At 55.2% G+C, this 56,944-nt stretch carries 52 protein-coding genes and 1 pseudogene (1 of these 53 only partly in view); 22 read left to right on the top strand and 31 right to left on the bottom strand.

Going from position 1 to position 56,944, the window contains the following annotated elements; translation table 11 throughout:
* Positions 1 to 700: 700 nt before the first annotated feature.
* From napC to napF, 5 genes are all read right to left on the bottom strand, one after another.
* Positions 701 to 1,303 (bottom strand): cytochrome c-type protein NapC, encoded by a 603-nt coding sequence (gene napC / locus ACR6JA_RS10675; protein WP_008460173.1) that lies wholly within the window; start codon positions 1,301 to 1,303, stop codon positions 701 to 703.
* A 3-nt stretch (positions 1,304 to 1,306) separates the two neighbouring features.
* Positions 1,307 to 1,756, bottom strand: coding sequence for a nitrate reductase cytochrome c-type subunit (gene napB / locus ACR6JA_RS10670; RefSeq protein ID WP_166871960.1), 450 nt, complete (start codon positions 1,754 to 1,756; stop codon positions 1,307 to 1,309).
* Positions 1,757 to 1,842: 86 nt separating this feature from the next.
* Positions 1,843 to 4,329 carry a nitrate reductase catalytic subunit NapA gene (napA, locus tag ACR6JA_RS10665; protein WP_494492727.1) on the bottom strand — a complete coding sequence of 829 codons (2,487 nt, stop codon included), beginning with the start codon at positions 4,327 to 4,329 and terminating at the stop codon, positions 1,843 to 1,845.
* Positions 4,326 to 4,589, bottom strand: a complete 264-nt coding sequence (gene napD / locus ACR6JA_RS10660; RefSeq protein ID WP_213716844.1) for a chaperone NapD — start codon at positions 4,587 to 4,589, stop codon at positions 4,326 to 4,328. Before napD ends, napA begins: the two co-directional genes overlap by 4 nt.
* Positions 4,579 to 5,070, bottom strand: a complete 492-nt coding sequence (napF, locus tag ACR6JA_RS10655) for a ferredoxin-type protein NapF (protein ID WP_213716846.1) — start codon at positions 5,068 to 5,070, stop codon at positions 4,579 to 4,581. Before napF ends, napD begins: the two co-directional genes overlap by 11 nt.
* 350 nt (positions 5,071 to 5,420) lie before the next feature.
* On the opposite strand from napF, the gene narQ reads away from it, so the two are divergent.
* From narQ to acrD, 3 genes are all read left to right on the top strand, one after another.
* The gene (gene narQ, locus ACR6JA_RS10650; protein ID WP_213716848.1) at positions 5,421 to 7,118 is read left to right on the top strand and encodes a nitrate/nitrite two-component system sensor histidine kinase NarQ; all 1,698 of its coding nucleotides are present in this window, start codon (positions 5,421 to 5,423) and stop codon (positions 7,116 to 7,118) included.
* Positions 7,119 to 7,137: 19 nt separating this feature from the next.
* Complete coding sequence (gene narP / locus ACR6JA_RS10645; protein ID WP_494492726.1) at positions 7,138 to 7,779, top strand: nitrate/nitrite response regulator protein NarP; 642 nt, start codon at positions 7,138 to 7,140, stop codon at positions 7,777 to 7,779.
* Between the two features lie 152 nt (positions 7,780 to 7,931).
* Positions 7,932 to 11,042 (top strand): multidrug efflux RND transporter permease AcrD, encoded by a 3,111-nt coding sequence (acrD, locus tag ACR6JA_RS10640; protein ID WP_494492725.1) that lies wholly within the window; start codon positions 7,932 to 7,934, stop codon positions 11,040 to 11,042.
* Between the two features lie 113 nt (positions 11,043 to 11,155).
* Here acrD and ypfM read toward each other — a convergent pair whose 3' ends face one another.
* Entirely contained in the window at positions 11,156 to 11,215 is a 60-nt protein-coding gene (ypfM, locus tag ACR6JA_RS10635) for a protein YpfM (RefSeq protein ID WP_139827443.1), read from the bottom strand.
* A 202-nt stretch (positions 11,216 to 11,417) separates the two neighbouring features.
* On the opposite strand from ypfM, the gene ACR6JA_RS10630 reads away from it, so the two are divergent.
* Genes ACR6JA_RS10630 through ACR6JA_RS10620 form a run of 3 tightly spaced genes read left to right on the top strand, consistent with a single transcriptional unit; the run spans position 11,418 to position 13,122 of the window.
* Positions 11,418 to 11,774, top strand: coding sequence for an ArsC family reductase (locus tag ACR6JA_RS10630; RefSeq protein ID WP_166990691.1), 357 nt, complete (start codon positions 11,418 to 11,420; stop codon positions 11,772 to 11,774).
* A 4-nt stretch (positions 11,775 to 11,778) separates the two neighbouring features.
* Complete coding sequence (gene dapE, locus ACR6JA_RS10625; protein ID WP_008460188.1) at positions 11,779 to 12,906, top strand: succinyl-diaminopimelate desuccinylase; 1,128 nt, start codon at positions 11,779 to 11,781, stop codon at positions 12,904 to 12,906.
* Between the two features lie 27 nt (positions 12,907 to 12,933).
* Positions 12,934 to 13,122 (top strand): YpfN family protein, encoded by a 189-nt coding sequence (locus ACR6JA_RS10620; protein ID WP_008460189.1) that lies wholly within the window; start codon positions 12,934 to 12,936, stop codon positions 13,120 to 13,122.
* 42 nt (positions 13,123 to 13,164) lie between these two features.
* On the opposite strand, the gene ypfH is transcribed toward ACR6JA_RS10620, so the two are convergent.
* The 6 genes from ypfH to dapA all read right to left on the bottom strand — a co-directional run bounded on the left by ypfH (position 13,165) and on the right by dapA (position 19,914).
* The gene (gene ypfH, locus ACR6JA_RS10615) at positions 13,165 to 13,860 is read right to left on the bottom strand and encodes an esterase (RefSeq protein WP_494492724.1); all 696 of its coding nucleotides are present in this window, start codon (positions 13,858 to 13,860) and stop codon (positions 13,165 to 13,167) included.
* Between the two features lie 72 nt (positions 13,861 to 13,932).
* Positions 13,933 to 15,966: a tRNA(Met) cytidine acetyltransferase TmcA gene (locus tag ACR6JA_RS10610; RefSeq protein ID WP_494492723.1), complete on the bottom strand. Its 2,034-nt coding sequence runs from the start codon at positions 15,964 to 15,966 to the stop codon at positions 13,933 to 13,935.
* A 3-nt stretch (positions 15,967 to 15,969) separates the two neighbouring features.
* On the bottom strand, positions 15,970 to 16,848 hold the full coding sequence (gene ypfJ, locus ACR6JA_RS10605; RefSeq protein WP_213716859.1) for a KPN_02809 family neutral zinc metallopeptidase: 879 nt from the start codon (positions 16,846 to 16,848) through the stop codon (positions 15,970 to 15,972).
* 325 nt (positions 16,849 to 17,173) lie between these two features.
* Positions 17,174 to 17,887 (bottom strand): phosphoribosylaminoimidazolesuccinocarboxamide synthase, encoded by a 714-nt coding sequence (gene purC, locus ACR6JA_RS10600; protein ID WP_008460193.1) that lies wholly within the window; start codon positions 17,885 to 17,887, stop codon positions 17,174 to 17,176.
* A gap of 97 nt (positions 17,888 to 17,984) precedes the next feature.
* On the bottom strand, positions 17,985 to 19,019 hold the full coding sequence (gene bamC / locus ACR6JA_RS10595; RefSeq protein ID WP_494492722.1) for an outer membrane protein assembly factor BamC: 1,035 nt from the start codon (positions 19,017 to 19,019) through the stop codon (positions 17,985 to 17,987).
* 16 nt (positions 19,020 to 19,035) lie between these two features.
* Complete coding sequence (dapA, locus tag ACR6JA_RS10590) at positions 19,036 to 19,914, bottom strand: 4-hydroxy-tetrahydrodipicolinate synthase (RefSeq protein ID WP_213716863.1); 879 nt, start codon at positions 19,912 to 19,914, stop codon at positions 19,036 to 19,038.
* Positions 19,915 to 20,060: 146 nt separating this feature from the next.
* On the opposite strand from dapA, the gene ACR6JA_RS10585 reads away from it, so the two are divergent.
* Together ACR6JA_RS10585 and bcp are read left to right on the top strand one after the other, a co-directional pair.
* Positions 20,061 to 20,615, top strand: a complete 555-nt coding sequence (locus tag ACR6JA_RS10585) for a glycine cleavage system transcriptional repressor (protein WP_008460196.1) — start codon at positions 20,061 to 20,063, stop codon at positions 20,613 to 20,615.
* 15 nt (positions 20,616 to 20,630) lie between these two features.
* Entirely contained in the window at positions 20,631 to 21,101 is a 471-nt protein-coding gene (gene bcp, locus ACR6JA_RS10580; RefSeq protein ID WP_008460197.1) for a thioredoxin-dependent thiol peroxidase, read from the top strand.
* A 72-nt stretch (positions 21,102 to 21,173) separates the two neighbouring features.
* On the opposite strand, the gene ACR6JA_RS10575 is transcribed toward bcp, so the two are convergent.
* The 6 genes from ACR6JA_RS10575 to ACR6JA_RS10550 all read right to left on the bottom strand — a co-directional run bounded on the left by ACR6JA_RS10575 (position 21,174) and on the right by ACR6JA_RS10550 (position 27,408).
* Positions 21,174 to 22,037, bottom strand: a complete 864-nt coding sequence (locus ACR6JA_RS10575) for an NmrA family NAD(P)-binding protein (protein ID WP_213716865.1) — start codon at positions 22,035 to 22,037, stop codon at positions 21,174 to 21,176.
* A gap of 93 nt (positions 22,038 to 22,130) precedes the next feature.
* Complete coding sequence (locus ACR6JA_RS10570; RefSeq protein ID WP_213716867.1) at positions 22,131 to 22,847, bottom strand: SDR family oxidoreductase; 717 nt, start codon at positions 22,845 to 22,847, stop codon at positions 22,131 to 22,133.
* A gap of 55 nt (positions 22,848 to 22,902) precedes the next feature.
* On the bottom strand, positions 22,903 to 23,505 hold the full coding sequence (locus ACR6JA_RS10565; RefSeq protein ID WP_213716869.1) for a TetR/AcrR family transcriptional regulator: 603 nt from the start codon (positions 23,503 to 23,505) through the stop codon (positions 22,903 to 22,905).
* 119 nt (positions 23,506 to 23,624) lie between these two features.
* The gene (locus ACR6JA_RS10560; protein WP_213716870.1) at positions 23,625 to 24,512 is read right to left on the bottom strand and encodes an MBL fold metallo-hydrolase; all 888 of its coding nucleotides are present in this window, start codon (positions 24,510 to 24,512) and stop codon (positions 23,625 to 23,627) included.
* 36 nt (positions 24,513 to 24,548) lie between these two features.
* Positions 24,549 to 25,964, bottom strand: a complete 1,416-nt coding sequence (locus ACR6JA_RS10555) for an MATE family efflux transporter (protein WP_494492721.1) — start codon at positions 25,962 to 25,964, stop codon at positions 24,549 to 24,551.
* 367 nt (positions 25,965 to 26,331) lie between these two features.
* Positions 26,332 to 27,408 carry an AI-2E family transporter gene (locus tag ACR6JA_RS10550; protein WP_213716872.1) on the bottom strand — a complete coding sequence of 359 codons (1,077 nt, stop codon included), beginning with the start codon at positions 27,406 to 27,408 and terminating at the stop codon, positions 26,332 to 26,334.
* 202 nt (positions 27,409 to 27,610) lie between these two features.
* On the opposite strand from ACR6JA_RS10550, the gene bepA reads away from it, so the two are divergent.
* Entirely contained in the window at positions 27,611 to 29,074 is a 1,464-nt protein-coding gene (gene bepA / locus ACR6JA_RS10545) for a beta-barrel assembly-enhancing protease (protein WP_494492720.1), read from the top strand.
* Positions 29,075 to 29,085: 11 nt separating this feature from the next.
* The gene (gene arsC, locus ACR6JA_RS10540; RefSeq protein WP_494492719.1) at positions 29,086 to 29,442 is read left to right on the top strand and encodes an arsenate reductase (glutaredoxin); all 357 of its coding nucleotides are present in this window, start codon (positions 29,086 to 29,088) and stop codon (positions 29,440 to 29,442) included.
* A 32-nt stretch (positions 29,443 to 29,474) separates the two neighbouring features.
* Here the strand turns inward: arsC and opgB are convergent, their stop codons facing one another.
* On the bottom strand, positions 29,475 to 31,763 hold the full coding sequence (gene opgB / locus ACR6JA_RS10535) for a phosphatidylglycerol--membrane-oligosaccharide glycerophosphotransferase (RefSeq protein ID WP_494492718.1): 2,289 nt from the start codon (positions 31,761 to 31,763) through the stop codon (positions 29,475 to 29,477).
* A gap of 433 nt (positions 31,764 to 32,196) precedes the next feature.
* Here opgB and ahpC point away from each other — a divergent pair, with 433 nt between their 5' ends.
* Together ahpC and ahpF are read left to right on the top strand one after the other, a co-directional pair.
* Positions 32,197 to 32,760 carry an alkyl hydroperoxide reductase subunit C gene (ahpC, locus tag ACR6JA_RS10530; protein WP_008460202.1) on the top strand — a complete coding sequence of 188 codons (564 nt, stop codon included), beginning with the start codon at positions 32,197 to 32,199 and terminating at the stop codon, positions 32,758 to 32,760.
* A gap of 80 nt (positions 32,761 to 32,840) precedes the next feature.
* Positions 32,841 to 34,409 carry an alkyl hydroperoxide reductase subunit F gene (ahpF, locus tag ACR6JA_RS10525; protein WP_085542494.1) on the top strand — a complete coding sequence of 523 codons (1,569 nt, stop codon included), beginning with the start codon at positions 32,841 to 32,843 and terminating at the stop codon, positions 34,407 to 34,409.
* A gap of 81 nt (positions 34,410 to 34,490) precedes the next feature.
* Here ahpF and cysS read toward each other — a convergent pair whose 3' ends face one another.
* Positions 34,491 to 35,876, bottom strand: coding sequence for a cysteine--tRNA ligase (cysS, locus tag ACR6JA_RS10520; protein WP_213716875.1), 1,386 nt, complete (start codon positions 35,874 to 35,876; stop codon positions 34,491 to 34,493).
* A 175-nt stretch (positions 35,877 to 36,051) separates the two neighbouring features.
* Here cysS and ppiB point away from each other — a divergent pair, with 175 nt between their 5' ends.
* From ppiB to mnmH, 5 genes are all read left to right on the top strand, one after another.
* Positions 36,052 to 36,546, top strand: a complete 495-nt coding sequence (gene ppiB, locus ACR6JA_RS10515) for a peptidylprolyl isomerase B (protein WP_008460206.1) — start codon at positions 36,052 to 36,054, stop codon at positions 36,544 to 36,546.
* Positions 36,546 to 37,268: a UDP-2,3-diacylglucosamine diphosphatase gene (lpxH, locus tag ACR6JA_RS10510; RefSeq protein ID WP_494492717.1), complete on the top strand. Its 723-nt coding sequence runs from the start codon at positions 36,546 to 36,548 to the stop codon at positions 37,266 to 37,268. Before ppiB ends, lpxH begins: the two co-directional genes overlap by 1 nt.
* A gap of 140 nt (positions 37,269 to 37,408) precedes the next feature.
* Positions 37,409 to 37,918: a 5-(carboxyamino)imidazole ribonucleotide mutase gene (gene purE, locus ACR6JA_RS10505; protein WP_038480306.1), complete on the top strand. Its 510-nt coding sequence runs from the start codon at positions 37,409 to 37,411 to the stop codon at positions 37,916 to 37,918.
* Entirely contained in the window at positions 37,915 to 38,985 is a 1,071-nt protein-coding gene (gene purK / locus ACR6JA_RS10500; protein ID WP_494492716.1) for a 5-(carboxyamino)imidazole ribonucleotide synthase, read from the top strand. Before purE ends, purK begins: the two co-directional genes overlap by 4 nt.
* Positions 38,986 to 39,111: 126 nt before the next feature.
* Positions 39,112 to 40,209, top strand: coding sequence for a tRNA 2-selenouridine(34) synthase MnmH (gene mnmH, locus ACR6JA_RS10495; protein ID WP_494492715.1), 1,098 nt, complete (start codon positions 39,112 to 39,114; stop codon positions 40,207 to 40,209).
* Here mnmH and ACR6JA_RS10490 read toward each other — a convergent pair.
* Complete coding sequence (locus ACR6JA_RS10490) at positions 40,199 to 41,407, bottom strand: MFS transporter (RefSeq protein WP_494492714.1); 1,209 nt, start codon at positions 41,405 to 41,407, stop codon at positions 40,199 to 40,201. The genes mnmH and ACR6JA_RS10490 overlap by 11 nt on opposite strands.
* A gap of 380 nt (positions 41,408 to 41,787) precedes the next feature.
* Between ACR6JA_RS10490 and ACR6JA_RS10485 the strand changes: the two genes are divergently transcribed.
* A complete protein-coding gene (locus ACR6JA_RS10485) occupies positions 41,788 to 42,807 on the top strand; it encodes a hypothetical protein (protein WP_494492713.1) in 1,020 nt (339 codons plus the stop codon).
* A gap of 372 nt (positions 42,808 to 43,179) precedes the next feature.
* Positions 43,180 to 43,574: pseudogene (locus tag ACR6JA_RS10480) on the top strand (IS30 family transposase); the annotation flags it as partial.
* A gap of 173 nt (positions 43,575 to 43,747) precedes the next feature.
* Here the strand turns inward: ACR6JA_RS10480 and ACR6JA_RS10475 are convergent.
* Both ACR6JA_RS10475 and ACR6JA_RS10470 read right to left on the bottom strand, forming a co-directional pair.
* On the bottom strand, positions 43,748 to 44,128 hold the full coding sequence (locus ACR6JA_RS10475; protein ID WP_494492712.1) for an adenylyltransferase/cytidyltransferase family protein: 381 nt from the start codon (positions 44,126 to 44,128) through the stop codon (positions 43,748 to 43,750).
* A 3-nt stretch (positions 44,129 to 44,131) separates the two neighbouring features.
* Positions 44,132 to 45,019 (bottom strand): hypothetical protein, encoded by an 888-nt coding sequence (locus tag ACR6JA_RS10470; protein ID WP_494492711.1) that lies wholly within the window; start codon positions 45,017 to 45,019, stop codon positions 44,132 to 44,134.
* Between the two features lie 156 nt (positions 45,020 to 45,175).
* On the opposite strand from ACR6JA_RS10470, the gene ACR6JA_RS10465 reads away from it, so the two are divergent.
* Positions 45,176 to 45,730 carry a hypothetical protein gene (locus tag ACR6JA_RS10465; RefSeq protein ID WP_494492710.1) on the top strand — a complete coding sequence of 185 codons (555 nt, stop codon included), beginning with the start codon at positions 45,176 to 45,178 and terminating at the stop codon, positions 45,728 to 45,730.
* Here the strand turns inward: ACR6JA_RS10465 and ACR6JA_RS10460 are convergent.
* The 5 genes from ACR6JA_RS10460 to ACR6JA_RS10440 form a co-directional block, all read right to left on the bottom strand.
* Positions 45,717 to 46,448, bottom strand: a complete 732-nt coding sequence (locus ACR6JA_RS10460; RefSeq protein ID WP_494492709.1) for a hypothetical protein — start codon at positions 46,446 to 46,448, stop codon at positions 45,717 to 45,719. The two genes, ACR6JA_RS10465 and ACR6JA_RS10460, sit on opposite strands and share 14 nt — an antisense overlap.
* A 308-nt stretch (positions 46,449 to 46,756) precedes the next feature.
* On the bottom strand, positions 46,757 to 47,416 hold the full coding sequence (locus ACR6JA_RS10455) for a methionine ABC transporter permease (RefSeq protein WP_494492708.1): 660 nt from the start codon (positions 47,414 to 47,416) through the stop codon (positions 46,757 to 46,759).
* Positions 47,409 to 48,425, bottom strand: a complete 1,017-nt coding sequence (gene sfbB / locus ACR6JA_RS10450; protein ID WP_494492707.1) for a virulence-associated ABC transporter ATP-binding protein SfbB — start codon at positions 48,423 to 48,425, stop codon at positions 47,409 to 47,411. The genes ACR6JA_RS10455 and sfbB overlap by 8 nt, the downstream gene beginning before the upstream one ends.
* Positions 48,426 to 48,480: 55 nt before the next feature.
* The gene (locus tag ACR6JA_RS10445; RefSeq protein ID WP_039305463.1) at positions 48,481 to 49,317 is read right to left on the bottom strand and encodes a MetQ/NlpA family ABC transporter substrate-binding protein; all 837 of its coding nucleotides are present in this window, start codon (positions 49,315 to 49,317) and stop codon (positions 48,481 to 48,483) included.
* A 228-nt stretch (positions 49,318 to 49,545) separates the two neighbouring features.
* Positions 49,546 to 51,024: an MFS transporter gene (locus ACR6JA_RS10440; RefSeq protein ID WP_494492706.1), complete on the bottom strand. Its 1,479-nt coding sequence runs from the start codon at positions 51,022 to 51,024 to the stop codon at positions 49,546 to 49,548.
* A 117-nt stretch (positions 51,025 to 51,141) separates the two neighbouring features.
* Here ACR6JA_RS10440 and ACR6JA_RS10435 point away from each other — a divergent pair, with 117 nt between their 5' ends.
* Entirely contained in the window at positions 51,142 to 52,155 is a 1,014-nt protein-coding gene (locus tag ACR6JA_RS10435) for a helix-turn-helix domain-containing protein (RefSeq protein ID WP_494492705.1), read from the top strand.
* Between the two features lie 66 nt (positions 52,156 to 52,221).
* On the opposite strand, the gene ACR6JA_RS10430 is transcribed toward ACR6JA_RS10435, so the two are convergent.
* The 3 genes from ACR6JA_RS10430 to ybbA form a co-directional block, all read right to left on the bottom strand.
* Positions 52,222 to 53,373 (bottom strand): porin, encoded by a 1,152-nt coding sequence (locus tag ACR6JA_RS10430; RefSeq protein ID WP_494492704.1) that lies wholly within the window; start codon positions 53,371 to 53,373, stop codon positions 52,222 to 52,224.
* A gap of 221 nt (positions 53,374 to 53,594) precedes the next feature.
* On the bottom strand, positions 53,595 to 56,009 hold the full coding sequence (gene ybbP, locus ACR6JA_RS10425; protein WP_494492703.1) for a putative ABC transporter permease subunit YbbP: 2,415 nt from the start codon (positions 56,007 to 56,009) through the stop codon (positions 53,595 to 53,597).
* Positions 56,006 to 56,692 carry a putative ABC transporter ATP-binding protein YbbA gene (gene ybbA, locus ACR6JA_RS10420; RefSeq protein ID WP_008460230.1) on the bottom strand — a complete coding sequence of 229 codons (687 nt, stop codon included), beginning with the start codon at positions 56,690 to 56,692 and terminating at the stop codon, positions 56,006 to 56,008. Before ybbA ends, ybbP begins: the two co-directional genes overlap by 4 nt.
* On the opposite strand from ybbA, the gene tesA reads away from it, so the two are divergent.
* Positions 56,660 to 56,944, top strand: the start of a protein-coding gene (gene tesA, locus ACR6JA_RS10415) for a multifunctional acyl-CoA thioesterase I/protease I/lysophospholipase L1 (RefSeq protein ID WP_494492702.1). The gene runs 339 nt beyond the window's last position; 285 of the gene's 624 nt are visible here — the first part of the coding sequence; the start codon lies at positions 56,660 to 56,662; the stop codon falls past the right edge of the window. The two genes, ybbA and tesA, sit on opposite strands and share 33 nt — an antisense overlap.

Here is a 56,944-nt window from a genome sequence, read left to right as displayed (position 1 = left end):
GTGAGCGTTGTCGCGTGGCGTTAGGTTTGTTTTTGTATGGGTGTTGAAACGAGAAGGAATATTTTAGTTCGCAGTTTTTCCGTTCACCGTAGCATCATTTATTTCTGCCACTTCCGTAAATAGTGAACGTGTCAGGGGGCATTACGCCATGCCCCCTGACAACCCCCGGCGCCCGGCGAGCTCATCGCCGCTGAAGCGGTAAACCCACCGGCTATCACCCAAACATTCGGGGGCGTTCGCGATTCGTTCCCGACGATCGCTCTCTTTCGCTGTTCCCGACAGCTCAACCCCGCCTGAGTTGGGTCATAACCGGGGGCGATGAGAGCCGGGGACAACGGCGTGGCTGTAAGACCTGAAGCGACTGTTAATTTCTGTTTGGCTGTGAATTTAAAGCGAGGCTCGGTTCCGGCTTAAATCGCCTCTGTTTTCTCTCCGACTGGCCAGGGTCCGGCCGTCGGGAACGGCCGGAGGCTGAGAGCGTCGGGAACGCATCTCAGCCGACCCAGGACTGGGAGATAAAACGGAGGTCTGCCGCTTCAGCGGTCGATTTATTTGGCCGGGAGTCCGGGGTCTCGGGGGAGTGACGGTGACTCCCCTGAGCCGTTCACTAATTCGATGGTGACATATTAAACAGGTTTGGAAGTGAACGGGGCCTTAGCTGATCTTTCATAAGCAACCCTCATCAGGTCCTCTGACTCGATCAAAACCCCGCCTCAACCTCCCGCATATCCGGCAGCTTATGCGCTATGCCTTTATGACAATCAATACAGGTTTTTCCGTCTTTGATCGCCTCATCGTGCATTTTGGCCGCCACGGTTTTCTGCGCGGTGAAATCCATATAATCGAAGTTATGGCAGTTTCGACACTCCTGGGAGTTATTGTTTTTCATCCGCCGCCACTCGTTTTGCGCCATCGCCAGGCGGTGATCGTCAAACTTCTGCGGCGTGTCTATCAGCCCAAAGGCCTTGGCGTACAGCTCCTTGCTGGCCTGAATTTTACGGATCATTTTCGGCACCCATTCGTGCGGCACATGGCAATCCGGGCAAGTCGCACGCACGCCACTGCGGTTGTTGTAATGCACCGTGCCCATGTATTCCTCATACACGTTATTGCGCATTTCATGGCAGCCGATGCAGAACTCTTCGCGGTTGGACATTTCCATCCCGGTGTTGAAACCGCCCCAAAAAATTATCCCGGCAGCAAAGCCAATCAGCAGCAACGTGCCTAGCGCTAACCGACTCGGCCTGCGCCACCACTGCCACACGCGTTTAATGATGCCGGGTTGACGAGTTGATTTATCCATAACTTATTTCCCAAACCCTTTGGATGGCTCGAAGGTATTTTCAACAATCGGGGCAACATCCGCCTGGGGCACGTGGCATTGCAGGCAGAAATAGCGGCGAGGCGCCACGTTCGAAAGCACCTTGCCGTCGCTATCCATAAAGTGCGTCGGGCTGACGCGCGGAGCCCCCGTGGTGCGGTAACTTTCAACGCCGTGGCACTGCAGGCAGCGGTTGCTGGTCGTCGTGACCTGGTAGCCGTCCACGCTGTGCGGGATCATCGGCGGTTGGTTAACGTAGTTCAGCGCCATCCGCTGCTGCTGCTTTGGCATCAGCACAGCCCCTTCCGGGGTGCCGGACACTTCAGGCGATTGCTTGAGGTCCACGCCAGTTGCCGCCCAAAGCGCACCGCTGACCACCAGAGTGAATGCCGCTCCCCATTGAAACAACGCCTTCATCAGGCCTTGGTTATTCATGATTTAGCTCCCAGGCTCCATCGAATTGTTATTCTGAAAACACCCTCTGGGCACTTAGCGATGCCGCGACCAAAGGGCATTGCGCATTACACCTTCGCCAGCTTTACGGCGCATTTCTTGAAATCCGCCTCTTTGGAGAGCGGGTCGGTGGCATCGAGCGTCAGGTTATTCACCAACTGCGCGGCGTCGAAGAACGGCATGTAGACCAGGCCCCGAGGCGGCTTATTGCGGCCACGGGTTTCGACGATGGAAACCACTTCACCACGGCGAGAAATCACCTTCACTTTGTCGCCACGGCGCAGACCGCGCGCCTGCGCGTCCAGCGGATGCACAAACGTGACGGCCTCAGGAAAGGCACGATGCAGCTCCGGCACGCGGCGCGTCATGCTGCCGGTATGCCAGTGCTCGAGCACACGCCCGGTAGATAGCCACAGGTCGTACTCCTGGTCCGGGGCTTCTGCCGCCGGCTCGAACGGCAGCGCGAAGATCACCGCTTTTCCGTCCGGTTTACCGTAGAACTTGTAGCCTTCCCCAGCCTTAACGTACGGATCGTGGCCTTCGCTGTAACGCCACTGGGTTTCTTTCCCGTCGACTACCGGCCAGCGTAAGCCCCGGGCTTTGTGGTACTCGTCAAACGGGGCCAGATCGTGTCCGTGCCCGCGGCCAAAGCTGGCGTATTCCTCAAACAAGCCTTTTTGCAGGTAGAAGCCCAGCTCGCGGGATTCGTCGTTTAGCTGCTCTGCTGCCAGTTCAGTCACCGGGAACTTACGGACCGCATCGCTGGCAAACAGCACCTCGAACAGGGTTTTGCCACGGTATTCTGGTTTTTTCTCAAGAAGCTCAGCAGGCCAGACATCCTCGACCTTGAAGCGTTTCGCGAAGGTCACCAGTTGCCAGAGATCGGATTTCGCCTCGCCCGGCGCGCTCACCTGCTGACGCCAGAACTGCGTACGGCGCTCGGCGTTACCGTAGGCGCCCTCTTTCTCAACCCACATTGCCGTCGGCAGGATCAGGTCCGCCGTTAACGCGCTGATGGTCGGATAAGGATCGGAGACGATGATGAAATTACGCGGATCGCGCCAGCCCGGCATACGCTCTTCGGTGATATTCGGCCCCGCCTGCATGTTGTTGTTGCACATCACCCAGTACACGTTGAGCTTGCCGTCTTTCAGCGCCCTGTCCTGCGCCACTGCGTGCAAACCCACTTTGGCTGGAATAGTGCCGGCAGGCAGCTGCCAGGTTTTTTCGACGATCTCCCTGTGCTTTTCGTTAGTGACGACCATGTCTGCCGGTAAGCGGTGTGCAAATGTGCCCACTTCACGCGCGGTGCCGCAGGCGGATGGCTGCCCGGTCAGCGAGAACGGTCCACAGCCTGGCTGAGAGATTTTCCCGGTCAGAAGATGCAGGTTGTAAACCAGGTTATTCGCCCAGACGCCGCGCACGTGCTGGTTAAAGCCCATCGTCCAGTAGGAAATCACTTTCTTATTCGGGTCAGCGTAGAGCTTCGCGAGCGCTTCAAGTTGGTCTTTCGGCACCCCGCTCATTGCAGCGGTTTTCTCCAGCGTGTACTCGGCAACAAACGTTTTGTATTCGTCGAAGCTCATCGGCTCGGAAGCGTCAGATCCCGGATTCTTCGCGGCCTTTTCCAGCGGGTGCGTCGGGCGCAGCCCATAGCCAATATCCGTCACGCCGCGACGCAGGTTAACGTGCTGCTTAAAGAACGACTCGTTCACCGCATTGTTCTGAATGATGTAGTTGGCGATATAGTTCAGGATCGCCAGATCGGTTTGCGGCGTGAAGACCATACCGTTGTCCGCCAGCTCAAAACTGCGGTGCTGGAAGGTCGAAAGCACGGCAACCTTGACGTTTTCATCGGACAGGCGGCGGTTAGCGATGCGCGACCAGAGCACCGGATGCATTTCCGCCATGTTGGAGCCCCAAAGCACAAAGGCGTCCGCCTGCTCAATATCGTCATAGCAGCCCATCGGCTCATCCATGCCGAAGGTCCGCATAAAGCCCACGACGGCAGACGCCATGCAGTGACGCGCGTTCGGATCGATGTTGTTAGAACGGAAGCCCGCCTTGAACAGCTTCGCGGCGGCATAGCCTTCCCACACCGTCCACTGGCCGGAGCCAAACATGCCGATGCCGTCCGGGCCTTTCTCTTTCAGGGTGTCCTTGAATTTATCTTCCATCACGTCGAAGGCTTTTTCCCAGCTTATCGGCTGGAACTCACCCTCTTTGTGGTACTGCCCGTCTTTCATGCGCAGCAGCGGCTGGGTGAGACGATCTTTTCCGTACATGATCTTTGGCAGGAAGTAGCCCTTAATGCAATTCAGCCCTCGGTTGACCGGCGCTTCCGGGTCGCCCTGGCTTGCGACGACGCGGCCGTTTTGGGTCCCCACCAGCACGCCGCAGCCGGTACCGCAGAAGCGGCACGGCGCTTTGTCCCATTTAATGGCATCGGGTTTGCCGACCACCGCACGAGCCACGCCCGGTGCGCTGAGGCCCGCCGCCGCGGCAGCTGCGGCAACGGCATTCGCTTTCATAAAGCTACGACGACTGAGTTTCATGGTGCTTCCTCACCTTGTTCATTCTGCTGGTGATAAACCAGCGACACCGCCAGCACGCCGGAGATATTGCGTGCCCGCTCAATTTGTTCCAGCAGCTTGTTGCTTTCGGCGGCTTCAATAACCACCGCAAGTTTGCCGCTGTCGATATCGTCAACCGCAACCTCGCTGCCAGGCAGCGAGTTGATCGCGCTGCGTACGGCAGCAACATGTTCAGGTCTGGCCTGAACCAACAGGCCGCATACGTGCCAATCAGTGTGCATTTTGTGGCCTCAGGGTGATGGCTGACGTTGGGCACCCGGCAACACAAGCGCCGCAGCCGTGACAGGCAGACAAAGAAATCTGTGGACGGGAAACGTCCTGTAGAGTGGGGATAAACCGGATGGCCTGCGGTTCACAGGCATCTTCGCAGCTGCGACATTCCACCTGATGCCAGGCCAGACAGGTTTCGCCGAGCTGTAAAGTCAGTGCCCAGGGTTGCGCTGATTGCGGGGCAAAAAGCCGCTGAGGGCAGGCGTCCGCGCACGCGTAGCAGAAAGTGCACTCGCCCTGGCTAAAGTCGATTTCGGGGTAACCGCCCTGACCACGGCGAAGCACCCGGCTCTGACAGGCGGTCACGCAGCTATCGCAGCGCGTGCAGTCCAGAAGAAAATGATTTTCATCGCCGCTCCACGGAGGGCGAATGGCGGGAGTAGAACTGTGCCAGCCCCCGGTCAGCAGGCCGCGACGGGTCAGTTTAGCCATTGGGCAGATCCTTGCTCAAAATGCCCGGCCAGGTTGCCACCGGGTAGAAACGTTATTCTTTTTATCCGCGTATTCTCTGCGGTTTTTACGGCACTTAAGGTATGTGACGAGGGGTTACAAAAGCATCCCCATAAAGGGGTAAATGCCGTTGTCGGATCAAAGAGGCGTACGGTTTCGGCGTGACGGGAGGAATCAGCAGATGTAAGGCAGACGTTATGCTGTCGCAAAGCTTGCGTTAAATACGGCGGCATTTTTCGCGCTGGGGCGAAAAAGTCACCGCCAGGCGTTTGCGTCTCAGGCAGATTCTGGTAGGTTTCGCTCCACCGCATACTTTAAAGGGTTATTCCCCCGTGACAGTCAAACGCTCGGTCTCCACCAGCCTTGCCCGCGCTTTCTTTTCGATTGTTTTGCTGTCATTGCTTTCCACCGGCATCGCGATGCTGACGCTCGCCAGCAGCCTGAAAGACGCAGAAGCGGTGAATATTGCGGGCTCGCTGCGTATGCAGAGCTACCGCCTGGGCTACGATCTTCAGAGTGACCCCAGGGCTATTGCGGCACATTTACAGCAGTATCAACAGTCGCTGAACGCCCCAACATTGCAGCAGCTTAACCGGTTTTGGGTGCCCGATGAGGTGCAAGCCCGCTATAACGCTCTGCAGCAGGCCTGGCAGCAAATGCAGCTGCATATTCTGAATGAAGACATTGACTGGTACCGCTATAACATCGCCGCCTACGTGGAACAAATCGACCTGTTTGTGCTGGCGCTGCAGCATTATGCCGAGCGAAAAATGATGCAGGTTGTCGCGGCTTCGGTAGTCGGTTTTATCGCTATTTTTACTCTGGTATTCTTCACTTTACGCCGCATCCGCCAGCAGGTGGTCATCCCGCTCAATACCATGGTGGAAGTGAGCAAAGCCATTGAGCATGGCGAATTTACCCTCCCGAACCTTGACCAAACCCTCCCCAATGAGCTGGGTGCCTTGGCACAGGCTTTTATCCGCATGACGGATGAGTTGCAAAAACTTTATCGCTCCTTAGAGCAGCAGGTGGAGCAAAAGACCCTGCGCCTGCAGGAAGCCAACCGCATGCTCGAAGTGCTTTACAGTTGCTCCCAGGCGCTGAACGTCAGCACCATCAACCGCGACTGCTTCGTGCAGATCCTGCAAATCATCCACCAGCATGAGGCGGTCAACGCCCTGGAAATGCAGGTGGGTGAAAACTGGCGGCTGATGGAAGGCTCCCCGGTCCCGGACGAAAAATGGCATACCCTGCCGCTGGTTCAGCAGGACAGCGCTTTTGGCACGCTTCGCTGGCAGTCACAGGGGAAAACTCCTTCCCCACAGCTGATGAAAAGCGTGGCCACCATGCTGGGGCGAGGCGTGTACTTTAATCAGGCACAAAAACACTACCAGCAACTGCTGTTAATGGAGGAACGGGCTACGATTGCCCGCGAGCTGCATGACTCTCTGGCCCAGGTGCTCTCTTATCTTCGTATCCAGCTGACGCTGCTCAAGCGCGCGGTGCCCGAAGAAAATCATCCTGCACAGCGAATTGTCGGGGATTTTTCCCAGGCCTTAAACGACGCCTATCGCCAGCTACGCGAGCTGCTCACCACCTTCCGCCTGACGCTGCAGCAGGCAGATTTACCCGCCGCGCTGCAGGAGCTGCTTGAACCGCTGCGCGAGCAAACCCAGGCAGAAATTAGCCTGAAATGCAGCATGCCGACTCAGGTTCTGGACGCTTCTCAGCAAATCCACCTGCTGCAAATCATCCGGGAGGCGGTACTGAATGCGATTAAACACGCCAATGCGAGCCATATTGAGGTTGTTTGCCGCTCAGAAAGCGGCGGTGAGCATTTCGCTTCGGTATTTGACAACGGGGACGGGATTGCCAGCCTTGAAGAGCCGGAAGGTCACTATGGGCTGAATATCATGCACGAACGCGCAGGCCGGCTTGGCGGCCAGCTGACAATATCCCGACCGCCCGAGGGCGGAACGCGAGTAGAGGTCCATTTTGCCTCTGCCACCGGGAGCCATAACAATAATTAGCTTTATTCAGGAGTTAGCAATGTCTGAGAAAACGGTATACCAAGTTTTAATCGTGGACGATCACCCGCTGATGCGGCGCGGAGTGCGTCAGTTGCTTGAGCTGGACAGCACGTTTACCGTGGTGGGTGAAGCCAGCAGCGGTGCGGAGGCCATCAGTTTAGCGAGTCGCCTGTCGCCGGATTTGATTTTGCTCGACCTGAACATGAAGGGCCTGAGCGGCCTTGATACGCTCAACGCCCTGCGCCGGGACGGGATCAGCGCCCGCGTGGTTATCCTGACCGTGTCCGACGCTCGCAGCGATATCTTTACGATGATTGATGCCGGTGCCGATGGTTACCTGCTGAAAGACAGCGATCCGGAGGTTTTATTACAGGACATTCACCGCTGCCTGACGGGTGAAAAAGCATTTAGCGAGCAGGTACGCGAGTATCTGACCAACCGTGGAAGCGAACGACAGAGCAGCGATCCGTTTGCTATTCTCACTGAGCGTGAGCTGGACGTGCTGTCAGAGGTGGCCCGTGGGCTGTCAAATAAGCAAATTGCCAGCGGGCTGCATATTTCAGAAGAGACGGTAAAAGTGCATATCCGTAACCTGCTTCGTAAGCTGCAGGTGAGATCACGCGTCGCGGCCACGGTATTATTTTTGGAAAGCCGGGGTTAAAACGACCCAATAAACGGTATGGTTACAAATCCTGCCAATTCCAAAGCATATTTACACTATCTCCTAGATTTCTCCACGTTTGACTAAGCGGTTAAAGCTACAGTGATGCGGTTATTGATAACAATTAGAAGCTTTTAAGGGGTCCTGACCGCATGGCGAATTTTTTCATTTCTCGCCCCATTTTTGCCTGGGTGCTGGCAATTTTACTTTGCCTGACCGGGGCACTGGCTATTTTTTCACTGCCCGTCGAACAATATCCCGACCTTGCGCCACCCAACGTAAGGATCACCGCCAACTATCCAGGTGCTTCCGCGCAAACCCTGGAAAACACCGTCACGCAGGTGATAGAGCAAAGCATGACCGGCCTGGACAACATGATGTACATGTCGTCCCAAAGCAGCAGCGCCGGTCAGGCCACCATTACCCTGAGCTTTAAGGCCGGGACGGACCCGGACTCTGCGGTACAGCAGGTGCAAAACCAGCTGCAGTCTGCGGTAAGAAAGCTGCCGCAGGACGTGCAGACTCAGGGCGTCACGGTGAACAAAACCGGTGACACCAATATTCTGATGGTGGCCTTTGTTTCCACCGACGGCAGCATGGATAAGCAGGACATCGCCGACTACGTGGCCAGTAACGTGCAGGACCCGATGAGCCGCGTGAACGGCGTCGGCAGCGTCGATGCTTACGGCTCGCAGTATTCCATGCGTATCTGGCTCGACCCGAATAAGCTCATCAACTACCAGATGACCACCCAGGACGTGGTCACCGCCATCAAATCCCAGAATGCGCAAATTGCCGTGGGCCAGCTTGGCGGCACGCCGTCGCTGGACAAACAGGCGCTGAACGCCACCATCAATGCCCAGTCGCTCCTGCAAACACCGCAGCAGTTCAAAGACATTACGCTGAGGGTGAATCAGGACGGTTCGCTGGTCACGCTGGGGGATGTGGCGGACGTTGAGATGGGGGCGGAGAAGTATGACTTCCTGAGCACCTACAACGGGCAGCCCGCTTCCGGGCTTGGCATTAAGCTGGCTTCCGGTGCCAACGAAATGGAAACCGACAAGCTGGCCCGCGCCAAGATCGAAGAGCTTTCGCAGTTTTTCCCACACGGTCTGGAAGCTAAAATCGCCTACGAAACCTCCCCGTTCGTTAAAGCCTCAATCACCGACGTGGTGAAAACGCTGCTGGAAGCGATTCTGCTGGTGTTCCTGGTGATGTACCTGTTCCTGCAAAACTTCCGCGCCACGCTTATCCCGACGATTGCCGTACCGGTGGTGCTGCTCGGCACCTTTGCCGTGCTGTATGTCTTCGGCTACAGCATTAACACGCTGACGATGTTCGCCACCGTGCTGGCTATCGGCCTGCTGGTGGATGACGCCATCGTGGTGGTAGAAAACGTCGAGCGAATTATGAGCGAGGAAGGTCTCTCCCCTCGGGAAGCGACCCGCAAATCCATGGGCCAAATCCAGGGCGCGCTGGTCGGCATCGCCATGGTGCTCTCTGCCGTGTTCGTGCCGATGGCGTTCTTTGGCGGCACAACCGGGGCGATTTACCGCCAGTTCTCGGTCACTATCGTCGCCGCTATGGTGCTCTCGGTGCTGGTGGCGATGATCCTCACCCCAGCCCTGTGTGCAACCATTCTTAAGCCGCTGCATAAAGGTGAGCATCACGGCCAGAAAGGCTTCTTTGGCTGGTTTAACCGCACCTTTAACCGCAGCGCCGAACGCTACGAAAATGGCGTGGCAAGAATCCTCGCCCGCAGCCTGCGCTGGATGCTGATTTATGCCCTGCTGCTTGGCGGCATGGTGTTCCTGTTCCTCAAACTGCCGACGTCATTCCTGCCCCAGGAAGACCGCGGCGTGTTCACCACGTCAGTACAGCTTCCGAGCGGCGCAACGCAGCAGCAGACAACCAAAGTGGTGCAGCAGGTGGAGCAGTATTACCTCACCAAAGAGAAAGACAACGTCGTGTCGGTATTTTCCACCATTGGTGCAGGCCCAGGCGGGAACGGGCAAAACGTGGCGCGCATGTTTATTCGCCTGAAGGACTGGGACGAACGCAGCGCCGACGGCAGTTCGTTTGCCATCATTGAACGGGCCACCAAAGCCTTTAATAAGATCAAAGAAGCGCGCGTCATTGCCAGCAGCCCGCCAGCGATTAACGGTTTGGGCAACGCCGCAGGCTTTGATATGGAGCTGCAGGATCATGCCGGCGCGGGGCACGATGCGCTCATGCAGGCGCGTGACCAACTGTTGGAAATGGCCGGCAATAACCCGCAGCTCACACGAGTGCGCCACAACGGCCTGGACGACAGCCCGCAGCTGCAAATCGATATCGACCAGCGTAAGGCTCAGGCACTGGGCGTCTCCATCGATGATATCAACAACACCCTGCAAACGGCCTGGGGCTCAAGCTATGTGAATGACTTTATGGATCGCGGGCGCGTGAAGAAAGTGTATGTCCAGGCTGCGGCCAAGTACCGCATGCTGCCGGACGATATCAATAGCTGGTACGTGCGTAATAAAACAGGCGGCATGGTGCCGTTCTCCGCCTTTGCCACTTCCCGGTGGGAAACAGGCTCGCCTCGCCTGGAGCGATACAACGGCTATTCCGCACTGGAAATTGTCGGGGAAGCGGCACCTGGGTTAAGTACCGGTACCGCCATGGACATTATGGAAGATCTGGTCAGCAAGCTGCCGAACGGCTTTGGTCTCGAGTGGACGGGCATGTCCTACCAGGAACGCCTCTCCGGCGCGCAAGCACCTGCCCTGTATGCCATTTCATTACTGGTCGTATTCCTGTGCCTTGCGGCGCTGTACGAGAGCTGGTCCGTGCCGTTCTCTGTCATGCTGGTGGTACCGCTTGGGGTGATTGGCGCCCTGCTCGCCACCTGGATGCGAGGCCTTGAGAATGACGTTTACTTCCAGGTCGGGCTGCTAACGGTGATCGGCCTTTCGGCGAAAAACGCCATTTTAATCGTCGAATTTGCCAACGACCTGAACGCCAAAGGCCAGGACCTGGTTGCCGCCACGCTTGAGGCCTGCCGCCAGCGACTGCGCCCGATATTAATGACGTCCCTGGCGTTTATTTTCGGGGTTCTGCCGATGGCAACCAGCACCGGAGCGGGCTCAGGTAGCCAGCATGCGGTAGGCACCGGCGTGATGGGCGGGATGATCTCCGCCACCGTGCTGGCCATCTTCTTTGTGCCGCTGTTCTTTGTTCTGGTGCGCAGACGCTTCCCGCTCAAAGAGCACCACGACTAAACTCTCGGGCAATAAGCCACAAAAAAGGCGGCCTTTTCAGGTCGCCTTTTTGCTGATGTTCGCAGAATATTCAGTATCAGAATATCGCGCCGTTGCTTTTTATGCCGGAACGCTTATTTGCGCAACATACCTTCGATGAAGTCTTTCCACTGCCCTAATTCGTGCTCGATCATAACCGCCTCTCTTGATGTTGGCGCAAGTATACGCGGATATATTCTGCAGCTGAACCTTTTTTGAGCGATCAACTATTGAGCAGCATCACAAATATATCGTTAGCAGAATAACGGTTTAGCACTGAATCGCGGCTCGATAATTCCCCTCACCTACGGCAGAATGGTTGCCCTCTGGCAAACTAAAACGGAACCGACCGCCACTATGATCACCATGTACGGCATTAAAAACTGCGACACCATCAAAAAGGCGCGCCGCTTTTTAGAAGCTCAGGGCGTGGATTACCAGTTTCATGACTATCGAGCTGACGGGCTGGATGCCGCGCTGCTGAACAGTTTTATCTCTGAGCTTGGTTGGGAAGCGCTGCTAAATACGCGGGGCACAACGTGGCGCAAGCTGGATGAGGCCCATCGCGCATCCATTAATGACGCACAAAGCGCGGCGGCGCTGATGCTGGAGATGCCGGCAATCATCAAACGCCCATTGCTCTGCGCGCCCGGTCAGCCTATGCTGCTGGGTTTCAACGAAACTCATTATCAGCAGTTTATCAACGAGGTATAGTCCTATGTCCTGCCCGGTTATTGAGCTGACGCAACAGCTTATTCGTCGTCCTTCCCTGAGCCCCGATGATGCCGGTTGCCAGGCGCTGCTGATTGAGCGCCTGCGCGCGATTGGTTTTACCGTTGAACACATGGATTTTGGCGACACCCAGAACTTCTGGGCCTGGCGTGGGCAGGGTGAGACGCTGGCGTTTGCCGGGCACACCGACGTGGTGCCATCAGGGGATGCCGACCGTTGGATTAACCCGCCATTTGAGCCCACGATTCGCGACGGAATGCTGTTTGGTCGTGGCGCGGCGGACATGAAAGGTTCACTGGCGGCGATGGTGGTAGCGGCTGAACGTTTTGTCGCCCAGCACCCCAATCATAAAGGCCGTCTGGCATTCCTGATTACCTCCGACGAAGAAGCCAGCGCAACCAACGGCACCGTGAAGGTTGTTGAAGCGCTGATGGCACGCCGCGAGCGTCTGGACTACTGCCTGGTTGGCGAGCCGTCCAGTACCGAAGTCGTTGGCGACGTGGTGAAAAATGGCCGTCGCGGCTCCCTGACCTGTAACCTGACTATTCACGGCGTCCAGGGCCACGTTGCCTACCCGCATCTGGCCGATAACCCGGTACATCGCGCAGCGCCAATGCTGGCAGAGCTGACGGGTATTGAGTGGGATAAGGGCAACGAGTTCTTCCCGGCCACCAGCATGCAGATTGCCAACGTGAAGGCCGGCACCGGCAGCAACAACGTTATTCCGGGCGATATGTTTGTGCAGTTTAACTTCCGCTTCAGCACCGAGCTGACCGATGAAGACATCAAGCAGCGCGTCGTCGCCCTGCTGGATAAGTACGAACTGCGCTATACCGTCGAATGGTGGCTTTCCGGTCTGCCGTTCCTGACGTCACGCGGTAAGCTGGTGGATGCGGTAGTGAACGCTGTTGAGCACTATAATGAAATTAAACCGCAGCTGTTAACCACGGGCGGTACATCCGACGGGCGCTTTATCGCCCGCATGGGGGCTCAGGTTGTTGAACTGGGGCCGGTGAATGCCACCATTCATAAAATCAATGAATGCGTGAACGCCGCCGACCTGCAGCTGCTGGCCCGGATGTATCAGCGCATTATGGAACAGCTTGTCGCCTGACGGGCAGCCAACTGAAGAGGTATCAGCATGGAATGGCTATCGCATTACTGGTGGATTATCGTCCTGGTGTTATTGCTGGGGATTTTTATTAACGTCATTAAAGACCTGAATCGAATCGATCCGAAGAAGTACATGGCAGACAAGCCTGAGCTTCCGCCACATCGTGATTTTAACGATAAGTGGGATGACGAGGACGACTGGCCTAAGAAGAAATAGCAGTATGTCTCACTCCGGGCGATTCCGGAGTGAGGCAAATATTTACAGCAGCTCTATCAGATCATCATCTTTCGGTGCCGCGCCGCCGCTCAAAGCCTCATCGAAATAGTGCTTCGGCACGGTGTAGCGTAGGTGATCCAGCGCCGCCTTCATGCTGCGGTCATCTATCGCATGCTCCAGATCGTCAATCAAATCCAGCGTCACGTCCCCGCCCAGGCTAAGTAACTTCTCGGCGGCATCCACCGCATGTGTCGCGTGGATCACTTTGTCGTTATCCCCGTGGATCAGGTGGATCGTGGTGCTGGTGGAGGCCTGCTGCGGCAGCTCTGCATAGCGCCCGCTAAAAGCAATGACCCGAGCAGCAAGACCCGGCTGAGCCTTAATGCTCTCCAGCGCCATAATGGTCCCCTGAGAGAAGCCAATCAGCGCCGTAGCCGTTGGCGGTACACCGCTTTGCCGCTGCCAGTCACGCACGGCTTCAATAAATCCAGGCATAGCGGCATCCACCCGCTGCTGACGGTTTTCTTCCGTTACGCCTGCCACCGAAAACCACTCCCGGCCTGCGCCACTTTGATTCGGCCCACTAATACTGACCACCAGAGCATCAGGAAATTCTGGTGCAAACCAGCTCCCGATTTCGCCCATGGCTTTAGCCGTGTCGCCTACACCGTGGAACAGCAGTATCAGCTGGCTGGCCGGCGTTGCGGGGCTTTGGACAACAAAATGGTCATGTTTCATGGCTTTCTCCTGGTTAATGGAGATAACTATACGCCGCTGCATGGGGATGACCATGCCGTTTCATTGAACAAGTTAGTGGAATTTTTGCAATTGCATAATGCCGTTGTGCAGCTCAGCCGTACGATCCCGATCGAGATTTTCCAACGCACTTTGGACTTCCTCACGCATCAGTGCAAGCAAGGCTTTTTTGCCAGAAAGCCCCAGCCGCTGGCTGAGCGCCTCGCTGTTCTCACGTTGCTGCAGCCGCCCGCGAAGCGCATGCAGCGGTAAAACGGACGCCAGCATAAGGCGATTCAATGCCCCCAGACAGGCTTCCAACGGACGATGGGCAAAGGCAAAACCGGATAACTCTTCCCAATCTTCGGCCAACAGTTCTGTTGGACAATCCGCGGTAAGAGGCAAAGACAATTCCAGCCAGTCTTTTTGCCAAGGCCAGTCTCGCCGTAGCCGCCGCCGCTCATTTTCTGCCAGCAACCTGCCTTCGGGCGTCAGAGGCAATAGTGCCATAGCGCTGTAGCAGCCGCTGCTGGCCTCTTTGTGGCTTCCGATTCGCACCAGCTCAAAACCACAGCGTTGCCAGAAGCGCCACAGTTCATCGGTATAGCCGAAGCTGACTGAAAGATAATCACATTGATGATTCACGGCCTGCCGCGCATGTTCAATCATGCTGGCACCAATATGCTCGCGTTGGCGCAAAGGATGAACCGCAATGCGGCTGATACGCAGCCCGCGAAGCGTAGCGGCCAATGGGCTTCCGCCATGTGCCGCCAGCGATTGTGCCACCAGATTGCCTCTCGGGCGCCGGAACCCAGCCCACACGCAACGGCTTAGCGTTGCATCGAGTCCACCTTCTTCAACCAGCCACAAAGCTCCTGCACACTGCTCTTTGATAATGGCCGCGATAAAATGCTGGCCGGGAGCATCAAGCATCCGCCGCCAGTCGAGCGGCGAGGTACGGTAATGTGCGCCCGAAAGCAGCCGATACATCTGCTTTAATTGCTCAGGGTTACTAAGCCAGTCTGCCTGCTCAACAATCTGTAAAACGGGATTGCCTTGCGGAAATCGCTCCAGATCCGGCTCATCAAAAAGCATGATCCTGTCAATCACCTGCTCCAGCGGATCGTTCAGCGCCCAGCGGATCGGCGCATTCAGCGTGAAAAGCTTGAGGGACGGAAATGCCGCACAGAATTTCAGTAAAAATCCGCGCCCGGTTCCCTCGTACCCCTGCACCGTCGTGGTCAGTAAAACTCGGGGGAAACGCGCTATTAGCTGGCGTAGCAGCGGGGTCGGAATAGCGGCGGCCTCGTCCACAATCAGCCAGTCATATGCCGCTAATTCACGCTCTGCGGCCAGCGCGTCCGGGGCCATAAATTGAAATGATTCGCCCGCATAGCTTGCCAGCACGTCGGTGGCGGCCTTCGCGGGCGCTGTCACGAGACAAGCACCTGGTGTCCGGTCAACCAGCATGCCCGCCAGCGCAGATTTCCCCCGGCCTCTGGCCGCCGTCACCACCGCCACGCCGCGCGCCATCCCGGACAAATTATCAAGGATAGCGGCCTGCTCTTGCTCCGGCGCACCGCTGGCGGGCTGCCAGACTGGGCGGTGAGCAAAAGGATTCAAGGGGAATGATGCATGCTGCTGCCACAGCACGACTTCTGAATCTTGCCGTATGCAGCGCTGAAGATGGAAAACAAAATGGGGGGTAGAAATCGCCTGTGGCGCATCGCTCCAGCGGCTGGAATCTTCATCCGGAAGCGAAGCCCAGCGCGACCACTCAGGCGTCAGCAGCAGCAGCCAACTGCCTGCTTTGAGCATCCCGGAAAGCGCAGCGAAGGCGGCGGCATCCAGTCCTCGCCTGGCATCAAAAACGGCATGCTGAAACTCACGCCCCAGCATGCTGCGAACCGCCGAGGGCGCACAATGTAAAGGCAACTCAGGGGAAGAGCCAACCCACAGCCAGTCACCGGATAAAGAAGCAGAAAGGGTTGCAACCTGCTCGCTGCTCCACTGGCTATCACCGGCCAGCACCATCAACCGGCGGATGCCCGTCTGCCGCATATGCGCCGTTGCCTGCTGCATCGGCGCGATGAAAGTTGCTGCGGTCATCGATTAACGGAGCGTATTGCCGAAGGTGTTACACTGGGCCGGATCGCCACTGTCAAAACCACGTTTGAACCAGGTATAGCGCTGCTCGGAAGTGCCGTGGGTAAAACTGTCCGGCACCACTCGGCCCTGGCTTTGCTGCTGCAGGCGGTCGTCCCCAATGGCTTCGGCAGCATTGAGCGCTTCTTTCAGGTCACCTGAATCAAGCACCTGCTGTTTCTGCATGCTGTTCCCCCAGACGCCGGCGAAGCAGTCGGCCTGAAGTTCCATTTTCACCGACAGGCGGTTAGCGTCAGCTTGGGAAGCATTCTGCTGCATCTGGCGCACTTTAGGTTCAATACCCAACAGCTTCTGCACGTGATGCCCCACTTCGTGAGCAATGACGTAGCCCTGGGCAAAGTCTCCGCCCGCCCCAAGCTTGTTGCGCATATCATCGTAGAACGAGAGGTCGATATAAACGGTGCTGTCCGCCGGGCAATAGAACGGCCCCATCACGGACTGGCCGGTACCGCAGCCGGTGCGCGTTGCCCCGCGGTACATCACCAGCTTAGGCTGCTGGTAGGTACGCCCCATCTTCTGGAAAATTTCACCCCATGTATCTTCGGTTGTCGCCAGAATGACCGAGGTAAATTTGGCGGCTTCGTCGTCTTTCGGACTGATGGAACGCTGCTGGGAAGACTGCTGAGAAACCGGCGGCTCGCCGGACAGGAAGGAAGTGAGATCGACGCCGTAATAGCTTGCCACAATGACCACGACCAGCAGCACCAGGCCGCCTTTTCCGCGTGGGATACGAAAACCGCCGCCGCCCATGCTCATACCTGGACCAGAGGCGTCATTGCGCCTGTCTTCTACATTGTCGCTTTCGCGACGTCCTTGCCAACGCATACGCTCGTCCTCATTCACAACCTGTAATGGAATACTCGTCATACTTCAAGCCACAGCTGCGTTGGCCGCACCCGTTCACCTCAGTCACAGAGTTAGCTATGCTCCTGAGGACTCACGGCCTTGCCGCGTGATTCAGCACTATGGCCTCACCCCTTTGGGGCCAGCGCAAGCGCTGTTCAAAACGACCACGCGTTTTGTGCTACAACTTGAATTATTTAGAGTATAGATCGTAGGTGGTTACCGGCAGGATTACCATAAGAACAGACAGCGAAAAAACAGGGTGCGCAAAAACGCACCCCATTGCGCAACGTAAACGATTGCGTAGTTAGTCTAATTTAACGCCGAGACGGTGAGCAACTTCCTCGTACGCTTCAATCAGGCCACCCAGACTCTGGCGGAAACGGTCTTTGTCCATTTTATCAAGCGTTTGCTTGTCCCACAGGCGGCTGCCATCCGGGGAGAATTCGTCACCCAGCACCACTTCGCCTTTGAACAGCCCAAACTCCAGCTTGAAGTCAACGAGGATCAGGCCAGCGTCATCAAACAGTTTGCTCAGTACGTCGTTAGCTTTGTAGCTCAGTTCACGCATGCGGGCCAGATTCTCTTTGCTCACCCAGCCAAAGGTTTCACAGTAAGATTCATTGACCATCGGGTCATGCATGGCGTCGTTTTTCAGGAACAGATCGAACAGCGGCGGGTTCAGCTCAATACCTTCCTCAATACCAAGGCGCTTCACCAGTGAACCCGCGGCGCGGTTACGAATCACGCACTCTACCGGCACCATGTCGAGCTTCTTCACCAGCACTTCGTTGTCAGAAAGCAGCGCTTCCATCTGGGTCGGGATACCCGCTTCTTCCAGTTTGGCCATAATGAAATGGTTAAACTTGTTGTTTACCATGCCTTTACGGTCGAACTGCTCGATGCGTGCCCCATCACCTGCTGACGTATCGTTACGGAATTCGAGCACCAACAGATCCGGATTTTCGGTACTGTAAACGGTCTTCGCTTTGCCGCGATACAACTCAGCTTGCTTTTGCATCTTTCTTACTCCAGGTATAGCGATCGCTTGCGCAATCGAGGGGGGTTAATACATAAGGCTTAAATAACAAGGGCCGGAATTAACCGGCCCTTGAGTATTACTTGCTGAATGCTGCCTGGAAGACAGCGACCAGTGCATCGTTCTGAGACTGCGTCAGCGGGTGCCCTTTCGGATCGATGAACTGCAGGCTGCTGCGGTTATCGAGGTCGCCAACCTGCAGCTTATAGTCGCCGTTGGTGAGCCCAGGATCTTTCGCCCCCAGATCACTCCAGCTGCTGTCAGACAGCGCTTTATAGGTTACCGCGATATTGCCCTGAGAACGGGTTGTATCGGTGACTTTCATGCCCGCTTTTTCAAGCGCAGCCGGCAGGCGGTTCCACACGACGTTGAACGGCGCACGAACGACCAGCATTGGCAGCCCGGTATCATCCGCTGCGCTCTGCACATCAAGCTGCGCTGAGCTGCGGTTGTCCTGCGTATTCTGGCGGGTCGTTTCCGACTTATCGAGACCGGCACTGATGATGTTCAGCATCTGCGCGCTGTAGCGCTGCAGAGATGAAGCATCCGCTATCGGCTTGCCGCCCTGCTCCAGGTTCAGCAGCTTAACGACGACTGACTGCTGGTAACCCTGAGGCTGCACGCTAATCTGGTAGCGGCCACGATACTGGACGTCTTCGTCAGCGCGGTTCCACTGAACCCAGTCGGTTGTCAGGGTCTGGCTGGCATCGTTGCGCTGGGCAATAGCGTAGTTCCCGGCTTGCAGGATACTGACCACCTGAGGCCACAGGCCGCTTGCCTTGTTAGCTTCAACCTGCAGCGTGGCGGTATCACCGGTGAACTGAGTACGAGCCCCGTTCACCAATGCCAGCGCCTGCGCCGGTGGGCGAATATCCAACTGCTTGCCTACAGCACCGCTGCCGTTGGTGACCGGAATGTTGTAGTCGCCATTCTGAATCGGCAGGATCATCCCGGCCGGAGAGTGGATTTCCGCAAGTGGGGTCGCATCCAGGTAGGACTCATCACCGCTAACCTGACGCTTGTAACGCTGATCGGAACTGCACGCCGCTAACAGCATGGCGAGCGAAACAACAGCAACTTTTGCCACCGTCGACTTCTGTACTGAGTAAGCCATCAAATCTCCCTAAGCTTTACAGCAGACCGGCATGCTTAAGCGCGCTGATAATCACCGGGCGACTGGCGTCGGTCAACGGCGTCATCGGCAGGCGTAAGGTGTCGGTTGCCACAAGACCCAACTCCCTCGCGGCCCATTTCACCGGGATAGGGTTAGGTTCTACAAACAATTTATGGTGCAGCGGCATCAGACGCTGGTTAATTTCGCGAGCCTGTGCAAATTGCCCTGAGGTGGCAAGTTTACACATTTCTGCCATTTCACGCGCGGCTACGTTTGCCGTCACGGAAATCACGCCGTGGCCGCCAAGCTGAATGAAGTCCAGCGCGCTGGCGTCATCACCGCTCACCAGGATGAAGTCATCTTCAACCAGCTCTTTGATCTGGTTTACGCGGCTTAAGTTCCCGGTGGCTTCTTTGATACCGATAATATTTTTGATTTTCGCCAGGCGGCCAACGGTTTCCGGCAACATGTCACAGCCGGTACGCGACGGCACGTTATACAGCATCTGCGGCAAATGAGTGCTTTCAGCAATCGCTTTAAAGTGCTGGAACAGGCCTTCCTGAGTAGGACGGTTGTAATACGGGGTGACCGTCAGACAGCCAACAATGCCGCTGTCCTGCAGGTGATGCGTCAGGGAAATCGCTTCGGAAGTGGCGTTAGCCCCGGTACCGGCAATGACCGGGATACGCCCGTCCGCCAGTTCCACGGTAAGCTTCACTACGTCGACGTGTTCGTCGTGGCTTAAGGTAGCCGATTCGCCGGTAGTCCCTACCGAGACAATCGCCGATGTTCCGCTGGCGACATGGTAATCAATCAGTTTTTTCAGGCTGGACCGGCAGACATTACCTTTCTCATCCATCGGCGTAATTATCGCGACAACACTTCCCGTAAACATTAGCCACCCTCTGTGCAAACATGTTCTCCAATGTTACGTTTGGTGCCATAGCAAAAGCAAGCCGCCAGAAGGCGCTAAGCGGTTGGCAGCATACTTTTTTTATGCTTTCCTAATGTGAATCTCACCGATTGACAGGAAGAACACGTTTGACACCCTCATCACACCATTATTTGGTTATCACAGCCCTGGGGGCGGACCGTCCGGGTATCGTCAATACCATCACACGTCACGTAAGCAGCTGCGGCTGTAATATCGAAGACAGCCGGCTGGCGATGCTGGGTGAAGAGTTCACCTTTATCATGCTGCTTTCCGGCACCTGGAACGCGATAACCCTGATCGAATCCACTCTGCCGCTAAAGGGCGCCGAACTCGATCTGTTAATTGTGATGAAACGCACAACCGCGCAGGAAAGACCGGCCACGCCGGCCACGGTTTGGGTGCAGGTTGAAGTGGCAGACTCGCCGCACCTGATTGAGCGATTTACCCATCTGTTTGATACCCATCAAATGAACATTGCCGAGCTTGTTTCCCGCACTCAGCCCGCTGAAAACGGCGTGGGGCCACGGCTGTATATTCAGATCACGGCCCACAGCCCCGGTTCACAGGATGCGACAATTATCGAGCAAGCGTTTAAAGCCCTATGTACAGAACTGAAAGCAGAAGGCACTATTAACGTGGTTAACCCACAGCAAGATGATTAAAGACGGAGAGTAGTGATGAGCCCACTGAAAGCCGGTGATATTGCACCGAAATTTAGCTTGCCCGATCAGGACGGCGAACAAGTAAATTTAACCGACTTCCAGGGACAGAGAGTTCTGGTTTATTTCTATCCAAAAGCGATGACACCAGGCTGCACCGTGCAGGCATGTGGTTTGCGCGACAACATGGATGAGTTGAAAAAGCGTGGCGTGGAAGTGCTGGGCATCAGCACCGACAAGCCGGAAAAACTTTCCCGTTTTGCCGAGAAAGAGCTGCTTAACTTCACCCTGCTTTCTGATGAAGACCATGAGGTTTGCAATCAGTTTGGCGTGTGGGGCGAGAAATCTTTTATGGGTAAAACCTACGACGGCATTCACCGCATTAGCTTCCTGCTGGACGGCGACGGTAAAGTGGAAAAGGTGTTTGACGATTTCAAAACCAGCAACCACCACGATATCGTTGTGAACTGGCTGACCGAAAACGCCTAAGAACAGATAAAAAAGCCGACATCTCAGTCGGCTTTTTTCTTACGGCGATTCCAGCCGCGCCAGACTAACTCATCAAGTCAGGCTCTCGTAATGCTGCTCAATAAATTGCGGCAACGTCACAAGCGGCTGGCCGATAATCTCAACGCCCCTCTCATCCAGCCCTGCCAGGAGTCCTTCCTGCTGATCCTTTTTAATAGCGGAGAAGTGTAGGCGCAGAAAATCATTATCAGGCATACCCAGCAGGCTCAGGAACCCCTCAACGGTGACGGCCTCAAAGCGGATCTCTTTCTCTAAAATCGCCCCTAACAGCCGGGCTATCTCAGCATGGCTATACTCTACCGGGCCATGGAGGGCGTAAGTCTGGCCCGCATGCCTGGCTGGATTGGCCAGTATTCCGGCCACCACGCGGGCGATATCGGCGGCGGCAATGGGGGCAAATCGGCTTTCTGCCTCAAACGGCGTAACATAGCGCCCTTCGCGGATTAAATGCGCCGTATACAACAGCCACTCGGCGAAGAGCGTCACCCGCAGGTGCACGGTTGGGACGCCAGACCAATTTAAAACCCGCTCGGCCAGCCAGTGTTTCAGCGTTTGCGGGCTGGTGGCATTGGGGCGCGATTGCTTATGAGACATATTGACCACCAGCTCAAGCTTCGCCTCTTTTGACGCCTGAGCAAAAATCGTCGTAGCCTCGACCAGTCCCTCGGCCAGCGGGTAGCAAAAATAAGCCACAGAAACGCCTGTCAGAGCCTCGCGCATTTGCCGAAGCTGGAGCATGTCAGCGACCACGACTTCAGCGCCTGACGCACGGAGTTTAGCGGCACGCTCATCCTCACGACGAACTAAAGCCCGAACTTTATGCCCTTTTTCAAGCAGGAATTTTACCGTAGGGGCTCCCGTGTCACCGGCCGCAGCGGTAATCAAAAATGTTTTCATTTTACTGTTCCGAATAGAGGGAAGGGTGCTGTCCGTCTCTGAAGGCAGCCTTCAGAGAGCAGGAGTCACGTTCATCGGCTGGCTACACCCGACTTACATTGTGGCAAAATGGTGCTCCAGCCCCTTCGGATTGCTTCCCCAGAAGCCGGCCACCTGAACCGAAACAGGATCGGGATAAATGTCTTCCCGCTCTTCAATCAGGCCTTGCAAAATCTCTTCGGCCGCCACGTCAGGGGACGTTCTTTTCTCCTGCAGGCCAGAGTCCATCGAGGTTTCAATCGGTCCCGGAAAGATGCTAATCACGTTGATGTTTTGTGCTTTCAGCGTTGCTCTGGCGGCCTGAGTGGCCGAAAGCAATGCGGCTTTGGAGGCCGAATATCCCGCGGTGTGTCTCATTGCCGCCAGCGCCATGACGCTCAGAACATTGGCAATAATCCCGCCCCCTTTTTTCCCAATCAGCGGCGCAAAAGACTGCATCACGCGCACCGTGCCGTAGTAATTCACCTCCATGTCATCGGCCAGGTCAGCCGTCGTCGCGGTCAGGATAGTATTGACCTTCATCGCACCGGCGTTATTCAACAAAATGTCGACTTCACCCACCTGACGCGCCGCGGCAGAAACAGATTCCGGCTGTGTGACATCCAGCTGCACGGCGGTAACACGGCTGTCGCCGAAATCCGGCAAGGTTTGAAGATCGCGTGCGCCGGCGTACACTTTGCCTGCGCCGTGCCGGAGAAAGGCACGCACTAACTCAGCGCCAAGACCCCGGTTTGCGCCGGTAACGAAAACTGTTTTGCCTTGAATGTTCATATATTGACCTTTTGGGTTGATTCACCGTGTGGTGAGGCAGTTAGCTACGCCCGGTTTATCCCGCGCGCAGCGGTTCTATTTCTGAGGCAAGCCGCAATGCATTCGCGATGCCATCCTTCAGGAGTTGCGTGGACAAAACCGGGTCGGTCACAATGCGAGACAGCTGAATCGTGCCGACCATCACGGCCCAAATCGCCGCCGCAGTTCTCATCCGCACCTCAGCCTCCACTTTTGCCGACAGGCTGTCCGCGATCTGCTGGATAAAGCCAAGCGTTTTGTCCGCAATCATCGTCCGGGTGCCTTCCGGTCGGTTCTTCAGTTCCGACGCCAGCGAGGCGAAGGCACACCCGGCTTCCGGGTTGTCGCGATGCTCCGGACTGAGATAACGCGCTAAAATCCGCTCCAGACTTATCGCGGAGTTATCCCCCCCCTCGCCGAATATGCGGCAGAAGGTTTCGTCTGCGGCAAGGCTAACGGCCTCCTGGATCAAGTCCTCTTTAGACTTAAAGTGGCTATAAAAGCCCCCCACCGTTAGCCCGGCATGGTCCATCAGAGCGGCGACCCCGACCTTCTCAATGCCTTCTTCACGAAAACGTTGCGACGCAACCTTGACGATGTGTTTGTGCGTTTCCTCTTTATGACCTTTGGCATAGCGCATACCCCTGTCCCCCTATTTTCACGCTTAACGATGATTAAATTATAATCATAATATAACCAACCGTCAGAAAACTGCCATCCTTTTTACTGGCCGGTCAGGCGTGATGCCGTCGAGAGACGTCAAAAATCAAAGAAAAATGAGGCACCATTGTGGGAGATTCGCCCGGCATGCGGCGCCCCGAAGTGGGCAGGAAACATCACGGCATGCGTTTCGGCACAATGGGTCAGAACCTGTTTACGCGAGCTGATTGCCTGGGCCGGATCCATACAGAATCGGCTGTTCCACTCTGGCCTGTAAATCTGTATGGGGTGATGCATAACGTCCCCGATGAATATGCCCTCCTCCTGGCCGCTGATTAACCGCAGTATAATGTGGCCCGGAGAATGTCCAGGCGCAGGCTCTATTAGCAGCGAGTCGCTCAGCCTGTCCGGCATACTGACCACCTGCGCCTGATTAGCCTCAAGAATGGGCAGGACTGAATCAGTAAAGACATCGCGTGGCTCTTGCGGCAGATGCGGATTTCTTGCAGGGTCCCAAAAATTCAGCTCTTCCAGCGAAAAGACATATTTTGCATTTGGAAACGTTGGCACCCAACGTCCGTCCAGGAGCCGGGTATTCCAGCCGACGTGATCCACATGCAGATGCGTGCACAGCACATAGTCGACGTCCTCAGGTTTAACGCCCACGCTTCTCAGTCGCTCAAGATACGGCGAGTTCAGCTGGTGGAAGTGTGGCGACTCCGGACGATGTTTATCATTGCCGCAGCACGCATCCACAAGAATGGTATGGTGGGCCGTCCTGATCAGCCAGGAATGCACCGACATCATGATCTGGTGGGTCGAAAGCTGGTAAAAGTCAGGCACCATCCAGGCCCCATGCTCTTTCAGGACCTCCGGATCCCAATCGGCAAAGAGTTCCTCTCCCCTGAAGCCCGGCCCGTGAAGTTCCTCAATGCGGGTCACGGTGGCATGCCCTATTTTCCAGCTCCCGGCAGTCTGCACGCTCATGCTGATTATCTCCTGATTATGTTTTGAAAGGGTCCGCTAGCGAGCCTGTTCTGCCGAGCGGGGCTGACTTCGACTGCCCTCAGGGCGGGGCCACATGGCACCTGAAAGCTCCGTCACTACGCAAATCGCAGCGGAAATCACTATCGCCGCCGCAACAATCGCAAACAGAGAGGTCAGCGAAGCATGGAAATACGTCACGGCAAGCCACCCACCGCCGGCGGCAATAATCAGACGCACCGTACCGGCAATAAAGATGCGCCACATATACCCGCTGCCCTGTGCGGCGAAACTCAGCGCGAAAACGATCCCGGTCGCGACATACAGCGGGGCAACAATTTGCAGGTAGTGAGAGCCGGTTTGCACAATCGCCGGATCGTGGGTGAATAGTCCCAGCCAAAGCGCAGGATAAAACGCGACAAGTAAGCCAATGACTTCGACGATTGCCACGCTGGCCGCCACTCCTGACCAGGCAATTTTCCTGGCGCGGGCAATCTGACCTGCGCCGACATTGGTGCCCACCATTGTCAGGATCGCCGTGCCCATCCCGAACAGTAAGGGAATCAGGACATAGTCCAGCCTGGAGGCGGTGCCGTACCCGCCGATCGCATCCAGACCGAAGCGCCCGACTGCGCCGGTCACAAGCAGCACCATCACATTAAGTTGCAGAGTCCCAAGCGCCGCCAGCACGCCCACCTTGAGAATATCGCCGAATAACCGACCGCGCAGAGGAGAGAGCCTCAAACGCAGCCCGGCACGCCCGCTAGCCATGTAGCGCAGCAGCGCCAAAGCAGCCAGCCAGTAATAGAGGCTCACGGCCACACCGGCCCCCGCGATGCCAAGGCCTTTGATCGGACCAAGGCCGAAGATAAACAGCGGCGAAAGAGGGACCAGCACAATCGCGCCGATAAACGTCACCATTGCCGGCACTTTCACATTCCCGACGCCCCTGAGAACGGCGGAAAGAAGATTAACGATCCAAATGGGTACCGCCGCGATAAAAACAAATATTGAGTATGTCTGCGCGGCATGAAGCGCCTCGCCGGATCCACCGAGAGCGGCATAAAGCACCGGCCCAAAACCAATAACGAGTCCAGAAAAAAGCAGACCAAAGGCTACCGCCACCACGACCGCATGCAGGATCAGGGCATTCACATCCTCATGCCTGCCCGCCCCGGCGGCTCTGGCAACCGCGGAAGCCACGCCGCCGCCTATGCCCCCGGCCGCCATCATCGTCATCAACATCCACACCGGGAATACCATGGAAACACCGACCAATGCAGGCGTTCCAAGAAAAGAGACGTAGTAAGTCTCGGCCACGTTAACCAGGGTCTGCGCCACAAGGACAGCGATAGTGGGCAGTGCCAGACGCATCATGGTTGAAAAAACGGGCCCGCTGAGTATCTGCTCGCGCATCAGTCGCCTGGCCGCCTCATCACTGGATTGGTGCTTCATTTTGCCTTCTCCTGCCCCGCCGGTTTAGCCGCCCGGGAAACCCAGGCCACCATTTTGCGTAGCCTTAACAACGTTTATATTATGATCATAATACTATGGGGTAAAAAAATAGAACACAAGAGGGATCGAGACAAATAATTGGAGGATCCCGGGAGGTTTGGTCCGCGGCGCCTTTGCCGCAAAGGGGGCTACTCACCGCGCTGGCAGGGCGAAGGCATTCACATCGGGATGTTTTTTATAAAGAAATATAACGATGAGATAAGGTTTTTGAGCAGAAAAAAACTGTTTCGGGATCGATATTAGAGGGAGGTTATTGACGACTGCCGGGCAGCGATGGGGCTTTTCCCCCCACCGCCAACCCGGTTGGCTATTCCCGACTCGCGACGTCATCCACCGCTGAAGCATCCGGCCAGGCGTGAACCACGGCTTTAATCAGCGTTGCCAGCGGGATTGCAAAGAACACGCCCCAGAATCCCCACAGCCCGCCAAAAATCACCACTGACAGAATAATCACCAGCGGATGAAGATTCACCGCCTCCGAGAACAGCACCGGCACCAGCAGGTTGCCGTCCAGCGCCTGAATAATCAGATACACGCCAAAGAGCGTCCAAAACTCAGTGCCCAGACCAAACTGGAACAGCGCCACGCAAATCACCGGAATAGTGACCACAAACGCGCCGATGTAAGGAATTAGCACCGAGAAGCCAACCAGCACCGCCAGCAGCAGCGAGTAATTCAGCCCGAAAATAATAAAGCCGATATAGGTCGCCACGCCCACGACAATCATCTCCAGCACTTTGCCGCGAATATAGTTGGTGATTTGCTGGTTCATCTCCAGCCAGACTTGCCCGGCCAGACCGCGGTTGCGCGGCAGAACACGGCGCACGGCATTCAGCATCTGCTCTTTGTCCTTCACCAGGAAGAACACCATCAGCGGCACAAGAATCAGGTAAATAGCCAATGTCAGCAGCCCAACCAGCGACGCCAGCGAGAATTTCACCACCTGGTCGCCCATACCGGAAAGCCGACTGCGAACGTTTTCGGCCATGGCGTCAATAATGCCCGCATCCACCAGCGCCGGATAACGCTTCGGCAATGTGGCGGCAAAATCGGAAAGTTTGTTGAGCATCCCCGGCATATCACGAATCAGGTTGATGCCCTGCTGCCAGGCGACGGGCGCCACAAACAGCACCATCAGCAGCAAAATGCCGACAAACAGCACCAGCACAATGGTGGTGGCCCACGTTCGGGAACAACCGATACGCTCGAGGCGCACCGTAGGCCACTCAAGCAAATAGGCCAGAACGATGGCAACCAGCAGCGGTGCCAGCAGACCGTGCAAGAAGAACAGGATGCAAAAACCCGCCACCAGAATAACCAACAGGGCAATCGCCTCCGGGTCGCTGAAGCGACGGCGATACCACTGCAACAACATGTCGAGCATACATCCCTTCCGTGAAGTTTTTTTTGATGCCGAATTGTATCGAAATGTCACCGCAAAGACTTTGCTTTTTACGGCGGATTACAAAGGAGAATCCACCAAATAAAATCTTCGCAGCTTCAACGCCCTACAGTACACTTCTTTAAGCGAACAAACTTGTACTCATCGTGTCAAAATCTGACAACGACTAAACGGGACAGTAGTTATGGTTAGGCAGTTGAAAAAGACCCTGATTGCAACACTTACGGCCTCGCTGCTGGTAGGCACCCTACTGCCAGCGCGCGCGGATGTGACTGACCAACTCCCAGATATGGGAACGTCCGCGGGCAGCACGCTGTCTATCGCGCAGGAAATGCAGATGGGCGATTTTTACGTCCGCCAGCTGCGCGGTAGCGCCCCGCTGATTAACGATCCGCTGCTGACGCAGTACATCAACTCACTGGGCATGAGGCTGGTTAGCCACGCCAATTCGGTGAAGACCCCGTTCCACTTCTTCCTGATCAACAACGACGAAATCAACGCCTTCGCCTTCTTTGGCGGCAATGTGGTGCTGCACTCGGCGCTGTTCCGTTATGCCGATACGGAAAGCCAGCTGGCTTCTGTTATGGCCCACGAAATCTCCCACGTCACCCAGCGCCACCTGGCGCGTGCGATGGAAGATCAAAAGAAAAATGCACCCCTGACATGGGTGGGAGCCTTAGGCTCAATTCTGCTGGCAATGGCCAGCCCCCAGGCCGGGATGGCCGCCCTGTCCGGGACGCTGGCCGGGACGCAACAAGGCATGATCAGCTTTACGCAGCAAAATGAGCAGGAAGCTGACCGCATCGGTATTCAGGTACTCCAGCGTTCGGGCTTTGATCCTCAGGCGATGCCAGGCTTCCTCGAAAAGCTGCTCGATCAGGCTCGCTACTCCTCTCGTCCACCAGAAATTCTGCTGACCCACCCATTGCCGGAAAGCCGCCTGGCGGATGCCCGCAACCGCGCCAACCAAATGCGCCCGGTGGTGGTTCAGTCCTCGGAAAATTTCTACATGGCAAAGGTTCGCACCCTGGGGATGTATAACTCGGGCCGCAATCAGCTAACCCCGGATCTGCTGGATGCCTGGTCAAAAGGCAACGTGCGTGAGCAAAACGCGGCGCAATATGGTCGCGCGCTGCAGGCTTTGCAGGCGGATAAATACGACGAGGCAAGAAAAACGCTTCAGCCACTGATTAGCGCCCAGCCGGGCAACCCGTGGTATCTCGATCTGGCCACCGATATCGATCTCGGCCAGCACAAAGCCAACGACGCGATCAACCGGCTGAAAAACGCCCCGGACCTGAAGAATAACCCGGTGCTGCAGCTGAACCTTGCCAATGCTTACCTGGAAGGCGGGCAGACCGCCGAGGCAGCAACGCAGCTTAATCGCTACACATTCGCTCACCCTGACGACACCAACGGCTGGGATTTATTGGCTCAGGCTCAGGGGAAACTGGGCAACCGCGATCAGGAGTTAGCGGCTCGCGCCGAAGTCATGGCGCTCAATGGCCGCCTGGATCAGGCTATTTCAATGCTCAGCAGCGCCAGCTCGCAGGTGAAACTCGGCAGCCTGCAACAGGCCAGGTACGACGCCCGGATCGATCAGCTGCGCCAGCTGCAGCAGCGCTTTAAACCTTATATGAAGATGTAACAGGAGTCCGTATGTCCACGAAGGTCGAAATTTATCACAACCCACGCTGCTCCAAGAGCCGTGAAACACTGAACCTGTTGAAGGAAAAAGGCGTTGAGCCAGAAGTAGTGCTTTACCTGGAAACGCCGCCGGACGCGGCCACGGTTAAATCGCTGCTGAAGAAACTGGGCTTTACCAGCGCGCGGGAACTGATGCGCCGCAAAGAAGAGCTGTACAAAGAACTGAAGCTGGACGACGCCAGCCTCAGCGAAGAAGCGCTCATTCAGGCGATGATTGAGCACCCGAAACTCATCGAGCGCCCAATCGTGCTAGCCAACGGCAAAGCCCGTATTGGCCGCCCGCCTGAACAGGTGCTCGAGATCCTCTGACCTGCCCCGCCCGTTCCCTCGCCGGGAACGGGTTAGCCGCTCACCGGCACAATTTTCAGCTCCGCCAGCCCCACGCCAATCTTACGCGGCTCATGCCCAAGAATATTGCCTTCGTTGGATAGCTGCGGCTTCGGCGGCTCAATGGTCAGCACTTTACTGCCAGCCGGGTTATCAAAGCGCAGCGTGATGGTAGAAAGCTGGTCGCCAAAAGTAATGGTTTGCGCGTCATCTCCAACCTTCACCGAAACCGGCTCGCCGACGTTTGGCCCAAAGGCTTTGGCCACCAGCACCAGCTCAAACGTTGTCGGCAGCGGATCCTGATACTCAATGGTCACCACCGGTGCCATGTTGGCGTTTGACCAGCGGCCCCAGGCTTCCGGGCGCGAAATGCCGCTGAACTGCTTCACGCTTTGCGGCGCCCCAGCTACGTTAAAGATAAAGCTGTCCGCCTGGTAGCGAATGCTGTTCTCATCCACCTTCAACAGAGCCACATTGTTTTTGAAGCGCTCGTTACTCAGCGCTTGCCCGTCAAACTGCACGTTGTATTCATCCAGCGGTTTATCCACCAGCCGTACCGTTGGCTCCCCGCCAAGCTGCCCCTGGGCTACGCACAAGCCGGTAGAAAGCGCGAGCTGCGGCTCCCACAGGCGCGCCATTTTGTAGCACCGGTCAGCCCAGATAAACCGGTCATCGCTTTTAAAATCCGCCAGCTGATAGCGCAGTGGCGCGGAGTACTCGCTTTCCGGCAGCGGTTCAATTTTGCCTTTGCCGATTTTCAGCAATAGCGGCAGCTTGAAGTGCGCGCCAGAATAACTGAACGTGTTCTTCTTCTGATCGATGCTGTAGCGGCTGATGGTTTTCGGGAAGTTCCACAGATCAATCACGTCCGGCTTCCACTCGGTAACCTTCTCTTTCAGGTTGGTAAAGACCATCGACAGCGACTCGCCCGAGAGACTGCTACGCCCCAGGCCGATGTAATTCCCGCCGCCGAGGATATCCAGCACCGTCGCGCCGTTATCCATCGTATTGCGCTTCACGGCCTTTAATTCCGCCTGCGGTTTGTCACCGCGGATCACAAAGAAGAGGTTCTGCCTGTCTTGCTTGGTGAGGTATTTATATGCCGTATTGTTCATCGCCAGGTGATCGGAAGAGACCACGATCACCGTGTTACGGAAATAAGGAGAGGCTTTGATTTTATCTATCAGCGCCGCGATATGTTCCTGGCTGCAGGAAACGGCGCTGAAAGATCGGTTTTCTTTGCCGTCATAGCTGTAGCTGCGGCGGTTACAGGTTCGCGAGATAAAACCGTCCGGATGATGCGTATCAACCGTCAGGGTAAACAGCGAGAAACGCTTCCCTGCCTTAGAAAGCTCGACAAACTTGTCATAAGCTTCGTCCAGCACCGTATCGTCGTAAAAACCCCAGTTATTTCGGTAATTCGGGTCGGCTACCATTCCCTTCAGCTCCTGCGCGCCGTACATATGCTCGAAACCGTGGGACTGCAGGAAAATATCTTTACCCGCAAAGCGCAGATCTGCGCCCTGGATAAAGTAGTTTTGATAGCCAGATGCCTTAAGAATATCGCCGAGGCAGATGTTCTTCGGGAAGAAGCTCGACATCGACGCCGAGGAGTTCCCTTCGAAAGGCGCAAACAGCGGGATCCCGCACTGCGAGGCCACAATGCCCGCAATGGTGTAGTCCATCCCCGCCATCTGTCCGGTATGGCTGAAATCTATTGCCTGGCTTTTCAGGGCGTTCAGCTCGGGCGCTAAACCGGGAAAAGTCTGCTCATCAAAATAAGTGCGTTCCAGACTTTCGCCGTAGATATACACCAGGTTGAGCTTCGGCTGTTTAATGGTGCCTTCCGGCACTTTATACCAGTCGGCAAAGTCAGACGTGCCGGTGCGGGTCTGGGATTTAATCAGCGACACCACTTGCTGATAAGCAGGCGTTGTTTTGATTGAAAACAGGGCCAGAAACAGCGCCAGGGCACTGTAGCCCAAATGATGAGGATGGTTCTTCCGGCGTAAAATCCAGGTCAGACCGCCAAAAATCGCAATCAATCCGACGGCGAGGCCCAGCCCAGGCAGAATGTATTTGCCGACGCCCGCGCCGGTCATGCTGCTGGTGAGAGTATAGAGCACCGCGTCATTAATGCCTTCGCCGGTAAAATAATTACTGGCCAGCAACGTCACGTTAAGCACGATAAACAGCCCGAGCATCAGCAGGATGATCGACAGCCACCAGATATTTCGACCCGCTTTTACCGCATACACGGTAATCGCCGCCAAAAACAGCACCAAAGAAAGCAATTCGGACAACGCCAATACCTCAACCCTCGCGCAACCTGGCGCGATTATTCATGCAGAAAAATAACAGCCGGTAATTTAACCTTACCGTCATATAGCTGCAATTCCCCTGACATTACTTTGCTCACCACCTCGACTTTTCAGAATATCCCGCGAATTTTAGGACTGATGACCTTTAATAGTTTTCAACGATTACAACCATCGCTACTACAACGAACCGGGGAATTGACCTTTTTAACGCTAAAGTGCTGTAATTTCGCCGCTGTTATAATTTTTTAAAGTGGAATTGTAACGCGCAACACCGGCCACCCCCGCAACGGGTGGCCTTTTTTATGCCCGCAGCAAAGCTGTTAGGAAATACCTCTTGATTCAATAAAGCCTACCCATTAGTGACGCAGCTCAAAATTCGGTACCTTTCTCCCATCGCAAAACGGAGGAAGTTTAGATGTCTTTAATTAATACCAAAATCAAACCATTCAAAAACCAGGCTTTTAAAAACGGCGAATTCGTTGAAGTTACGGAAAAAGATACCGAAGGCCGCTGGAGCGTTTTCTTCTTCTACCCGGCTGACTTCACTTTCGTTTGCCCGACCGAACTGGGCGACGTGGCTGACCATTACGAAGAACTGCAGAAACTGGGCGTAGACGTGTATTCCGTTTCTACCGACACCCATTTCACCCACAAAGCGTGGCACGGCAGCTCTGAAACCATCGCTAAAATCAAATACGCGATGATCGGCGACCCAACCGGCGCGCTGACCCGTAACTTCGAAAACATGCGTGAAGACGAAGGTCTGGCAGACCGCGCTACTTTCGTGGTTGACCCACAGGGCATCATCCAGGCTATCGAAGTGACCGCCGAAGGCATTGGCCGTGACGCGTCTGACCTGCTGCGTAAAGTGAAAGCTGCTCAGTACGTGGCTTCTCACCCAGGCGAAGTTTGCCCGGCTAAATGGAAAGAAGGCGAAGCGACTCTGGCTCCATCTCTGGACCTGGTCGGCAAAATCTAAGTTTTACCCGCGTTACCCTCTTTTATTTTACGGCTACTCGTTTGGTAGCCGTTTTTTTCTCGCCACCAGGGAGACTGACCATGCTCGACACAACAATGAAAACCCAGCTCAAAGCTTATCTTGAGAGACTAACGAAACCTGTTGAGTTGATTGCCACGCTGGACGACGGCGCGAAATCCTCTGAAGTAAAAGAACTGCTGGCAGACATCGCTGAGTTATCCGACAAAGTTTCTTTCAGCATTAATAACGACCTGCCGGTGCGCAAACCGTCGTTTTTAATCACTAACCCAGGCTCAAGCCAGGGCCCGCGCTTTGCCGGCTCCCCGCTGGGTCACGAATTCACTTCCCTGGTGCTGGCCTTGCTCCAGGTCGGCGGTCACCCGTCCAAAGAATCTCAGGATCTGCTGGCGCAAATCCGTGAGATCGACGGCGACTTCCATTTTGAAACCTATTATTCCCTCTCCTGCCACAACTGCCCGGACGTTGTGCAGGCGCTGAACCTGATGAGCGTGCTGAACCCGCGCATCACCCATACCGCTATCGACGGCGGCGTTTACCAGAATGAAATTCAGGAACGCAACGTGATGGGCGTGCCTGCCGTGTTCCTGAACGGCAAAGAGTTTGGTCAGGGCCGCATGACGCTGGCTGAAATCGTGGGCAAAATTGATACCGGCGCAGAAAAACGCGCGGCGGAAGCGCTCAACCAGCGTGAAGCTTATGACGTGCTGATCGTCGGCAGCGGCCCTGCGGGCGCGGCGGCGGCAGTCTATGCGGCGCGTAAAGGCATCCGTACCGGCCTGATGGGTGAACGCTTCGGCGGCCAGGTACTGGATACCGTGGATATCGAAAACTACATTTCCGTGCCGAAAACCGAAGGTCAGAAACTGGCGGGCGCGCTGAAAGCCCACGTGGACGACTATGACGTGGACGTGATCGACACCCAAAGCGCCAGCAAACTTATCCCGGCGAAAACCGAAGGTGGCCTGCACCAGATCCAAACGGCATCAGGCGCCACGCTGAAAGCGCGCAGCATTATCGTGGCGACCGGCGCAAAATGGCGCAACATGAACGTGCCGGGTGAAGATCAGTATCGCACCAAAGGCGTGACCTACTGCCCACACTGCGACGGTCCACTGTTTAAAGGCAAGCGCGTGGCGGTCATCGGCGGCGGGAACTCCGGCGTGGAAGCGGCCATTGACCTGGCGGGTATCGTCGAGCACGTCACCCTGCTGGAATTTGCCCCAGAAATGAAAGCTGACCAGGTACTGCAGAACAAAGTGCGCAGCCTGAAAAACGTCGACATCGTGCTGAACGCGCAGACGCTGGAAGTGAAAGGCGACGGCAGCAAAGTGACCGGCCTGCAGTATAAAGACCGCGTGACCGAAAGCGTGCATGACGTTGCCCTGGCCGGCATCTTCGTCCAGATCGGCCTGCTGCCGAACACCACCTGGCTGGAAGGCAGCGTGGAGCGCAACCGCATGGGTGAAATTATCATCGACGCGAAATGCGAAACCACCGTCAAAGGCGTATTCGCCGCGGGCGACTGCACCACCGTGCCTTACAAACAGATCATCATCGCGACGGGCGAAGGCGCGAAAGCCTCCCTGAGCGCGTTTGATTACCTGATTCGCACCTCAGCACCAGAATAAAGCACCTGCCAATAAGGCCGCGCCACAGCGGCCAGCCATAAAAAAAGCGGCTCATTGAGCCGCTTTTTCACGTTCTAAACCTTACTTACGACGCCAGGTCGTGCCGCCCGCGCCGTCTTCCAGCACAATGCCCATCTCGTTCAGACGGTCACGCGCCTGGTCCGCCAGCGCCCAGTCTTTCGACTGACGCGCATCGTTACGCTGCTTGATCAGCGCTTCGATTTCCGCCACTTCGCCGTCGTCCGCCTGCGCGCCGCCCTGCAGGAACTGCTCCGGATCCTGCTCCAGCAGGCCCAGAATTGCAGAGAGCTTACGCAGCGCCGCTGCCAGTCCGTTTGCCGCCGCAAGATCTTCCGCTTTCAGGCGGTTCACTTCGCGGGCCATATCGAACAGCACGGAGTAGGCTTCCGGGGTGTTGAAGTCGTCGTCCATCGCTTCGCGGAAGCGGGCTTCGAAGGCTTCGCCCCCGGCTGGTGCGACATTGCTGTCGGTGCCGCGCAGCGAGGTGTACAGGCGCTCCAGCGCAGAGCGAGCCTGTTTCAGGTTCTCTTCGCTGTAGTTGAGCTGGCTGCGGTAGTGGCCGGACATCAGGAAGTAACGCACGGTTTCCGCGTCGTAATACTTCAGCACGTCACGCACGGTAAAGAAGTTGCCCAGCGATTTGGACATCTTCTCGCGGTCAACCATCACCATCCCGGAGTGCATCCAGGTGTTGACGTACTCGCCGTCGTGGGCACAGGTAGACTGCGCGATTTCGTTCTCGTGGTGCGGGAACATCAGATCGGAGCCGCCACCGTGAATGTCAAAGTGGTTACCCAGCTCTTTGCAGTTCATGGCGGAACATTCGATATGCCAGCCCGGGCGACCTTCGCCCCACGGAGAAGTCCACGCAGGCTCGCCTGGCTTGGACATTTTCCACAGCACGAAGTCCATTGGGTTACGCTTCACGTCAACCACGTCCACGCGCGCACCCGCCTGAAGCTGATCCAGATCCTGGCGAGACAGCAGGCCATAATTCGGGTCGGTCAGCACCGAGAACATCACATCGCCGTTTTCTGCCACATAAGCGTGATCGCGGGCCAGCAGCTGTTCAACAATTTCGATGATTTCCGGAATGTGTTTGGTCGCACGCGGCTCGCTGTTCGGGCGTAAAATGTTCAGCGCGTCGAAATCTTTGTGCATTTCGACGACCATGCGGTCGACCAGCGCCACAAAGTCTTCGCCATTTTCATGGGCGCGCTTAATGATTTTATCGTCGATGTCGGTGATGTTACGCACGTAGTTCAGCTCATAGCCGAGGGAACGCAGGTAGCGCGCCACCACGTCAAACGCAACAAAAGTACGGCCATGGCCGATGTGACAGAGATCGTAAACGGTGATACCACACACGTACATGCCTACCTTTCCGGCATGAATAGGTTTGAATTCCTCTTTTTGGCGAGTCAGTGTATTAAATATTTTTAACATCAGGGGATTCCATGTAAGCGTGTGGAAGAATACTCCCGGTTATCTTACCCGATTATTTTCCCCGACGGCAGTCTGCTTTGCATTACTGACTATGATGTAGCGTTATGCTATAACAGCGTGCTGGTACGACGGCACCGTTTGCCGCCGTACTCTCTGACACTCATAGGATGCAAGCATGGTTACTTTTCACACTAATCACGGCGACATCGTCATCAAAACTTTTGATGATAAAGCGCCTGTTACCGTTAAAAACTTCCTGGACTACTGCCGCGAAGGCTTCTACAACAACACCATTTTCCACCGTGTGATCAACGGCTTTATGATCCAGGGCGGCGGTTTCGAACCGGGTATGAAGCAGAAAGCGACCAAAGACACCATTCAGAACGAAGCGAATAACGGCCTGAAAAACACCCGCGGTACGCTGGCAATGGCTCGTACCCAGGCTCCGCACTCTGCTACCGCACAGTTCTTCATCAACGTTGCCGACAACGACTTCCTGAACTTCAGCGGCGAAAGCCTGCAGGGTTGGGGCTACTGCGTGTTCGCAGAAGTGGTCGAAGGGATGGACGTGGTTGAGAAAATCAAAGCCGTTTCCACCGGCCGCAGCGGTATGCACCAGGATGTACCGAAAGAAGACGTTATTATCGAAAGCGTGACCGTCAGCGAATAATGTCGACGCTGTTTATTGCAGATTTACACCTCTGCCCAGAAGAACCGGCGATTACCGCCGGTTTTCTGCGTTTCTTATCCGGTGAAGCCCGCCAGGCGGATGCGCTCTACATCCTTGGCGACCTGTTCGAAGCCTGGATTGGCGACGACGCCCCGGAGCCACTCTACCAGCAAATCGCCGCAGCGATTAAAGCGGTGGTTGATGCCGGCATTCCCTGCTATTTCATTCACGGCAACCGGGACTTTTTACTCGGCAAGCGCTACGCCAAAGCCAGCGGCATGACGCTGTTGCCGGAAGAAAAACTCCTCGATATTTATGGCCGCAAAATCCTGATCATGCACGGCGACACGCTGTGTACCGACGACGAAGGCTACCAGGCGTTTCGCCGCAAGGTTCATCAGCCGTGGCTGCAGAAGCTCTACCTTGCCCTGCCGCTGTTTATTCGGCAGCGTATCGCCGACCGTATGCGCGCCGACAGCCAGGCGGCGAATAATATGAAGTCGCTGGAGATCATGGATGTGAACCCGCAGGCGGTGGTCGACACCCTCACCCGCCACAATGTTCAATGGCTGATTCATGGGCATACCCATCGCCCGGCGATTCACGAACTTGAGGCTAACGGGCAACCCGCTTTCCGCTGCGTGTTAGGCGCATGGCATAAAGAAGGGTCGATGATAAAAGTCACGCCGGAAAACGTCGAACTGATTCATTTTCCTTTCTGACCTAAAAGCCCGCTTTTTTGCCGATTCGTTAACCACGCAACCGTTTTCCTTGCCGGAAGTTCGTGCTATTCTCTGAGCCCTTCTGATACGGGCGCCCGTCGCCCGATGATGTCTGCACACCCACAGGAGTTTTGAGACGCATGTCTTCTGAGCACACCCCGGCGCGTATCGCCATTGTTATGGGTTCCAAAAGTGACTGGGCCACCATGCAGTTCGCCGCTGAAATCCTTACCGCCCTGAATGTCCCTCACCATGTCGAAGTCGTCTCCGCCCACCGCACGCCGGATAAGCTTTTCAGCTTCGCCGAGCAGGCCGAAGCCAATGGCTACCAGGTGATCATCGCCGGAGCCGGGGGCGCAGCGCACCTGCCGGGTATGCTGGCCGCGAAAACCCTGGTCCCGGTGCTGGGTGTGCCGGTCCAAAGCGCTGCTCTTAGCGGCGTGGACAGCCTTTATTCTATCGTCCAGATGCCGCGCGGCATTCCGGTCGGCACGCTGGCCATAGGTAAAGCCGGAGCCGCCAACGCCGCCCTGCTGGCCGCGCAGATCCTGGCCCTGCATGACGCAGACCTGAGCCAGCGCCTGGCAACCTGGCGTCAAACCCAGACCGACGAAGTGCTGGATAATCCGGACCCACGGAGTGAAGCATGAAGCGCGTCTGTGTCTTAGGTAACGGCCAGCTGGGGCGCATGCTCCGCCAGGCCGGTGAGCCGCTGGGCATCGCCGTTTACCCTGTCGGGCTGGACGCCGAGCCGGAAGCCGTGCCGTTCGCCCAAAGCGTGATCACCGCCGAGATTGAGCGCTGGCCGGAAACCGCGCTCACCCGCGAACTGGCGCGCCATAACGCCTTCGTTAACCGCAATATCTTCCCGATCATCGCCGACCGCCTGACGCAAAAGCAGCTGTTCGATAAGCTCGGCCTAGCCACCGCGCCGTGGCAGTTGCTTTCCGGCAGCCACGAATGGCAGGACGTGTTCAGTAAGCTGAGCTCTCTGGCTATCGTGAAGCGCCGCGTGGGTGGCTACGATGGCCGCGGCCAGTGGCGCTTACGTGCCGATGAAACCGACCAGCTGCCGGCAGAGTGCTACGGCGAATGCATCGTCGAGCAGGGCATTAACTTCTCCGGCGAAGTTTCTCTGGTAGGCGCGCGCGGCCACGACGGCAGCACGGTGTTCTACCCGCTAACTCACAACCTGCACCAGGACGGCATTCTGCGCACCAGCGTTGCCTTCCCACAGGCTAACGCCGAACAGCAGCGCCAGGCCGAAACCATGCTCACCGCCATCATGCACGAGCTGGGCTACGTCGGGGTGATGGCGATGGAGTGTTTCGTCACGCCAGCCGGCCTGCTGATCAACGAGCTGGCCCCGCGCGTACACAACAGCGGGCACTGGACGCAAAACGGCGCTTCAATCAGCCAGTTCGAGCTGCACCTGCGCGCCATCGTGGATTTGCCGCTGCCGCAGCCTGTCGTTAATGCCCCGTCGGTGATGGTGAACCTGATAGGCACCGACCTGAACTATGCCTGGCTGAAGCTGCCGCTGGTGCACCTGCACTGGTACGACAAAGAAGTTCGTCCGGGCCGCAAAGTCGGGCATCTCAACCTGAACGACAGCGACACCGGCCGCCTGAGCGCCTCGCTGGAAGCTCTGGTTCCCCTGCTCCCGGCCGAATACGCCAGCGGCATTGCCTGGGCGCAGAGCAAACTGGTGAAGTAAAACCGCACCTCATCTGACCCTCTGTTTGACTTTAGAGGGTCAGACCATTTTCCCCCTTCCCCTTTCCTTTGCCCGACCAGAAGCGCACAATTCCCCCGTTTCGCCGCTTCAGACTAAGGTTATGCCATGGAAAAACGCCCCAACACGCAGGACTACGACCGCCTGCTGCTCAACGACATCCCGCTGATTGACGTTCGCGCCCCGGTAGAGTTCGCTCAGGGTTCAATGCCCGCTGCCCATAACCTACCGCTGATGCTGGACGACGAGCGCGCGCAGGTCGGGACGTGTTATAAGCAGCAGGGCCAGCAGGCCGCCGTCGAACTGGGGCACCGGCTGGTGAGCGGCGAGCGAAAAGCCAGCCGAATCGAACGCTGGCTGGAGAGCTGCCGCCAGCAGCCGACAGGCTATTTATGCTGTGCCCGGGGCGGGATGCGCAGCCACATCGTCCAGCAGTGGCTGCGGGACAACGGCCTCGAGTACCCGCTGGTGACCGGCGGCTACAAAGCCCTGCGCCAGCACGCCATGCAGGTGATTGAAACCCGTTCTCAGTGGCCGATGATTATCGTCAGCGGCAACACCGGCTGTGGCAAAACTATTCTGATCCGCACGCTGCCGACGGGCATTGACCTTGAAGGCCTGGCGCACCATCGCGGCTCGTCGTTTGGCCGCACGATTGTCGCCCAGCCTTCTCAGGCCAGCTTCGAAAACAATCTCGCCGCCACCCTGCTGAAAATCAGCCCGACCGAGCCAAAAACGCTGGTTGTGGAAGATGAGGGCCGGATGATTGGCTCCCGCCATATTCCCGAAGCCTTCAGAGAACAGATGCTGCGCTCGCCGATTGTGGCCATCGACGATCCGTTCGAGCTGCGGCTGGAGCGCCTCAAAAACGAATACTTCCGCCAGATGAGCGAGGCGTTTTTATCCGTCAGCGAGGAAGAAACCGCGTGGCGCGATTACGCCGAATACCTGCACCACGGCCTGTTTGCCATCCGCCGCCGCCTGGGCATGGAACGCTTCCAGCAGTTCACCGCCAGGCTGGACGAAGCCTTATTAACCCAGCGGAAAACCGGCTCCTGCGAAGGCCATCTGGCCTGGCTGTCGCCGCTGCTGAAAGAGTATTACGACCCGATGTACCGCTATCAGCTCAGCCAGAAAGCCGACCAGATCGTCTTCCGGGGGGATTACCAGCAGGTCGAAGCCTGGCTGCGCAGCGTTAACGAGTAGCCGGTTTTTCCCCGGCGGCGAGCGTCAACCCGAGTCCGGTCACCGCCAGCCCGACCAGCGGAATACCCACCGCCCACGGCAACGTAAACGCCAGCGCGAACAGTGCCGTGCCGGTGGCTGGCCCCACCGAGCCCTGCAGATCGCTCACTACCGAAAGCGCCGCCATATATGTTGCGCGTAACCGCGCCGGGGCTAACTTGTTCACCGCCGTCGGGATCAGCGGGCCGGTCATCATCTGGGACAGCGAATAGAGGCAGACTGCCATCACCAGCGTGACGACGTGTGGATGTGCCAATAGCAAAACAAAGGCAGTAATCAGCGCCAAACCCGCACTGAGCGTGATGAACATCGCAGAGCGTCGGGCAAACAGCTTCGTTAAAGCCAGCTGGCCGACCGTATTAATCCCCGCGCCAAACGCGAACAGATAACCAATGCTGGCGGCGCTCATTCCCATCTGATTGCTGGCGTACAGCGGCATAACGGCCTCCACCCAGCTCCCGGCGACGCCCAGCAGCAGCACCCAAATCAGCAGCCCGGCCAGGCGGCGGTCCCGGAACGCGGGCAGCAGCGCGCTGAGTCCCTCTTCATCATCGGCCTCATCGTCCACTCCAGCGGCCAGCGGACGCGTTTCCGCCAGAGAGATCGTCAGCATCAAACCACCGATCACCATCACCGAACCTCCGGCCAGAAAGACGTAGCCCAACCCCTTTTGCACCAGCACCGTGCCCAGCAGTGGCCCGGCTATAGCGCCCGCCCCAGAACACACGCGCATGATGCTGAACTGGCGGCGATGTTCCGAGGCTGGCGTGGCGTCCGCCACAACGGTATAGATGGTCGGGTGCAGCACGGATTCGAACAGTCCAATAACGATCAGCACGGCGGCAGCCGCAAAGACGCCGTTCGCAAAGAACAGCGCGATAAACCCCGCCCCGACGCCGGTCGCCGAAATAATCAAAACGGGCCTTCTGCCCACGCGATCGGCAATGCCGCCAATAAACGGCGCGGCCAGCAGCTCGCCCCCGGCATAGCAGCCGAACAGCAGGCCAATAAACTCCACCGGAATAGCCGCAGACTGCTGCGCCCAAAGCGGGAAAAAGGGCACAATCGCGCCGTCGACCAGGCCGACAATGAAATAGAGGATAAAACCCAGAACGTGAGGCTTGCGATATGAAACAAGGGGAGATGCAAACAGTGCCATGATATTACCCAAGTACAATTACCCCGAATGCCGGGGAGAATATGTACGTTGGATAACGTTAACGTTTACGACTTGCGAGAAGCTGGAGCGATACTAGCCAATCGCCGGGGAAAGGGCAACTGTGAGTTTTAGGGGCTGGTGGTGGGTGGGGGATTGGGGTAGTTTGGGTTTGCTCAGATGTACGGAATGAACTCGACAACAGCCTGCTTGGCATCAGTTTAGAGATCAAAAAATATTTCACAGCTAGCGTAGTTTTTAAACATTCCTTACCATTAAATGTGTCTTATCTTCAGGTACTTGTCTTTCATTACCTTAGCCCTGCTAGAAACGAATGTTCCTGAAAATTAATAGTACAAAATTACAACAACAATGGAGCCAGAATGACTATACAAACCAGTGATCTTTTAAAAACGCTTACGGCATGTATTGAAGTTCTTAATTTAATAGATACACAGGCAAGAAAGGGATTAGCAGATGTATTCCCGGATAAGATTGCACTACGCACAGATATGTCTCTGCAAGTGGCAATCATGGCTGAACAGGCGGAGAAATTATCATCACTGCAACCCCACTCAACACTATTCGGACTGGTGTGTCATGAAGATGACCATCAGGTACTGATAAAACTATTCCTCGATGATTTAGTTCAGTTTACGACGCTTAATGACATTGATCTAGGTATGAATATGATGTCATTTGGCCAGACGAGGATTGCTGAAAACGCTTTTTATCACCTCGCTGTTTCACCTTTACTTTCGAACACATATAAGACGATCGATCAAATTGCCGGACGAGTCTTTGATACATATTCCATCCCGTTCAAGCTGCGTGCAGCACTAGAGCTGAAGCTACGAAGCATCATAGGGTTTGAAAAATATGAAATAATTCAAGATGAAAAAACAATACATACCTCAAGAGAACTACCTTTCTCGCGTATTCTGAAAGAGTTGCAGTCAATTGATTGTCTTGAACTTCCATGTTCTCTGGCCAATATCAAGAATGTCTACCAGTGGGCCTGCAACTTCTGCCATACCGGAGAGAAAGAGTATCTCTGGCTCACCATGAAAGCACTGGAACTTGTCTCTCCGTTGTTTATTTATCCGGAACAGAAGAAGGTTCAAGTAGACATTCAGAAATTCTGGCCAACCGAAGGAATTAGTGAGGAAGAAAAAATTCAACGTCTTCTTTCATTTAAGGGGCCAGTATCTCCGCTGTGTTACTTACGTGATGGCTGGACTGTCCAACGTATTCAGAGTGCACTAAATGATGCAGAGGAGACTAGAAGAACAGTTGCTTTCGCAAAAGGGCACAAGCGAAAAACCTATAAATTCAGCCTTTCTGAAACGAACCTTACTGAGGTTGCACCGTACTATTGCAGTCGTACCAAACAGTATGTCTGAGCATTCTTAATGGGGGGAGAAAACAGAGATCAGTCAGACAACGGCGTAGGCAATACGGCTCAAACGACAACTGATGCCTGCCAATAGGGCTTCTGATAACATTACGAAACGGATAAATAGGCAACCTGACGTGACCCCTGCGGTAGCCATAGTGGACCCGGGTTTCAGTGATCTCCTTGATACGAAGGCGGAGCGCGCTGTCGTCTGCCGCCACAGAGCGGTAGCGGAAAGAGCTGCGGCTGATCCGTTGGGCAAAAACAGTCTGCTCTTCGGTGAATCGCGACTTTTTCATCGGCACAACCTCCGCTCAGGGGAGTGGTCATCATGCCAGAATTCTGTTTCTGAATGGAGCAGGATTTTGGGGCAGGGTCAATTATGCTGGTCAAAATCAGAGACAACAAGACCATAGCTGTTATATCTGCACTCATCAGACAAGCCCGGGAATCACCTATTGAGCTTTATAAAATATAAACATTGGAGAGAGGGCTGAGATGACCAGTCACACCCGATTTACTGTAGCGACAGACATTCAGATTTATTTCTGTGCTCCTCAACCTCCCTAGCAACGCAGCTCCAATGAAAATACAAACAGATCGCTCAGACAGTATTTTCCAAAAGGAACTGACTTATCAGTTCACAGCCAACAAAGACTAAACAGTGTTGCCAGACAGTTCAACGAGATGTCGAGAAAAATGCTAGACTATGAATCACCTGCAGAGCGGCTCAATCAATGTATTGCATCCATCGGTTCAACTCACAGCCAATAACAGACGTTAATGCTATTAAAAAGTTTAAAACTAGGTTGTGGTTATTTATGATGCTATTAAATTCAAGTGGACTTATGAGTTTATTTATTTACGAAATCACAAAAACTTATCATCTGTTTTATTTTTAATTTCTAAAACAGCAATCCATAAATTTAATAAAACATTATTGAATATCAATTCCGCAAGAGATATTGCGATATTAATATAGATGTCGATATCCCTTCGGTATAAGGAATACATATGATTTTGTTATCTTTTTTGTGAATCTTCATCATGTTATCGCTAGAGCGAAAACAAATATCAGGGTGATATTTGTTGATGTATACATCAGATTTTCCTATTTTCTCAAACGCGTAATCACAATAAACGCTAACGTACTTTAGGCGAGTTAATAAATCGTCGATGGGTCTGGCATCACCTTTTAATATTTTTGCTCTATAATCAGAATCGACTCCGACAATTAGAAAGTCACATAACTCCTTACAAGCTAGTAAATAATTTCTGTGGCCTGAATGGAAAAGATCAAAAATTCCAGACGTATATCCAGTTATCATATATCACCTAAATATTTTTATTGCTGATTTTTTTAAAAATAAATAATCCAACTCGCGATAAACGCCCAAGTAAATATTCAAATTTAAAGTAGATGCGGCATGCCTTAAATCATGATCTAATACATATTTTATTAATTCCAACTGTTTATAAATTAAACTGGTAGGGTCTTGTTGAGCGCTTCCTATACCAAAGATAGGAATAAAAATACTCTCAAAAGAGTTGTTGATGCAATTTTTTATTGAATAGGAAATTATTTTTTTTATTGAGTCAACACTATAACTTATTGTGTTATCCCTATTTTTTTTGATTGCAACTGCATGAATAACACACTTAACACCATACTCTTTTAATTTCAAAGGTTGCGAAGAAACACATGTACCAAGATTAAAATCATTATGTTTGTTGTTCATGTTTTTAAAATGAACAATATTTTCATGCAATGGATCAGATATAATTTTCCCAACATCATCCTTTGATGATGCCATATTCCTCACTCTACCAGATATTGATGTGCTTGATAAACTGGCCAATTCCAAATCACTATTCTCAGATGTCACAATTACTTGGATATTCCTTGCATCTTCTATAGAACCGAAATATGAATATAGATTTATATTCTTATAACTCAGAATTTTACCCACGCTCAACTCGTTAACTATTTTAGTTTTTGATGGCAATGGCATTTGAGAAAAAATAACAAACAAAAATAACAAAATAAAAAACTCTATTAATGCGAGTATGATTGTTATTGAAGCACCTTTTCCCTTCAGTGAAAGAAAAAGAGTGCTAACATAATCTGGCAATAATGGCATAATCTTGCCGATAAAATCTGAGAACGGAACATATTCTATAAAAAAATATAGAACTGTAAACAAAAAAATGGTAGCCACATACTGAATGCACCTACCAAATAAATTCTTATCTTGGCTTATCTTTTTCTTGTAAAATAAAAAAGAATAATAAATATATTTCGGTTTCATTTTATATAGTACAATAGCCAATATAAGTATAACCACTGCAGTGAGAATATAATAGGTAAGCATAAGATGTTAACTTTGAATGAATTTGTCTGTTATCACGGTACCACAACGAGTGCTATGCTGTCTATAATAAATAATGGATTCAATTTGAGTCATTCAAATGAAGATTGGTTAGGACACGGCGTATATTTTTTTACAGATGGTATAGCAGACCCTTTTAAAAATGCAATAGAATGGTCTAAAAACAAACACAAACACAATGATATCTGTATAATAAAGGTTAAAATTAAAGCATGTGATTTTGAAATTTTAGATTTGAGAACCACTAGTGGTTTAAATATATACAACTCACATAGAGATAGCATCATCGAAAATTACTATAGCACATTAGCCAAGAGACGTGATATAACCATTAAAAAAAGAAAAGATGCAAGAGTAGATGATTGTACTATTATGGGCATTTTACAACAAAGCTTAAATTATAAAGTAATTGTGCATAATGTTTATATAAAGAATCATCACCAAAGAAAACTTGCATTGGAGTCAATTTATCCAAATAGTACTGTTTTATGTGTTAATGAGCTTTCTGGCATTGATATTATTGATATTATAAACATTTGATTTGAAAAATTGACACATTCCACTTCTGTATAATTAACTCTAGCATAATAAAAAACTTTAATATTCTTATTAAGTAAATTATGAGTCTGTTGCTAGCCAGTCTGTCAACTTCTCGCTCATAGCCCCTCTTCCTCAACAAACAGCCCTCCCCCACTAGGGGGAAGGCAACCATCCAACCAAAACAACAATGAACCAAATTCAAAGCCCCGCCCTGGAGCATCGCCAAACCACCATCCAACGAGCGAACAAACCTCGGGGCCTTTAAATCTTCTGCCAGCACGGTGATCAACTCATACAGCAGTCCGGTCATCTGCTGCCTTTGCTCCGGGGATTCTTGCTGATTCAGCAGGACGATGGTTAACGCCACGCAGTATTCGCGGAGCGGTTCGGAGTCGGTGGCTAGCGGGTTGTAGCAGATGCTGGCTGCGCTCTCTTTGAGCGTCAGCTTCTCTATCAGGTAGTCCGGCAGCGGGGCTTTGAGTACGCTTTTCAGGACTTCCAGCCCGGCGAGCAGGCGGCCGCAGAGCGCCATGCGTTCCGTTTGATTCTGGTTTTCAAGTAAATACTCTGCGTATTGCTCGCAGATATCGAGCACCTGGAAGAGATCCATCGCTGCGCCCTGCGGCTTTTCTAGCAAGGTTGCGAGATCGCCCGCAAATGCCGGGTCGTGGGGAGTGATTTCAGGGCGAGCCTGTGTGTTACTATCAGCATTAGCCATAGCTGTTACCTCGTATAACGGTTGTGGTCAGCCCCCGTCTGGTGTTCCACCACCCTTCGGGGGCGCTTCTTTTCCCGGCTTTGACCGGGTTTATCTCTTGCTCATCCCTCCGATCATACTGGATGGCTGCACAGTAACCCAGATGAAAAATCAGACAGATTGGCAAATTTCGAGGCGGCTCGCAGGAATGATGAAACGCTATAGAAAATTACAGCCTGGAGACTTATCAGGGAGAAAGCTGCCGGAAACTGAACGTCTCCGATAGCTAAAAATCATGCTGGCCGAACGGATGCCCGGCCAGAAGAAGGTTAATGCCTGTCGCGTTTGTCCGCGCGTTTGGCGAGATAGTCGCCAAACATTTGCACGATCTGCACCAGCACAATCAGCGCCACAACCGTGACCACCATGACCTGGGTTTCGTAGCGGTAATAGCCGAAGCGGATCGCAAGGTCACCCACGCCGCCGCCGCCGACAATCCCCGCCATCGCCGAGTAACCGATCAGGCTGACCAGGGTTATGGTTAACCCACGCAGTAAACCGGTGCTGGCTTCCGGCAACAGCACGGTGCAAATGATGCGCATCGGGCTGGCGCCAAAGGCCTCCGCCGCTTCAATAATGCCTTTGTCCACTTCCCGCAGCGCGCCGTCCACCAGGCGGGCATAAAACGCAATCGCCGCCACCGATAACGGCACAGAAGCCGCAATCGGCCCGATGGTGTTGCCGAGCAGGAACTGCGTCAGCGGCAGCAAGAGCACCAGCAGAATGACGAACGGCACCGAGCGCACGATGTTCACCACCACCGAGCTGATGATGTTCAGCGCGCGGTTCTGCCAGAACAGATTGCGGTCGGTCACGAAGATCAAAAAGCCCAGCGGCAGGCCGCCGATGATCGCCAGCAGCGTGGAAATGCCCAGCATCTGGAAGGTTTCGCCAAAGGCAATCGTCAGGTCCGCGACTAAATCATCCATTCAGCACCTCCACACAGGCCGTATGTTTCCGAATATGGTCGATGGCATCCCCCACCGCTGCCGGGTTGCCGGGCGCAGTGATCGCCACCACCAGAATGCCCAGCGCGCGGTCGCTGATGTACTCAATTTTGCCATGCAGAATGTTCACGCCGACCCCGAACTTCACCGCCGCGAAGGAGAGCACCGGCTGTTCGGCCGAGTCGCCAACGAACATGATTTTCAGCAGCGCGCCGCGCATGTTGTCGAGCAGGCGCACCGGCAGCGTCAGGTTCAGCGTATGGGACACCAGCTGCCGGGTAAATTCATGCTGCGGATGCGCGAAGATGTCGAACACCTCGCCGGACTCCACCACTTCCCCGCCGGACATCACCGCCACGCGGTCGCAAATCGTTTTGATCACGTTCATCTCGTGGGTGATCAGCACGATGGTGATCCCCAGTTGCTGATTGATCTTTTTCAGCAGCGCGAGAATGGTGGCCGACGTTTCCAGATCCAGCGCGGAAGTCGGTTCATCACAGAGTAAAACATCCGGGTGGTTAGCGATGGCGCGCGCAATGCCCACGCGCTGTTTCTGCCCGCCGCTCAGCTGCACCGGGTAGCGGTTGGCTTTGTCGGCCAGGCCCACCAGTTCAAGAATTTCGGCCACGCGTGGGCCGATTTTACTGCGTTCCCAGCCTGCGGCTTTGAGGCTGAACGCCACGTTCTGCCTGACCGTCCGGGTGTGCATCAAATTGAAGTGCTGGAAAATCATGCCGATACGCTGACGCGCTTTGCGCAGCTCGGCCCCCCGCAGCGCGGTGATCTCAGTCCCACCGATTTTTACGCGACCCTCACTTGGGCGCTGGAGCGCGTTCAGAGTACGTAATAAGGTACTTTTCCCGGCTCCGCTGGTGCCGACAATGCCAAAAATCTCCCCCGCGCCAATGTGCAGCGAAACATCGTTCACGGCCCGGCTGGTCTGGCACCGGCCCGTGGGGAAGTCCACGCAGACCTTTTCAATCTCAATCATGACAACCTCAAATCAGCGACAAAAGGCAGGCATCCCGCCTGCCCGCTTTGATCTATTACTTTTTATCGGCGGCAACCATCCAGTCCGGTTTCTGGAAGGCGTTGAAAATATTCTGCGGATCGTCGATCGCTTTTTCGTAGGCCGGGGATTTCACGGTCTCCACGATGTCTTTGGCGAACGGTTTATCCGCATCTTCGGCACGCACCGCGATGATGTTTTTGAGGTTCTCGTCCAGGTGTTCCTGTTTGAGCGCGGAAGAGAGTTTTAGCCCGGCGGCAATGGCAAAGTTACCGTTGACCAGCGCGGCGCTGGCGCTGTCCAGCGTGCGAGGCAGCTGTGCGGCTTCCAGCGATTTAAACACCAGGCCTTTCGGGTTGGTGGCGATATCGCGCTCGGAGGCTTTGGTCGGGTCAATGTTCTCTTTGATGGTGATAAGCTCCATCGACTGCAGGAAGCGCAGCCCACGGGCGAGGTTGGTCGGGTCGTTAGACAGGGTGACAATATCGCCCTTCTTCAGCTCGTCCAGGCTTTTGACTTTATGGGAATAAATGCCCATCCCGGCGGTTGGCACGGTGATAAGCTTCGCCAGCTTGAGGTTTTTGTCGGCGGTGAATTTGTCGAAGTACAGCGAGTGCTGGAACAGGTTGGCGTCGATGCTGCCGTTGGCCAGCGCCATGTTGGGCTGCACGTAGTCGCTGAACTCGCGCACCACGACTTTATAGCCTTTCTCTTTTAACGACGGGGCGATGGCCTGTTTGACCATGTCTCCGTATGGCCCCGGCGCTACGCCGAAGACAATGGTGTGCGGGTCGCTGTTAGCCTGAGCAAACTGCAGGCCGCTGGCCAGAAGTAAAGCGCCGGTCGCCACGCGCCAGCCGAAATGATTTCCCATGGGTATTCTCCCTAACAGAATGATGTGTGGTGTCCTGAGGCGAGCCTCTTTCACGGGCCGCTTACTAAGTTGTTGATCCAACTGGACAGAATAAGATGGCACATTCCGTTAACAGGGTTAATTGAAAATATTTCATCTTGCTCGCGGGAGAAGGCGCGGCGGGCATGAACAGGGCATTTGCGAATAACAACCAAGCAAAGCGGAAAACCCGCTTTGCATTGGGATGAGCTAATCAGCGCAGGATGCCGCCCGTTTGCGCTTAACGTTTGTTTTGAAATTGAACAGCAAATAACTCGCCAGCGACAAACAGCCCACGCCTATAGCGCCGTAGGCCAGCACGCCGGAAAAACCGTTATTCAGCGCCTGAATAATAATATCGCTGCTGAGCGTGGCTCTGGTGCCGCCGGCTATTTGTTCTGCCAGAGCATACCTTTCGCTCACGCTGTCGATATGACTCTGTAAGCTTTCGGCTATCCCCGCCACCAGCAGGCTCCCCATTAACGCAATATTGATGGCGAGCGTAATTAGGCGTGAACTGATATCAATCCCGGAAGCCATGCCCACACGGTTAGCACCCACGGAGCCGGTGGTAGTGTTGGTAACCGGAGTATTAATTAACCCCAGCGCCATGCCCGAGAGTATTGCGCCTGGCAGCAAACTGACGTGATAGATAACACCCAGTCTCATCAGCACAAATCCCAGGCCGATAGCAAGCAGCCCCAGCGGGATGATGCGTGCGGCACCGTATCGCAGCACGAGCTTTTCACCGACCGGTGGCATTAATAGCGTGGGCAAGGTATAGGCCAGCAGCGCCATGCCGGTCTCCATAATGCTGTAGCCCTTCCCTATCTGGTAATAAACCGGCAGATAAATCATCAGCGGCCAGAAGCTGAAATTCATCCCCACAGATCCCATCAGCGCGCCGGAGAAAGGCCTGATTCGAAAGACGGAGAAATCAAACATAGGATGCGGGTGGCGTAACTCAATAATGACGAACAGCGCCTGGCTGATAAACGTGCCCAGTAGGATGAACTGGGCTTCATGACTGCTCCACCCGATGTTCTCGCCCTGGGTGATGAGCCAGGTTGCCCCCACCACGCCCACGCTCAACGTCATCAGGCCAGCGACATCCAGCGGTTTCGTGGTGTTTTCGCGCGACTCGATAACATTTTTCAGCGTCAAGACCAGGGTGAGCAGCGCAATAACGCCGTGGATCAGAAATACCCATTGCCAGCTAAACCACGCCTCCAGCACGCCGCCGATGACGGGGCCAAAGCCCAGCCCAAAGCCAAATGTGATCCCCCAGGCGGAAAACGCCCGGCTGCGCGCTTTTCCTTCCGGAAACTGAACCGACAAGATGGCAATCAGGCTGGTTAACATCGCCCCGCCGCTCAGTCCCTGCAAAAAGCGCCCCACAATAAGCCATTCCGGCGTCCGGGACAGGCCACAGAGGATCGACGTCAGGCCAAATCCAACAATGCTGATAATAAAAATACGCTTGCGGCCATATTTATCCGCCAGCGTCCCCGTGGCCATCAGCACCGCCGTGCAGGAGAGCGTGTAAGCATTCATGATCCACTGCAGTTCGCGGAAATTGGCCTGCATCTGCTTTTCCAGCACCGGCAGGATAACCGGGACGCTGGATATTTCCAGGCCCGACATCAACGCGGCTAAACAAACCGCCATCAGCGCTAAGAGATTTTTCATACTGATTTCCTGCAAAACGTTAAGAAAGTGCCAGCATGAAAGATTCGGGGTGAAGTAGAAATCGACGCTCAGGTCAGATATCGTCAAGATCGTGCCATTTTTAGAAACAGGACGACTATGCCAGGCATCAATCCAGATCAAGACCGCGCTTTTAGACCGAAAAATCGACGGCTGGTTGTGCTGGCCTATCAGTGTCTCTGCACTTTTGAATTCGGGATTGCCGTCGAAGCTTTTGGCCGCGTGGATGAAGTGCTCGGCCAGCCTCTCTATGACTTGCGCGTCGCATCGTTAGAAAAGGGTGTTTTTGACGCTCAGGGTGGCGTGCGTTTAGTGGTGGATGGCGGACTGGAGCTGCTGGACGGCGCCGGGACAATTGTCATCCCCGGCTGGCGAAATATTTTTGAACCGGCCCCGGAGCCGCTGATTGCCGCCTTACAACGCGCCCATCAAAATGGTTCCCGCATAGTGTCGATTTGCGCCGGCAGTTTTATTCTCTGCGAAACAGGATTGCTGGACGGCAAGCGAGCCACCGCCCACTGGAACAGCACCGAGATCCTCGCGAACAGGTTCCCTGCGGTGCAGGTGGAGCACAGCATGATTTACGTCGATGAGGGCAGCCTGATCACCTCCGCAGGCGGTGTCGCTGGGGTCGATCTCTGTCTGCATCTTATTCGTCGTGATTACGGGATTGAAATCGCCAACCGGACTGCGCAGCGCATGATTACGCCCCCGTTACGGGAAGGCAGCCAGGCACAGAGGGTCCAACAACCCGTTCCTAAACGCAGCACCAAAAGTCTGGCGCCGTTGCTGGACGATTTGCGCCACCATCTCAATGCGCCCCTGGTGATTGAACAGTTAGCCAGGCAAGCGGGCATGAGCCGCCGGACCTTCATCCGCCGGTTCAAGGATGCCACCGGCACTACGCCGGGCGAGTGGATGCTCAGCCTCCGGCTGGAAAAGGCTTGTGCGCTGCTGGAAAGCGAAAAACTCAGCATTGACCAGGTGGCAGAACAGTCTGGATTCGGCTCAGCGGAAACACTCAGGCATCATTTCAGACTGCGTTTTAAAACCACGCCCACACAGTGGCGCAAAGCCTTCAAGGCCCGAACATGCTTACCCGTTTCTGATTAGATAAAAAATAAGGCAGGAAACGCTGAATGAGGCGGGCAGCAAGGCTGCCACCCGCCAGAGGCACGATTAGAAATCGTAGCGCAGACGAACCAGGTTCATGTCGCCCAGGTTGTCGGTGCTGGAGGTGAAGACGTGCTCGTAATCCACCTGGAAGCCGTAATCCAGCTTGAAGCTCACGCCCACACCGTTGTCGATGCGCTGGTAGCTGCGGCCGGTCACGTACTGCAGGCGGTCACCCATGAAGTATGGCTGTACGGATTTCACCGCGTACTGGCCAACCGGGATGGTGTAACCCGCGAAGTACTCGATGCCCCACGCGTCGCCGGAGAAGTAGTTGTTCACGTCTTTCAGCTTGGTGGTCAGGAAGTTCTGGTACCAGCCGCCGCCGAAGCTGAACGTCCAGTTGTCCGGTTTCCAGCTCAGCGCCGTACCGTAGATGTTCTGGTTGTAAGACTTGCTGTCGCCGTCGGTCGGGTTACGCATATCGGCACGGGTGTAGTTCCATGCGGTACCCCAGGTCAGGTCTTTGGTGATGTGGTAATCCACGCCCAGAGAGCCGCCGCCTTTACGCTTGTAGCGCATGCCGTTGGTGGCACGAATATCGTGATCTTCAAACAGGTAAGAAGCGTACACGTCCGCATCGCCGAAGGTGTTTTTGTACTTCAGCATGTTGCGGGAACGGTAAGAACCGTCGTAGTCGCCGTTCATGCCGTTACCTGGAGCCTGACCGATCATGTCGTAGTCCCAGATATCGGTTTTCGCGCCAACCACATCATAGTAGATGCTGTTTTGCTGGCCGTAGGTCAGTTGACCCCAGGTTTTGCTTTTCAGGCCGGTATAGAGCATACGGCGAGTAGTATTGTTCGCGCCTTCTGCATAGTGGTTATCCCACTCGAAGACCGCCGGAATATTCACGCCCAGCTCGTAATAGCTGATCCAGCTAATATCATCGAACAGATAATAATCAGCTGCGAAGCGGAAACGGGTGCCGCCATCAAAGCCATTACGTTTGTAAGAGCCCTTATCGCCGTCACCGGACATCATATTAAACTGTGGACGAATACTGCCGCCCACGGTGAAATTGAGGCGGCTGAGCGGGTTCCCGGCCTGCGGATCTTGCTTCAGGACGGTGATTTCTGCGTTAGCAGCGAAAGACGCCATACCTGCAAGCAGGCCGGCCCCAATCAGTAATGGTAAAGCGCGCAAATTTGATTTCATCTGTAATCCCTAGTAACCATATTTATTATAAGCGGGGGCATATTAACGCTTATTAAGCCCGATTTCTGAGGGATTTTTATTAATTCGTGCGGTTATCTATCAGTCTTTTCTTAATAGATATTAAAAAAACATCAATAAATGCAGAAAATATGTTCTAACGCAATAAATAGCGAAATATAACAAAGTTTATAGCGATAGCCAGGCATCCCTGCCCGGCCTCCTCAGACGACAAACTGGCGGAACAGCGCCTTCCCTTTCAGCAAACGAACGCCCAGCCAGCCGCCGCACAGCGACAGCAATACCGCCCCGGTCACCGGCAGCACGATCCACAGGCGCAAATCCGGCTCCCACGGGAAGTCGAACACGCGCGTTTGCAGTACGCCCAGCGCCGTTTCCGCGCCGATGGTTGCTACCAGACCGGACACCAGCCCCAGCACGGCAAACTCGCACCACAGCGTGGTTCTGAGCAGCTTTTTACCCGCGCCCAGCGTGCGATAAACCACCAGTTCCTGATGGCGCTGGCGCATACCCACCTGTACCTGAGCCAGCAACAGCAGCAGGCCACAGGCGGTCACCAGCACCACCATCACCTCCAGCGCGCGGCTGACCTGCTCCAGCACCTGGCCGATTTGTTTCAGGATAGCCCCGATATCCAGCAGGCTGACGGTCGGGAACTCGCGGTTAAGCTGGGTCAGCAGGCCGTTATTCCCCTCCCAGCGGAAGCTGGTGAGCCAGCTCTGCGGCTGCCCGTCCAGCGCGCCCGGCGGGAAGATAAAGTAGAAGTTTGGCCGCAGACTTTCCCAGTCCACCTTGCGCAGGCTGGTGACTTTCGCGGTAAAGTCCTGGGTATCCCCCATAAAGGTCACGCTGTCGCCGAGTTTAATGTTCAGGCGTTTCGCCACGCCGTCGTCCATCGACACTTCCCCGGCCTTCGGCGGCCAGCTTCCCGCCAGGATAGGGTTATGATCCGGCTTCTCACTCTGCCAGGTCAGATTCAGCTCGCGGTTCAGCGCCTCATCCGGGTTGCCCTCGGTGGACTGTCCGTTAATCGCCGTCATGCGCGCCCGTACAATGGGATAGAACGACTCCGGGATCACCTGGTGGTCGGCAAGGAAGGTTTTCACCGGCTGAACCTGCTCCGGCGCAATGTTCACCAGGAAGTAGTTCGGGCTTTCCGGCGGCAGCTGCTGCTGCCATCTGTCAAGCAAGTCTCCCCTCAGCACTAACAGCAATGCCAGCAGCATAAACGACAGCGAGAACGCCGCCAGTTGACTGAGCGTCGCCCACGGCTGGCGCAGCAGGCGGTTAACCGCCAGGCGCAGGGCCAGGTTTTTCAGCGTCAGCTTTTTCAGCAGCTTCAGCACGCCCCAGCCGACGAGGCCACACAGCGCCGCGAGCACCAACGTGCCCGCCAGCACCGCCCATAGCAGCGAACTGCCGCCCATTAGTAACGCCAGCAGCAACACCACCACCACGCTGATAACCGGCAGATAAATTTTCAGCGGCCAGACGTTGGTCACGGCGTCACGGCGCAAGACGCGCAATGGCTGAGTGGCCAGCAGCAGCCGGTATGGGCGCAGCCCCACCAGCACGGAGATAGTGACCATCGCGCCGATAGCCCACACCCACGGCCACAGGCTCGCTGGCGGCAATGCGGCGGGCAATACCGGCTTCAACAGTTGCATCAGAGCGGCCTCGAACAGCAAGCCGACGGCGCCTCCGGCAATCGCTGAGAGCACCAGCACCATCAGCCACTGGCCGATAATCAGTTTCCGTAGCGCTGCCCTGCCCGCCCCCAGCGTTTTCAGGATCGCCACCAGGTCGTAGCGGCTGCGGCAGTAATGGCTCATCGCCACGGCAATCGCGGCCACGGCCAGCAGCAATGTCAGCAAGGCGGAAAGCAGCAGGAACTGCTGAGAACGCTCCAGGGATTTGCCCAGCGCGCCTTCGTCCTGCTCCATGCCGATCCAGCGCTGCTCCGGCTTCAGCTTCGGCAGCAGGTAGTTTTCATACTGCAGCAGCTGCTGCGGGTTGCCGCCAAACTTGTAGCGCCAGCTAATGCGGCTTCCCGGCTGCACCGCCCCGGTTTTCTCGACGTCAGCCAGGTTCATCATCAGTCGCGGCGCAATCTGGAACGGGTTAAACCCGGCGTCCGGCTCCTGAATCACCTGCCCGACAATACGCAGCGTGGCATCGCCAACGTCAATGTTGTCGCCCACTTTCAGGTTGAGCAAAGCCAGCAGGCGCGGCGCCAGCAGCGCGGTGCCAGGCTCAGGCTTCAGGCCCGGCGGGTTGGTTTCCAGCTCGCCGTACATCGGATAAACGCCGTCGACCGCTTTCACATCGGCAAGCTGCGGCGTGTCACCGGCAAAGGTCATGGTGGCGAAGCTCAGCTGTTTGCCGACCTTTAAGCCATCGCTTTGCGCCTGAGTCAGCCATTCGTCTGGAACGGCGCGGGCGCTACGCAACGTCCGGTCGCCCGCCATATACTCGCGGCTTTGCTGACTGAGGCCTTTTTCCATTCTGTCGCTGATGCTGCCAAGCGCCAGCACACAGGCCACCGCCAGGCTAAGCGCCAGCCAGACAATCAGCAGCGAGGGAGAGCGCCACTCGCGCCAGAACCAGCGGGCTATCATGCTTCCTCCCACAATTTGCCTTCGCGCAGCCGCAGGCGGCGGTCGCAGCGTGCCGCCAGCTGTTCGTCGTGGGTGACGAGGATCAGCGTGGTGGCGAAATCACGGTTGAGGGAAAACAGCAGGTCGGCAATGCGGTCGCCGGTTTGCCTGTCGAGGTTACCGGTGGGTTCATCGGCAAACAGCACGCCCGGCTTGCCGTTAAACGCGCGAGCCAGCGCCACGCGCTGCTGCTCACCCCCGGAGAGTTGTGCAGGCAGGTGATCGAGGCGTTTGCCTAAGCCCAGTTGTTCCAGCAGCGCTTTCGCCTGTGCGCGGCTGGCCGAACTGTTTTCGCCGCGCAGCAGCGAGGGAAGCTCCACGTTTTCCAGAGCATTAAGTGTAGGCACCAGCATAAAGGACTGAAACACAAAGCCGACGTTCTTCGCACGCAGCGCCGCTCTGGCCTCTTCATCCATGCTGTGCAGCGGCTGACCGCAAAGGTGGACTTCGCCGTCCGTGCCGTCATCAAGCCCGGCCAGAATCGCCAGCAGCGTGGACTTGCCCGATCCTGACTCGCCAATCAGGGCGATGGTTTCGGCCGGTTTGACAACCAGCTCAACTCCGGTAAGGATGGAAAGCTCGTGTTCACCCTGACCCACGGACTTACTAAGATGATGAACTTCAACAATGTTTTCCGCTGGCATTTGCCCTTCCTGTTTCTGGCTTTGATGACTTTCCGCGCCGCCGCGGCGGACACGTTATTGATTTTAGGCGATAGCCTGAGCGCCGGTTACCGTATGGCGGCCACCAGCGCCTGGCCCGCTCTGCTGGATGCCAAATGGCAGCCGCAGGGTACAAAAGTCGTGAATGCGAGCATCAGCGGCGATACCGCAGCGCAGGGCCTGGCTCGCCTGCCGGCGCTGTTAAAACAGCACCAGCCCCGCTGGGTTTTAGTG

Source organism: Cedecea sp. B1(4) (genome assembly GCF_059414925.1).
Note: the sequence above shows the minus strand (reverse complement) of the source record. Positions and strands in the feature narration are given on the sequence as shown.

What these genes read in the sequence shown, in the direction of transcription:
- napD (WP_213716844.1), bottom strand. Translation starts at nt 4,589, where the DNA reads ATGCACACTGATTGGCACGTATGCGGCCTGTTGGTTCAGGCCAGACCT.
- ypfJ (WP_213716859.1), bottom strand. Translation starts at nt 16,848, where the DNA reads ATGCGTTGGCAAGGACGTCGCGAAAGCGACAATGTAGAAGACAGGCGC.
- ypfH (WP_494492724.1), bottom strand. Translation starts at nt 13,860, where the DNA reads ATGAAACATGACCATTTTGTTGTCCAAAGCCCCGCAACGCCGGCCAGC.
- ACR6JA_RS10465 (WP_494492710.1), top strand. Translation starts at nt 45,176, where the DNA reads ATGTTAACTTTGAATGAATTTGTCTGTTATCACGGTACCACAACGAGT.
- purE (WP_038480306.1), top strand. Translation starts at nt 37,409, where the DNA reads ATGTCTTCTGAGCACACCCCGGCGCGTATCGCCATTGTTATGGGTTCC.
- ACR6JA_RS10455 (WP_494492708.1), bottom strand. Translation starts at nt 47,416, where the DNA reads ATGGATGATTTAGTCGCGGACCTGACGATTGCCTTTGGCGAAACCTTC.
- ACR6JA_RS10485 (WP_494492713.1), top strand. Translation starts at nt 41,788, where the DNA reads ATGACTATACAAACCAGTGATCTTTTAAAAACGCTTACGGCATGTATT.
- sfbB (WP_494492707.1), bottom strand. Translation starts at nt 48,425, where the DNA reads ATGATTGAGATTGAAAAGGTCTGCGTGGACTTCCCCACGGGCCGGTGC.
- napA (WP_494492727.1), bottom strand. Translation starts at nt 4,329, where the DNA reads ATGAAACTCAGTCGTCGTAGCTTTATGAAAGCGAATGCCGTTGCCGCA.
- ACR6JA_RS10440 (WP_494492706.1), bottom strand. Translation starts at nt 51,024, where the DNA reads ATGAAAAATCTCTTAGCGCTGATGGCGGTTTGTTTAGCCGCGTTGATG.
- ACR6JA_RS10460 (WP_494492709.1), bottom strand. Translation starts at nt 46,448, where the DNA reads ATGGCTAATGCTGATAGTAACACACAGGCTCGCCCTGAAATCACTCCC.
- ACR6JA_RS10570 (WP_213716867.1), bottom strand. Translation starts at nt 22,847, where the DNA reads ATGAACATTCAAGGCAAAACAGTTTTCGTTACCGGCGCAAACCGGGGT.
- mnmH (WP_494492715.1), top strand. Translation starts at nt 39,112, where the DNA reads ATGGAAAAACGCCCCAACACGCAGGACTACGACCGCCTGCTGCTCAAC.
- narP (WP_494492726.1), top strand. Translation starts at nt 7,138, where the DNA reads ATGTCTGAGAAAACGGTATACCAAGTTTTAATCGTGGACGATCACCCG.
- bepA (WP_494492720.1), top strand. Translation starts at nt 27,611, where the DNA reads ATGGTTAGGCAGTTGAAAAAGACCCTGATTGCAACACTTACGGCCTCG.
- dapE (WP_008460188.1), top strand. Translation starts at nt 11,779, where the DNA reads ATGTCCTGCCCGGTTATTGAGCTGACGCAACAGCTTATTCGTCGTCCT.
- bcp (WP_008460197.1), top strand. Translation starts at nt 20,631, where the DNA reads ATGAGCCCACTGAAAGCCGGTGATATTGCACCGAAATTTAGCTTGCCC.
- ACR6JA_RS10565 (WP_213716869.1), bottom strand. Translation starts at nt 23,505, where the DNA reads ATGCGCTATGCCAAAGGTCATAAAGAGGAAACGCACAAACACATCGTC.
- ACR6JA_RS10550 (WP_213716872.1), bottom strand. Translation starts at nt 27,408, where the DNA reads ATGCTCGACATGTTGTTGCAGTGGTATCGCCGTCGCTTCAGCGACCCG.
- acrD (WP_494492725.1), top strand. Translation starts at nt 7,932, where the DNA reads ATGGCGAATTTTTTCATTTCTCGCCCCATTTTTGCCTGGGTGCTGGCA.
- ACR6JA_RS10610 (WP_494492723.1), bottom strand. Translation starts at nt 15,966, where the DNA reads ATGACCGCAGCAACTTTCATCGCGCCGATGCAGCAGGCAACGGCGCAT.
- ACR6JA_RS10430 (WP_494492704.1), bottom strand. Translation starts at nt 53,373, where the DNA reads ATGAAATCAAATTTGCGCGCTTTACCATTACTGATTGGGGCCGGCCTG.
- purC (WP_008460193.1), bottom strand. Translation starts at nt 17,887, where the DNA reads ATGCAAAAGCAAGCTGAGTTGTATCGCGGCAAAGCGAAGACCGTTTAC.
- ACR6JA_RS10630 (WP_166990691.1), top strand. Translation starts at nt 11,418, where the DNA reads ATGATCACCATGTACGGCATTAAAAACTGCGACACCATCAAAAAGGCG.
- ybbA (WP_008460230.1), bottom strand. Translation starts at nt 56,692, where the DNA reads ATGCCAGCGGAAAACATTGTTGAAGTTCATCATCTTAGTAAGTCCGTG.
- ahpC (WP_008460202.1), top strand. Translation starts at nt 32,197, where the DNA reads ATGTCTTTAATTAATACCAAAATCAAACCATTCAAAAACCAGGCTTTT.
- ahpF (WP_085542494.1), top strand. Translation starts at nt 32,841, where the DNA reads ATGCTCGACACAACAATGAAAACCCAGCTCAAAGCTTATCTTGAGAGA.
- napB (WP_166871960.1), bottom strand. Translation starts at nt 1,756, where the DNA reads ATGAATAACCAAGGCCTGATGAAGGCGTTGTTTCAATGGGGAGCGGCA.
- bamC (WP_494492722.1), bottom strand. Translation starts at nt 19,019, where the DNA reads ATGGCTTACTCAGTACAGAAGTCGACGGTGGCAAAAGTTGCTGTTGTT.
- lpxH (WP_494492717.1), top strand. Translation starts at nt 36,546, where the DNA reads ATGTCGACGCTGTTTATTGCAGATTTACACCTCTGCCCAGAAGAACCG.
- ACR6JA_RS10475 (WP_494492712.1), bottom strand. Translation starts at nt 44,128, where the DNA reads ATGATAACTGGATATACGTCTGGAATTTTTGATCTTTTCCATTCAGGC.
- ACR6JA_RS10435 (WP_494492705.1), top strand. Translation starts at nt 51,142, where the DNA reads ATGCCAGGCATCAATCCAGATCAAGACCGCGCTTTTAGACCGAAAAAT.
- cysS (WP_213716875.1), bottom strand. Translation starts at nt 35,876, where the DNA reads ATGTTAAAAATATTTAATACACTGACTCGCCAAAAAGAGGAATTCAAA.
- ACR6JA_RS10620 (WP_008460189.1), top strand. Translation starts at nt 12,934, where the DNA reads ATGGAATGGCTATCGCATTACTGGTGGATTATCGTCCTGGTGTTATTG.
- purK (WP_494492716.1), top strand. Translation starts at nt 37,915, where the DNA reads ATGAAGCGCGTCTGTGTCTTAGGTAACGGCCAGCTGGGGCGCATGCTC.
- dapA (WP_213716863.1), bottom strand. Translation starts at nt 19,914, where the DNA reads ATGTTTACGGGAAGTGTTGTCGCGATAATTACGCCGATGGATGAGAAA.
- ppiB (WP_008460206.1), top strand. Translation starts at nt 36,052, where the DNA reads ATGGTTACTTTTCACACTAATCACGGCGACATCGTCATCAAAACTTTT.
- napF (WP_213716846.1), bottom strand. Translation starts at nt 5,070, where the DNA reads ATGGCTAAACTGACCCGTCGCGGCCTGCTGACCGGGGGCTGGCACAGT.
- napC (WP_008460173.1), bottom strand. Translation starts at nt 1,303, where the DNA reads ATGGATAAATCAACTCGTCAACCCGGCATCATTAAACGCGTGTGGCAG.
- ACR6JA_RS10575 (WP_213716865.1), bottom strand. Translation starts at nt 22,037, where the DNA reads ATGAAAACATTTTTGATTACCGCTGCGGCCGGTGACACGGGAGCCCCT.
- ybbP (WP_494492703.1), bottom strand. Translation starts at nt 56,009, where the DNA reads ATGATAGCCCGCTGGTTCTGGCGCGAGTGGCGCTCTCCCTCGCTGCTG.
- ACR6JA_RS10490 (WP_494492714.1), bottom strand. Translation starts at nt 41,407, where the DNA reads ATGGCACTGTTTGCATCTCCCCTTGTTTCATATCGCAAGCCTCACGTT.
- ACR6JA_RS10555 (WP_494492721.1), bottom strand. Translation starts at nt 25,964, where the DNA reads ATGAAGCACCAATCCAGTGATGAGGCGGCCAGGCGACTGATGCGCGAG.
- ACR6JA_RS10560 (WP_213716870.1), bottom strand. Translation starts at nt 24,512, where the DNA reads ATGAGCGTGCAGACTGCCGGGAGCTGGAAAATAGGGCATGCCACCGTG.
- arsC (WP_494492719.1), top strand. Translation starts at nt 29,086, where the DNA reads ATGTCCACGAAGGTCGAAATTTATCACAACCCACGCTGCTCCAAGAGC.
- ACR6JA_RS10445 (WP_039305463.1), bottom strand. Translation starts at nt 49,317, where the DNA reads ATGGGAAATCATTTCGGCTGGCGCGTGGCGACCGGCGCTTTACTTCTG.